We start from the raw sequence: 53755 nt of genomic DNA on the forward strand, positions 1-53755 counted from the left end.
TCGAGAAATAGACAGCTTCAGGCATTGCGAAACACGGATTGACAGGCGGCGGCTGACCGGAACGCTGCCGCTGTTCGCGACCAGGCGGCTAATCGCTTTCGACGACCCGGACAGCCAGCTCAGCGACCGCACGCCGACCGGCCGCGACGAGGCCGTCGATCTCGCGTGTCTCGTGCTTGGCGCAATGGATGATCCGTTCGGCGACATACCGGCGCGCGGCGTAGGCTTCCATCACATCAGGCATCATCTCGCTGACGCACTCCAACGCCTTGTCCATGTGCGACAGCGTTCGTTCGTTGAACTCTTCCAGAATCAACATCACCATCCCCAGCTCACAATGATCACGACTACTCTCGTTGGCGGACGGACGCCGATGCGGGCATGCACGCCCGCCCCGTGAGACGGACGAACATGCCTCCATCGATGATCAGAAGTGCCGCCGATATTTGGGAAGGTGCAGGCGTTGAGGCAACGCGGCATTCACAAACGTTAAGCGCGCTGCATTTCGCCGGACATGGGGGCGTCAATTGAGCGCACGAAACGTGGTGGGCTCCAAAACTTGTTTGCCGGGATCGCGGCCTGTCCGCTTTGCCAGCCGGGCACTCATCCCGCTTTGCCTTGCTTCACGTCATGGACGATGTCACCGATGGTGCTTCCCACGACCATCGCGGCAACAACAGGCCAACCGGCGGCTACCATAAGGATGGCCCCGTAGCGCATGTCTTCGCCCGGCCGTTGATAACTGTCCCGGCCCGCGAAAAGGAGCACCGCGATCAGGCAGGCGAAATTTCAGACGATCACGCAGGCGCGTCCGGCGCCTTGCATGACCTGTTGCCGCTCATTTTCTTGCACACGCTGAGCAACGGCTCCGCCGCCGAGCTCAATCCTGTCACTTCGGTAGATCGCGGATTGCCAGCTTGACGACCGTAAGGACAACGAAGGCGGGCGCCCCGTAAACGATGGCATTCACGACCCAAGTGATGGCGACGCCCAGGAAAACGGAACTGCCGACCGCTCCCCAGAAAAGGTAAGCTGCAGATATGCCCGGCATCTCCCATGCCATCACAGTGATGGCGTAGTCGGTGAGCTGCTCCATGACGAGCAGCACCGTCGAGACGAGCGCCCCGATTGCCAGTGCGGGGATGAGAACGGATTTCATTGTCTTCAAAGGCCCAACAGCCCCATCAGTATCGGAATCATGAAAAAGGCTGCGAGGCCGAGGAGGCCTCCTACGGCAATTTTCACCCAACGCCGTTGGATTTTCGGCTCGAGCCATGCCGCCACTTTGACCCAGAGCGCATACGCCCATCCAGCAACAATCGAGCGGATCAGTGCGAACAGAAGCTCGCCGAGAATATTGGCCATGGCGGTTAGTCGCGTCATCTCCGCGAGGAGTTCATCTGCGAGCGGCTAGACAACCTTGTCCACCCGTGAGTGAGGTGCCCAATTCTGCGGTTTACATCATCGTTCTGCGGCCCGGTTAGCGCTGTGGGGGTGCTTCGCGTGAAGGGGCTCGTCGTCTAGCGCTTGAGCATTGTCATCGCAATTCATGCCCTTAGTTCACGCGCTCGGCGCGGCATCGTGACTGCTGACATCAGGGTGGCAGCAGCGATGTGCGACGAGCCCGCGATGCCGCTCAAATCTGCGGTCAACCAAAGGACATGCCATGAAGTTCGCCTCCACTCGCCTGATCGCCACCGACATCAAAATCATGGTTTCGTTCTACGAAATGATCACCGGAGTTTCCGCCGAATGGCTCGCGCCGGTGTTCGCCAAGATCGTGACGCCGGGCGCCAACCTGGCGATCGGCGCAGCCGAGACGGTCGCGCTCTGGAAAGAAAACAGTGCCGAGCCCGGCGCCAACCGCACCGCCGTGATCGAGTTTCAAGTCGAAGACATCGATGCGGATTATCAGCGCCTAAAAGACAAGGTCACGCTGGTGCATGAGCTGAAGACGATGCCTTGGGGCAACAAGACGTTCCAATTTCGTGACCCCGAAGGCACCGCAGTATCGCTCTTCATGCCGCCGATCGAGGACGCCGGGAAGCGCCTCGCTGCGCAATAGGCCGCGGCAGCAGACCGGCCCGCACACATTGCCAGGGGCGCGTGTGCTGCAATGGATTTGCGGTGAAAGTGCATTTAAATTCGCCGGCTGATTACTTCATCAGCTGGCTTCGCCCTCACGCACACGTGCACCCGCCCCCTGCCCCTCCCGGGATTTTCCTGCTATCTCCTACCCCCGCCGTCCCGGCCCAAAGCAAAACCCCATCCGTTCAAGGGAGCAACAACCATGCGATACCTCCACACCATGCTGCGTGTGCGCAATCTCGACGTTGCGCTGAAGTTCTACCAGGATGCGCTGGGACTGACCGAGGTGCGGCGGATCGAGAACGACAAGGGCCGTTTCTCGCTGGTGTTCCTGTGCTCGTCGGACGATCTCGAGGCGCTGAAGAAGCAGCCGCAGACGCGCGGCGCCCCGCTGGTCGAGCTCACCTGGAATTGGGACGAGGAAAAATACGGCGAGGACCGCTTCTTCGGCCATCTCGCCTATGAGGTCGACGACATCTACGCCACCTGCGAGAAGCTGATGAAGGCCGGCGTCACCATCAACCGTCCGCCGCGCGACGGCAACATGGCCTTCGTCCGCTCGCCCGATCTGCACTCGATCGAGATCTTGCAGAAGGGCGATCCGAAGCCACCGCAGGAGCCGTGGTCGTCGATGCCCAACATCGGCCATTGGTAGAGCCTTTTTGCGGGAACCAGCCCGTACCTGCGGCGTTCTCTCCCCGACAATGCAATTGGAGGAGGACGCGATGGGACGCGGAATTTTGTTGTGGATGTTGGGTGTGCCGATTCCGGTGATCATTCTGCTGTGGCTGTTCTTCGGCCGCTGATCGCCTGACCAGCTTTACCTTGCAATGAAAGCTCCGCCTCAGGCGGAGCTTTTTGCATGAGAGGATCGGCGCAATCGCGCGTCGCTCGCCGCAGTGAATTCCGCTATCACCCGCGCTTGTCGCCTGAATGGAGCGCACGCGTCATCCGGGACTGACGCTGCCGACGCACCCCGGATTGCGCTTCGCTCCATCCGGGCTACGACACTAAAGAAACGCCTGGGGAGGATGACATGCCGGACCAAAAGCTGACGATCTGGGGCCGCGCCAATTCGGTCAACGTGCAGAAAGTACTGTGGTGCCTCGCCGAGCTCGGCCTGGCTTACGAGCGCATCGACGCCGGCATGGCGTTCGGTAAGACCCGCGAGGCCGACTACCTCGCGATGAACCCCAATGCGCGGATCCCGACGCTGGTCGAGGGCGACTTCACGCTGTGGGAATCCAATTCGATCATGCGCTATCTCTGCCTCGCGCACGGGCGCGGCACGCCCATTTATCCCGAGGCGCCGAAGCTGCGCGCCAGCGTCGACCGCTGGCTCGACTGGACACTGTCGATGGTGCAGCCGGTCGACCGCCCGGTGTTCTGGGGCCTCGTGCGCACGCCGCCCGCCGAGCGCGACATGATCCAGCTGCAGAAGGATGCGGATGCTGCCGCCGAGGTCTGGGCCATCGCCGACCGCCTGCTCTCCACGCGTCCGTTCATGGACGGCGATGCGTTCACCCTCGCCGACATCGCGATCGGCGCCTATGCGCGGCGCTGGCTGGGCGTCGAGGGCATCACCCGGCCCGCGCAGCCGCATCTGACCCGCTGGCTCGCCGAGCTCGGCAAACGGCCCGGTTTTGCGCAATTTGTGGCACCGCCGATGTCGTGAGCGGTGACGCGGCTTAAACCTCGTTGAGAGCACGATGAATCGGCACTTCGCCGCGCGCCGCCGGGAGGTGGCGGCTACTGTGCATGGGGTTGTTTTCGCGTTTATTGTTTAGGGCCAGCCGCGCTCGAACAGCAGCACGCAGAAAATCAGCACGAGCGTCACGGCCGCGGTGGCGAGCCGCGCGGTCCAGCTCAGGCCGCGGCCGATCCACCATAGCAGCGCGCAATACATCACGAACGGGACGATGATTTCGGGCCGCATGATATCAGGTGGCATGGGGCTTCAGCGCCTGATCGTGGTCTCGATGCTGATCGAGCCGCCGATCTTGACGCAAGTGCCGGTGCTCTCGACCAGATGGAAGCCGCGGCCATAGGCGGCGCAGGAGCCCGCTTTCGCGCTCCCGCCGGCACCCTTGAGCGGCAAGGCCTTGCCGGCCTGTGGACGCTCCGCAGGCGGCAGACGCAAGGCTTCCGCCGCGGCCGCGGACATGGTCAGCAACGAGATCAGGATGAGGAGCGGCGCACGCATGCCGGCCCTTCTAACCCGGACCGGCGCCGCGCGCCATCGGGGGCGCTTCGCCCGAGATCAGATGAACTTGATGCCGGCCGATTTGCCGCGGCGCCACACCACCTGGCAGCTCCGCCCGGTCCGCGCATCGCGCGCGAATGCCATCCGGATCACGCCCGGCAGCTGGCTCGCATCCTCGTCCAGCGTGATCTTGGCGCCCGTGGCGGAGATGTCCTGGACCAGGCATTGCCGCGCCGCGAATCCGCCCTCGAGCGTGATCCAGGCATGCTGCGACAGCGACTTGCGGGCTGCGCGCTTCTTGGGCGGTGGCATCGGCTCAAATTCTCCCAGTCCAGCGCTAGCTCAGGGAACCTAAGAAACCGTTGAATTCGCCCCGATTGATCCTGGGGCGGGATGCTATCCACCGGTGCCAAAAGACCGTTCCCGAACGGCTTGCCGAGGGCGCCAAAGGCCATTATAGGTTCGCCCGCTGCAGCCGCCGGGCATGACTCGGGCGGCCAGCGGCCGTGCCGCGATAAGCGGCGGGGCCCTGGGTTTGCTCCCTTCGTCTATCGGTTAGGACGCCACCCTTTCACGGTGGAGAGAGCGGTTCGATTCCGCTAGGGAGCGCCATCATCCGGGCATTTGGATGACACGGCGAAATCTGCCGCCCCGCATGAACCTCCCTGCCCCTCGGCTCCGACCAATGTCCAGACGGAACCGGATGCAGGCCCATGGCGCAGGAGAAATCTCCCTCGGACGAGCCGGCCGGGATTGCCTCGCCGGCGCCGCCGCCATGGATCCACCGTTCGGCAGCCTACGTGCCGGAGCGGCGCGCCAGAATGCTGGAACACATGGTGCGCGCCAGATCGCTGCCTCGGGCCACTGCTGCACCGGCGCCGTCGCAGGCGGCCGGCACGAACATTCTTGCGGACGCGTACGGCTACGCCGTTTTGTTCGGAATCATCGCGCTCCTGTTTCAGTCGCGCGTTCCGCTCTACCTCGGCGCCTTCCTCTTCTTCAGCGATGGCGAGCGCATCGAACTCGCTCTTGGAAAGATCGGCATCCGTCTCGAGCCCGGCACGATCGGGCCCGAAATCATCAAGGGCTTCGTATCCCTGTTCGGATGGTTCGCGCTGCTAGTGTCGTTGAAAGCGTCCGTCCCCGCGTGGCTCGCGACATGGATGCTTCCGGACACATCATGGTTCTTCCTCGTCGGAATCGCTCTTTTGTTCGCCATCGTCGAAGCATTCGCAACGCGCGCGATGCAGCATGCATTGCCGTGGTTCGGATTTGAGAGAAGACCCAGCAGCCTGGCCTGCGCGACGATCAAGCTCGTCATGGCCCTTGGCGTGCTAGCCCTGCTGGTGCTGCTCGGATGACGCGATCGTGAGGTCGCGGGCCCGATAATCGCGGCGCTATGCCGCCCGTCCCGGTCGGCGCATTTACCAAAAATTTACCCCTGCTCGTGAGTGCCGGTATCATTTGCTTAGAATTTGATTGCTACCGTGGAATTACGGAAAACCTCCGAAACACGATTGGCGCCCATGTCCGTCGCAGAGTTCCTCAGACAGCGTGCCGTGCAAGTCACCGTGAGTGGCAGCTACTCGCTGCCGCGTTGGTACGATTGCGAGGGCAAGCTCCGGACCTTCGCCTGCCGCACCAGCCGCGTTTCACCGTTCCGCATGATGGTCGACGTTCCCGTGGTCGGGAAGGTCGGCGAGCGCGTGACCTCCTACTTCCAGGACTTTGGGGAATTCCAGTGCACCATCAGCGCGACGCTGAAATCGGGCTTCCTGATGGAGCTCGACATGACGCGGGCCCGGCGCGCCTGGATGTCGGAAAAGCTGACCTGGCTCGAGAAGAAGCAGAAGGACGCCAGCGTCCAGGAGCTGCGGAATGACGCGCGCTTCGTGCCGCAGGTCGCGCACACCTTCCTGACGCTCGCCGACGGCAGCACCCATGCCTGCTTCATCATCGACGTCTCCACGGCCGGTGTCGCGATATCCTGCGAATACGATCCGCCAGTGGGAACTCCGCTTGCGGTCGGCGCTTGCGTCGGGCGCGTGATCCGCAAATTCGAACACGGCTTTGCGGTCAAATTCGCAGAGAAGCAGTCGCGGGATGACGTCGTCCGGCTGATCGTCCGCTCGCCCATGCTGCAATCGGCCTGATCCTCCGGCCGCGCCGCCCTATCGCAGCCCCATTCCGGGGTCAGCTTTTGAAGGTCCGCGTCTTGTGCCGTGGATCATCTGCAGACTTGCGATCGGGGGACCGAATGGCAGTCGAGAAAATTACAGTCGAAAAGATCAGACTCGATAAGATCACCTGGGACAGGGTCGGCCGGGTCACCGAGCCCGGACGCTGCATGTACACCTTCGGCTGGCTCACCATCACCGCCGGCGATCTCGACATCTGGAAGCAATACCCGCAGGCCGCGTTCACGCTGATGGCGCAGCATTCCGAACCGGACGCGTCCATCGGCGAGGAATTCCATCTCGGCGCCTTCGACGTCGCGCCCGACGCACCGCCGCCGTTCACCACGCATTGAGACAGTCAAACCGGGCCTGGGATCGGCAGCCGTTGCACCCGGCGCAGGCCGCGGAAGGAACGCGTGGCGAGGGAACGCGTGGCACGGGCGTTGCTTTATCGTTGCAATGACCCACATCCCAGCCGTCGACCAGGCCTTCCTGCTGTTGCTCATCGTGCTCTGCCTTGGCACGTGCCTCATACGCGTCTTCTGGGAGCTGGAGCAGGTACGGACACGCCGGATCGCGTCACCATCCCGCGCGACGAAGCGTGACTAGGCCGGCCCGATCGGCCGCGCGTCGCCTGGAGGGAGCTATCCCGGCTCTGGACTTGCCGCGGCGACACGTTCATCGTGAATCGAAGAAACCTGCACATTGCCTTGATCTCACTTACCAATCGCGATCCGACGACAGGCGCGCGACCGTTGTCAGGGATGACGAGGTGGTTCTGTCATGCGATTGATTGCACTCCATATTCTACCCCTCGGCGACCGTCCTGATGAACGTAGGCTGTCACGCTTGTTAAGAGACGCGACAGCAAGCGCATGACACAAGGTCGCATCGGTCATTGTAGATAAGCGGATCAAGGGAACCTATTTTCGGCGCCGATGTACCTGATTGAAGCGTTGCCCACCGTCATCGGAACGGCCGCCATTGCCCCGGCGCTGCTGATGCTGTGGCTTGTCATCGCCGCCGAGGAACGCCCGGGACCGCCGGCCCAGGTCTGGACCGCGTTCCTGCTCGGCGCGGCCAGCATTTCGCTGCTGGGCCTGGCCCGCGCCCCTTTCGCCAAAATGGTCGCGGCCCCGGACAACCCGTGGGCGGCGCTGGCCATGCACTCGATCTTCGGCGTCGCGCTGCCGGAGGAAGCGGTCAAGGTGATCGCCATCGTGCTGGTCGCCTCGACCAAGCGGCGGACCTTCGCCAATCCGATGGACACCGTGGTCTATGGCGCCGCGGTCGGACTGGGCTTCGCCGCCTACGAGAACCTCGCCTATCTGGTCCAGCACGCCGAGATGTGGCGCTCGCTGGCCGCCTTGCGCAGCGTGCTGACCGTGCCGTTCCACGGCGCGCTCGGCATTATCGCCGGCGCGTATCTGACCATCGCGCGCGCCGGCACGGCGCTGGGTGCGAACCGCCATCATCGCGACTGGGCCCGTCTCTCCAGCCGTCTGCTCATCTTTGCAGGCCCGCTCGCCCTGCATTCGGCCTTCGACTTCCCGCTGCTCACACTCCAGCGCATGCCGGATCTGGATCCGACGCTGCGGATGTGGTTGGGGGGCGCGAGCCTGCTGATCGGCTTCAGCTCGATCGCCTTCGCCATCCGACTGGTACGCCGCGTCGCGCGCCATCACGCGCCCCGGACCGACGTCGCGCGGGAGCGCCTCAGCCAGCTCCGCCGGATGTGGGCGCTGCTGCTTGCCGGTGGCGGCGTCGGCTTTCTCGGGCTCGCCTTCGTGCTGACCTCGATCCATCACTGGCTCATCAACCCCGAGCGCAATCTGACGCTGGCCCTGATCCCGATCGGCCTGGTCTCGATCCTGCTCGGCCTCGCACTTCTGATCGTCACGACCGCGATCTATGTTCTTGGCCGCAACCGCATCCGCACCAGCAGCGAAGGTTTTTCGTCGGCACACGGCGGCTGAACCGCGGGGTGGCGAGCGCAGTGCGCACGTACTAGACTAGATCGAGCACACACGTCTCGATCCGGAGCCTGCCCATGACATCGCCCGAGGATTTTTCCCGGCTGCAATCCGCCATGAGCCGGACGGTCAAGGCGCATTGGAAGGCCTTCCTGTTCGAAGGCATCCTGCTTGCGGTGCTCGGCGTTGCCGCGCTGATCCTGCCGCCGCTCGCAAGCCTTGCGATTGCGATCTTCCTCGGCTGGATGTTCCTGATCAGCGGCATCGGCGGATTGATCGCCACCTATTGGGCGCGCAGCACGCCGGGCTTCTGGTGGTCGCTGATCTCGGCCGCGCTTGCCGTGCTCGCGGGCTTGCTGCTGCTGGCGCGGCCGATGCAGGCCGTGCTGACGCTGACCATCGTGCTCGGCGCCTATTTTCTCGCCGAGGGCGTCGCCACCATCATGTACGCACTGGAGCATCGTCGCGAGCCGGGCGGCCGCTGGTCGTGGCTCCTGATCTCGGGCCTCGTCGACATCGCGATCTCGTTCATGGTGATCACGGGATTGCCGAGCTCGGCGGAATGGGCGATCGGCATCCTCGTCGGCATCAACCTGCTGTTCGGCGGCGCCACCCTGATCGGGATGGCGCTGGCGGCACGCAAAAGCAACAGTTGAGGCGCCCCGTGACCCTCACCTCGCTTAGGGGGTGACAACCCGCCGATCGCGCGCTATATGACCGGCCATGATCACCGTCGCCACCAGCTTTTATTGGTATTTTAGCTACGACAGCTCGCTGGCGGTGGGAGGATCACGCTCAATCTGACAAATTGCAGCATCTAGTCCGAACAGCCGCCAGACCTGGCGGCTTTTTTATTGGCCGGCAGGGTCTCAAAATGACAGGAGCCCGCCGTGCTGAGCACGACCGACGATCTTCGTATCCGCGAACTGAAAGAGCTGAGCACGCCCGAAGAGGTGATGCGGGAAGTCCCGCGCACGCTCACGGCGACGCGCGTGGTGATGGCGGCACGCAACGCCATCCATGCGATCCTCAATGGCCAGGACGACCGGCTTCTGGTCGTGGTCGGCCCCTGCTCGGTGCATGATCCCAGGGCCGCGCTCGACTACGCCGAGCGCCTCGCGAGCTTGCGCGAAGAGCTTGCCGACCAACTCGAGATCGTGATGCGGGTCTATTTCGAGAAGCCGCGCACCACGGTCGGCTGGAAGGGCCTGATCAACGATCCTGATCTGGACGGCAGCTTCGACATCAACAAGGGCCTGCGGCTGGCGCGCAACGTGCTCTCGGCAGTGAATAATCTCGGCCTGCCCGCCGGCACCGAATTCCTCGACATGACCACGCCGCAATACATTGCGGACCTCGTGTCCTGGGCCGCGATCGGCGCGCGCACGACCGAAAGCCAGATCCATCGCGAGCTGGCCTCGGGGCTGTCCTGCCCGGTCGGGTTCAAGAACGGCACCGACGGCAATGTGCGCATCGCGGCGGACGCGGTGAAGTCGGCCTCGAATCCGCATCATTTCATGGCGGTGACCAAGCTCGGCCGCTCGGCGATCGCCTCAACCGCGGGCAACGAGGATTGTCACATCATCCTGCGCGGCGGCAGCACGCCGAATTACGATGCGGCAAGCGTCGCGGCAGCCTGCAACGATCTGGCGAAAGCGAGCGTCGCACCGCTCGTGATGGTCGATGCAAGCCACGCCAATTCGAGCAAGAAGCCGGAAAACCAGCCGCTTGTGACGGCCGACATTGCCCGGCAGATTTCCGGCGGCGAGAACCGCATTATGGGGGTGATGGTCGAAAGCAATCTGGTCGCCGGGCGCCAGGACGTGGTGCCGGGCAAGCCGCTCACCTATGGCCAAAGCATCACAGACGGATGCATCGACTGGGTGACCACGGCAACCGTGCTCAAGCAGCTCGCTGACGCGGTCGAGATCCGGCGCAACACCAAGCGCGCAGGGCTGCACGAGCGCTCCGCCTGACCGAATGATCGCGGGCGGGGTGAGGCTGTCGCACCCTGCCCGTCGCTCCCGGCGCCTAGCAGCCGCGGCAGATGCTCTTGATCTTCTTGTCGAGCGCCTGATTTTCCTTGCTGAGGGGATCGTTCGGGTCGCTCAGGTTCTTCTCGCTGGGCACGTCGCCGACGCGCGGCTGCCGATGACCGACGGGCGCAGGCGGCAAAGAACCCGCCGATTGTCCCGAGGTCGTCGATCCCTTGCTTCCCGTCTGCGCGAAGCCGGCGCTGCCGAACACCGTCAGAAGCGACAGTGCCAAAATGATGCTTCTCATTTTACCTCTCCATTTCTCAAGCCGGCATCTTCAGGTCTCGGGCGGATAGAGATGAATGTCGCCGCAATAATCCACGATACGATAGCGCGTTTCTGATGCCGCATCACCCGCATCAGGTGCGGTATTTTGCATCGGCAACACGTAATTCGGTCCCACCGGCGACTTGCCGGCGCCGCCGGGAATGTCGATGACATAGTCGGGCTGACACAGGCCGGACACCCGTCCGCGCAGCTGCCGCATCAAATCCTGCCCCTCGGCGAGTGTCGTTCGCAGATGCGCCGTGCCAGGCGCGAGATCGCCGTGATGCAGATAGTAGGGCTTGATCCGGCATTCGACGAAAGCTCGCATTAAATCCGACAGAGCGGTCACGCTGTCATTGACCCCGCGCAAAAGCACGGACTGGCTTACCATGGGGATTCCGGCATCGACCAGCCGCGCGCAGGCGGCACGCGCCGGCCCCGTCAGTTCAAGCGCATGGTTGGCATGCAGCGCTACCCAGGTGGTGGCGCCTTCGGCCCTGAGCGCAGCGACCATCTCGTCACTGATGCGCGCGGGATCAGCCACCGGCACGCGGGTGTGAAGGCGGATGATCTTGACGTGATCGATGCCGGCAAGATCCGCCATGATCTCGCTCATCCGCCGTGGCGACAACATCAGGGGATCGCCCCCGGTCAGGATCACCTCCCAGATCTCGCCGTGCGAGCGGATGTAGTCGATCGCCGCGCGATAGGCGCCGTCCGAGAGCGCGTTCTCCTTGCCGGGTCCGACCATCTCGCGGCGGAAGCAGAAGCGGCAATAGACCGCGCAGACGTGAACGAGCTTGAACAGCACGCGGTCGGGATAGCGATGCACGATCCCGGGAACCGGCGAGTGCGGATGATCGCCAATTGGATCTGCGTCCTCGCCCGGTTGCATCTGCAGCTCAGCGGCGGTCGGAACGAATTGCCGCGCAATGGGATCGTCGGGATCTGACCTGTCGATCAGATCGACCAGCGCCGGCGTAATCGCAACCGCGTAGCGCGCGGCAACACGTTCGAGCGCCGGCAGCGCTTCGGCTGATACCAGCTGCTCGGCCACAAGTTCGGCCGGCTCGCGCAATGTGCGCGCAAGATTGCTCTTCATCATGTCTCGCTTAACGTTTCATCTGCAGGCGGCGTCCAGACCACCTGATCAATTCGCGATGCGCCACTCGCCAGCATCACCAGCCGGTCGAAGCCGAGCGCGACGCCGCTCGCCTCCGGCATGGCCGCGACCGCGGCCAGAAAGTCCTCGTCCAGCGGATAGGCTTCGCCGTAGCGGCGTTGCTTCTCCGCCATGGATTGCGTGAAGCGCTTGCGCTGCTCCTCGGCGTCGGTCAGCTCGCCAAAGCCGTTGGCGAGCTCGACACCGCAGGCATAGACCTCGAACCGTTCGGCAACGCGGGGATCGCCCGCCTTCACGCGCGCCAGTGCCGCCTCTGGAGATGGGTATTCGAACAGAATGGTCAAACGCCCATGCCCCAGATGCGGCTCGACATGCTCGACCAGGACCTTGCTGAAGATGTCGGACCAGGTGTCATCCTCGGCGACGCGGACCTTGCCGGCAGCGGCCCGGGCGAGCGAGGCGCGGTCGCCCTCGCCGCCGGAAATGGTCGCAAGCAGGTCGATTGCCGCAAATTGCTCGAAGGCGCCGGCCACCGTTACAAGCTCCGGCTCGGCGAAGGGATCGGCGGTCCGGCCGCGGAAGGCGAAGGTGCCGATACCGGTCGCCTGGGCCGCGCGGGCGATGAGGACGACGCAATCGGCCATGATGGCGTCATAGGGGGCGTCTGCCCGGTACCATTCCAGCATGGTGAATTCGGGCAAATGCAGGTCGCCGCGCTCACGGTCCCGGAACACCCGGGCGAACTCGAAAATCCGGGTCTCTCCGGCCGCCAGCAGCTTCTTGCAGGCAAATTCCGGCGAAGTCCGCAAATATCGGCTCACACGGCTGCCGTCGGGTCGCATGATCTCGGTCCGGGGGGCATGCAGGTGGGTCTCGTTGCCCGGGGAGATCTGGAGAACGGAGGTTTCGACCTCGATGAAGCCCTGCTCGGCGAAAAATCCCCGTAGAGCCCCGGTGATGGCTCCCCTGGCCTGCAGGAACGGCCGGCGGTCGAGATGCCGCGAGGGGGACCAGAACGGCGACATCGGCTTGTCCCCAGCCATTAGCCGACTGCTCCGCTGGCCAGCAAAATGCTGGCATCCAACGGCAAAACCAGTATGTTGCGGCCCGAAACGGGTGCCGCGGTCTGATTTGGGGCCCCAGGTCCCCCATCAATTTGACCACCTCCTGGCCCGAGCCGGGCCAAGCAAGCAGGAAATACAGCTTTGAGAGTCATCGCCAGTTCTATTCGCAAGGGCAACGTGATCGAGCAAGACGGCAAGCTATATGTCGTCGTGACCGCCGAGAACATCCATCCCGGCAAGGGCACCCCGGTCAGCCAGATCGAAATGCGCCGAATCTCGGACGGGGTAAAGATCTCCGAGCGCTACAAGACCACCGACCAGGTCGAGAAGGCCACGATCGAAGAACGCAACTTCACCTATCTCTATGAAGACGGCGACGGTTTCCACTTCATGAACCCTGAAACCTATGACCAGGTCCAGGTTTCGAAGGACGTCATCGGCGACGCCGCGGCCTATCTTCAGGAGAGCATGACGGTCAAATTGTCGACGCACGACGTCAATGTGGTGTCGATCGCGTTGCCGCAGCGCGTGACGCTCGAAGTGGTCGAGACCGAGCCCGTGACCAAGGGCCAGACCGCCTCCTCGTCCTACAAGCCCGCGATTTTGTCCAACGGCGTGCGCACCACCGTGCCGCCGCACATCGCCGTCGGCACCCGAATCGTCGTGATGACCGAAGACGGCTCCTACTCCGAGCGCGCCAAGGACTGACGGGGCCAAAGCGAGCGCAACAAGTGCCGCCGGGGGGCGAGACAGTGGTTGGGAAAAGTTTCCGCTTCGTCTCGCAACTTCTGGCGTCGCTTTCGCTCCTCATTGCCTCTCCGCTGGCTGCGGATGAATTCCGCAGCCCCTCGCTCACGGCGCTGCGCGTCGATTGGCGCGCGGCGCTCGACCAGCTCCGCACCGAAATCAATGCCCATCCCCGGGCGGCGGAAGACTTCATCTTCGCTCCCCGTCGTTCGGTGCCGCGCTACGATCCGCGCGCGATGCCGGCGCTGGTGCAGCTCAACGCGATCTCCTCGTACTTCTTCACCGGCATCGCTCGCAGCTCCGTGCCCGTGCTGCTGCCGTTCGACGCTGCCGCGTATTTCGAAGCACGGCGCAATGGCGCGCCGGCGACCCTCGCGCTGTCGCGCTACCAGGCCGACTTCAATTCCGTCGAGATGTTCGATGCCGGGCCCGCCGGCTACAGCGCGACCTTCTCGTTCGAGCCTGGTACCGGAGACGGCATGCCGAGCCGAGTCTTCGCAAGGCCGGTCGAGGTGCAGATTACGGGTTCGGCGCTCGTCTATGACATTGCCGATCCCTCGGGCGGCAAGGGCGAGCCGGTCAAACCGCTCGCGGCGCTCTACCCGGACCTGCGCAAGTTCATCCGGGAAGGCTATGTGCGCTACGCTTTCACCCGTTTCGGCGTCGCCTATGTGGTATCGATCCAATGCCTCGACAGCGTCGCAAAGCCGCGGCGGCTTGCCTGCAAGGAGGCCTATCCGGTCGCCGAACGCTTCCTGAAGGCGCTGCGCGTGGCGGGCGGCCAGCGCATGCGGCCGCTCACGGACATCGCTTCCAACATTCTCGATCGTCCGGCGGTACGTTCCCCTGATTTCACCTACCGGCCGAGCGGCGACATCATCCCGAACACCGGTTATCGCAAGCAGGGCGGTCATCCCGACGTGATGGCCTACGCACAGATCCGCTTTCCTCTCGAGAAGGCGCCCGCGTTCGTACACTCGCAATCCTATGCCAAGCGCGACAAGATGGAGAGCACGACCGCTTACCCCTGGCGCGACAATTTCTGCGAATCCCGCAGTTTCGAGGTCTGGCAATGCGGCGGCGGTTATGGCCATCAAGGCGAGGACATCCGCGCGGCTGAGTGCCCACTGCCCGGTGAAGGCCGCCAAGCCTGTGATCCCAAGCAGCGCGCCGTCGTCGCCGTGCGCGATGCGAGGGTCATACGCGCTTCCAAGGACCAGGCCGTGACGCTGCAAATCAACAGCCGGAGCGAGCACATCCGTTTCCGCTACATGCATATGAACCCGCAGGCGCTGAACGCCGATGGCCTGCTCAATGGCCGCATCGTATCGGAGGGCGAGAAGATCGGCGTGGTCTCGAATTATCTCGACCATCCCGCCGGCACCTCGATGCACCTGCATTTCGACGTGCAGGTGTTCACCCGCGACGGCTGGATCTGGGTCAGTCCTTACGTCACGCTGGTCTCCGCCTACGAGCGCCTGATCCGCGCCCGCGGCCGCGAGGTCGGCCCGGAGATCGCCGGCACGCCGCAGCCCGTGGCGCATGCGCTGCCGGAGGACGTGCTCAAGCCGGACCTGCGCGAGGGATCGGGCGGCGAGGAGAATTGACGCTGCTTGCGCCATCTAGACAGCCAACCAAACCGTCTGATGACAGTCCTATGACAGCGAATTGCACGCACGCAGCGTGACCGGCCCGGCCTCCTTATGACGGAGCCTTCTCTGGCCTCAGAATTGTCTGGCCTCAGAATTGCTTTCCTCCCAACGGGCAAACAGGATGAAGGAAAGCACATGCGTTGTCTCACAATAGCGGCCGTTCTGGCCGTCGCGTTCGGCGTGCCGGCTCATGCGCAGGAATTGAGCGGGACCTTGAAGAAGATCAAGGACACCGGCGCGATCACGCTCGGCGTGCGCGACAGTGCGGTGCCCTTCAGCTATATCGACGAGAAGCAGAAGACCGTCGGCTACGCCATCGACATCTGCATGAAGATCGTCGAGGAGATCAAGGCCGAGCTCAAGCTGGACAAGCTCGCAGTCAACGAGAACCTGGTCACCTCCTCCAGCCGCATTCCGCTGATGGCGAACGGCACCGTCGATCTCGAATGCGGCTCGACGACCAACAACGCCGATCGCCAGAAACAAGTGTGGTTCACCAACACGCATTTCCTCACGGCGAGCCGCTTCGTGTCCAAGAAGACTTCGAAGCTCGACCAAATCGACGATCTCAAGGGCAAGGCCGTCGTCTCGGTCTCGGGCACCACCAACATCACGCAGCTCAACAAGGCCAATGCGGCCCGCTCGCTCGACATCACCGTGATGAACGCGAAGGATGTCCCCGAAGGGTTCCTGATGGTCGAAACCGACCGCGCCGTGGCCTTCGTCATGGACGACATCCAGCTGGCGGCGATGATCGCCTCCTCGAAGGATCCGTCGCTCTACGCGATCAGCACCGGGGCGTTCTCCGATCCGGAGCCTTACAGCATCATGCTGCGCAAGGACGACGCACCGTTCAAGGCGGTGGTCGATCGCGCGACCGCAAAACTCTACAAGAGCTCGGAGATCGAGAAGATCTACAACAAATGGTTCATGGAGCCGGTGCCGCCGCGCGGCCTGAACTTCCACGTGCCCATGCCGGTGTCGATGAAGAAGTCGTTCGAGCACCCGTCGGACAACCCTGATCCAGCATCCTATGGCGGCTGACGAGAGAGCACGCCGGTAACATAGCCCGGATGAGCGAAGCGACATCCGGGACTCACGCGACGACTGCCCCGGGTGTCGCTTCGCTCACCCGGGCTACGGATCAATCCAGCAACGTCGTCAGCTGGGCGCCCTCGTCTGCCACGAACACCGCGATCAATTCCGCCGGTTCCGTGGTGCTCGCATTGGCCGAGACCAGATGCGTCGAGCCGGGCGGCTCGAAGAAGGACTGGCCAACGCCGAACGTCTCGACCGGGCCGCCGCCGAGCTGGGAGCGGATCTCGCCCTTGGTGATGTAGGCCGTGACGGATCCCGCGTGACGATGCGGCCGCGAGAACCCGCCGGGACCGTAGAACACGCGCACGATGGTGACGCGTTTGCCCGGTACGTTCGGCAGGGCGTAGGAGCCGATCGGTTCGACCTTATCGAGCGGCGAGCTTTCGGCGGCTGTGGCGCAGAGCGGCGAGAGTGCGCCGGATATGGTGTCCATCGTCACCGGCAGCGCCTTCCCGATCGCAAGCGCACAGGCGAGCCCGCCGATAACGGCGATCGCCAGCGAGCGCGATGGCAACGGGCGCGGTGTGGTGGGCAAACTCATTGCTGTCATCGTGATCTCCCTTCGTTGCAATCAGGACGCCGCCGCATTCGCTGCGACCGGCCGCTTCGCCGGGGTCCAGCGAAACGCCGCACCAAAACGGTTCCAGACGTTGATCGAGGCGACCGCCGAGGTCAGGTATGTCAGCTCGATCTCCGAGAATTCACGGCTTGCCTCGGCGTACACCTCTTCGCCGACTCCGTCGGGCAGGCAGGTCAGCGCCTCGGCCCAGGCCAGCGCGGCACGCTCGCGCGCGGAAAAGATCGGCGCCTCGCGCCAGACCACGACCAAATTGAGCTTGTCCAATGGGACGCCGATCCGCTCCGAAAGCAGGATGTGATGCTGCAGGCAGAAGGCGCAGCCGTTGATCTGCGATGCCCGCAGCTTGACCAGTTCGAGAAGCTGCTTGTCGAGACCGGCCTTGGCGGCCACCTGGCCGAGCGCCAGCACGAGGTCATACGCATCGGGCGCGATCTTCTTGAAATTCTCGTATTCGCTGCGGGCGTGTGACATTGCCGTTCACCTCGTGGTATTGTAAGAGTGCTGATATAGTATAAGAGCACTTACATGATGCGCAAGCCGGCCGATATCACGAGATCGCAACTCCGGCGGAAGGTACCCCCGGCTGCCCCAGCGGTGCGCGTGCCAGCCCCAGGGGAAGGCAAGCGCGGCGAGCAAGGCTATCTCGGCTATCTGCTGCGCCAGGCCCACGCTGCAGTCCGCCTGACGATGGAGCGGTCGCTGGTCGATCTCGGTGTCACCTCACCGCAATTCGCGGTGCTGACCATGCTCAATGCCTATCCGGGCCTCTCGGGCGCCGACGTTGCCCGCCTCACCTTCCTGACGCCCCAGACCGTCGGTGTCATCATCCGCAATCTCGAACGTGACGGTGCGATTCTGATGAGGCCTCATCCCGTCCACGGCCGCATCCAGCAATGGACGCTGACGCCGCGCGGCGCGACGCTTTTGAAAGCGTGCCGGGAGCGGGTGATTGCGTTGGAGAAGCGTCTTGCCGCTGGGCTCGACGCCAAGGCCGAAGCAAGCATTCGCCGCTGGCTGGCAGGCGTCGCAGCCGATTTGCAGGAGGACTAGGCGAAGCGCGTTCGCCGCTGACCGGCCCTAGTCGCCTCCTCCGTCGCCGCAGCCGCCACCGTCCGAATCCGAGAAGTCACTGACGGCGCCGTCGCCTTGAATACCGCGGCCAAAGTTCTCCGCGAGGATCATCAGGATGACGACGAACAACCCGGCGCCGAACGGCCAGGGATTGGCACGGATAATGTCGAACAGCTCCTGCATTCACGCATTATGCGCAGACGGACGCAAACCGACCGTAAAGTGACAGGCTCAAAATTGGGGATATCCGACCTATTGCAGGCGCGCCCTACCCGCCCTTCAACACTTTCTTAACCTCGCCATCAGGCCAGGTCTCGCTCGCTGCGATCACCCGGACGCGGCTTTGATCGGCCTCATTCACGAGCTCATGCGAACTCACCCGCTCGCCGCTTCGCTCCAGGTGCAGATCGGTTTCGGGCTTCCAGCTCAGCGTGGTCGCGAGATCGCCGGGAAAGATCTGCCATCGCGATCCGTCGTCCAACTCGACGACATGGCTTTCCGCATGCGCGCGTATCTTCATTCCACCCCGAATTCTCGATGAACGGACTGCGTGCGACGGAGGGCCCCGGCGATCGGCCGGGGCCCCACTCCGTCAGTCGTTGTCGTGATGAATCACGGTCTTGCTGCGATTGCCGAACTCATCTTCCTTCTTGATCACCGTAGTGCGGTCGGCGGGTTCGCGCTCCTTAATGACGGTGGTGCGGTCGCGATCGCGGTCCCGCTCACGATATTCGTGAGACTGTCCGACCGTCACGCCGGCACCGACCGGACCGACGTGAACGCCGACTTCGTCGGCCAACGCAGGCGCGGCGATGGCGGTGACCATGGCGGCGGCAAACAGATATTTCCTCATCTTCTCCTCCTCGAACGTGATGCTGGGGGAATGCGGGAGTGCGACAGTTTGTTCCGGGGAACGCGGGGCCCGCGTCTGTTCCTGCAGTTCCAGGAACTGGTCACAGCCACCATGTTTCCCGCTAGAATGGGTCCATGAAACACGCTGATTCCATAGCCTCTCGCAGCCGCCGCGCTCTGCTTCGATCCACGTTCGGCGCAGCCGCACTCGTCGCAATCCCAACGCGCATCCTGGCCGCGCCTCCAGGCTTCGAGGAATGGCGCGAGGGCTTTCGCGCACGTGCCATGGCGAAAGGCATTTCGGCCGCCACATGGCAGCGCGCGATGGCGCGGGTGGAGCCTGACATGAGCGTGTTCAAGCAGATGCGCAACCAGCCCGAATTCCATGAGCAGGTCTGGCAATACATCAACCGCCGCGTCTCCGACTGGCGCATCATCAACGGCAAGATCGCGCTGAAGAACAACGAGGCGCTGCTCGCACGCATCGAGCGCGATTTCGGCGTCGAGCGCGGTACGCTGCTGGCGCTGTGGGGCGTCGAGTCCGCCTATGGCGATCCGCTGGTGCAGCAGAACCACATGACGCCTGTGTTTCCCTCACTCGCCGCGCTCGCCTGGAACGAGCCGCGTCGCAAGGCCTATTGGGAGACCGAGCTGATCAACGCGCTACGCATCGTCGACAAGGGCTGGAGCACGCCCGAGCAGATGCAGGGATCCTGGGCCGGCGCGATGGGGCATTCGCAATGGATGCCGGAGGTCTGGCTCAATGTCGGCATCGACTATGACGGCGACGGCAAGGTGTCGCCGTTCGGCAAGCCCGACGATGCGCTGGGCTCGACCGCAAAATATCTCGTCAACCGCGGCAAATGGCACCGCGGCGAGCATTGGGGCTACGAGGTGCGCACGCCCGGTGAGATGAGCGGCAGCCGGACCTATGCGGCTTGGCAGGCAGCCGGCGTCACCCGCGCCGACGGCCAGCCATTCCCGCAACCCTCCGCATCGGCGCAGATATGGACGCCGGTTGCGGGCGGGCCGACGTTTCTGCTGGGGCCGAATTTCAACGCGGTGAAGAGCTACAATCCCTCGATGAACTACGCGCTCGCGATCTGCCATCTCGGCGACCGCTGCCTCGGCGCCCCGCCCTTCATCCAGCCATTCCCCGGCTCCGAGCGCGCGTTGACGCTCGCCGAGGTGCAGGAGATGCAGACGCGCCTGACCAAGGCCGGCTTCGACACCGGCGGCACCGACGGTCGCGTCGGGAACGACACCATGAAGGCAATCAAGGATTTTCAGCTGAGGGCCGGTATCGTGCCTGCGGACGGCTATGGCGGGCTGAAGGTGCTGGCGAAGCTGCGCCAGGGGTCGTAGGCAGGCTCAGTGCCTATATTGCGGCTCCTCCGCATCGAGTTGGCGGCGGATTGCGGCGAGATGCAGCCGGGCGGATTCGGAATCGCCCTCGCGCATCTGCCTGTAGGTCTCGGCCGCAATCGCGGGATCGACCGGCAGCACCTGTCGCCCGGTCGACATCGCCAGCACCTGCACCTCGGCGGCGCGTTCGAGATAATAGAGATCGTCCCAGGCCTCCGCGATGGTCGGGGCCAGCACCATCACGCCGTGATGCTTCATGAAGATGATGTCGGCATTCCCCACGCTGGACGCGATGCGCGCGCCTTCGCGGTTGTCGAGCGCGAGGCCGTTGTAGTCGCGGTCCACGGCCGTGCGACCGTAGAATTTCAGCGCGGTCTGGCCGGCCCAGATCAGCGGCTCGCCCTCGGTCATCGACAGCGCCGTGGCATAGGGCATGTGGGTGTGGAAGGCCACCTTGGCGCGCGGCAGGCGCTTGTGCATCTCGGCGTGGATGTAGAACGCGGTCGCCTCGGGCACGCCCTCGCCGTCGAGCACGTTGCCGTGGAAGTCGCAGATCAGCAGTTTTGACGCGGTCAACTCTCGGAAGGCGTAGCCGTAAGGGTTGACCAGGAAGAGATCGTCATGGCCCGGCACCACGGCCGAGAAGTGGTTGCAGATGCCCTCCTCAAAGCCGTTGCGCGCAGCCATCCGGAAGCAGGCGGCAAGATCCTCGCGCGCGCTGCGGATCGCGTCGCTCGCGAGGTCCGGACGGTTCGAGCGGAACGTTGCTGGCGTGGATGACGAAGAGTGAAGGCTGTGCGCCATGGCGGAAGGACACCTCTGTCGGCCGGAAGACGCCCGCGTTGTACAGGTCCGACGCCTGCGCGTCAGCCCCCGCGGGCGCCACCCTGCCCTTCGCAGCCCGCGCGGCGGGCTATTGCCGCCGCGGTACGCCGCCGGCATTCATGCCGCCGTCGATGACGAGCTCGCTGCCGGTGACGTAGCGCGAGGCATCGGAGGCCAGATACAGCACGCCGGAGGCAATTTCCGCAGCCTGGCCGGCCCGGCCGAGCGGCGTGACGACGCGCGCACGCTCGTCTGGGTCGATCGGCGCGTTGCCCTGGTTGCCGGTCGCGCCGGTCGGGATCTTGCCCCAGATCGGCGTGTCGATGATCCCAGGATGGACGGAGTTGACGCGGATGCCGTCACAGGCCGCCGCGCACTCCATCGCGATCGACTTTGCGAATAGCCGCACGCCGCCCTTGGTCGCCGAATAGGCCGACAGCCCGGGCGCGCCGCGCAGGCCCGCGAGCGAGGACATCATGACGATCGAGCCGCCGCCGGTCTTGCGCATCAGGGGCAGGCAATGCTTGACCGAGAGGAAGACGCCGTCGAGGTTGATCGCGTTCTGCCTGCGCCAGTCGCTGAGCGTCATGTCGACGATCGAGGGCACGGCGATGCCGATGCCGGCGTTGGAGACGAGAATATCGAGCCGGCCAAAGCGCTTCGCGATCTCGGCTGCGATCTCGATCCAGCGCTCTTCGCTGGTGACGTCCTGCTCCAGGAAAATCGCCTTGCCACCGGCCTTGGTGATGCGATTGGCGAGCTCGGGGCCGCGCAGCTCGTCGATGTCGGTGGCGATGACGGTGGCGCCCTCGCGCGCGAACAGCTCGACAATTGCCTCGCCAATTCCGGATGCGCCGCCGGTCACCAGCGCGACCTTGCCCTCAACCTGCCCTGCCATGTTCACTCCCTTTTTTCTATTCGTTTTTTGTTGTTTGCCGGGCCTATCTAATCATGGATGGCCCTTGGTCGGGTAGCGCGACGTCGATGACGCGGAATTGCACACGCTCGGCGCCCTGGTAGCGATCGACCGACAATGATCCCGAGACATGCAGTTGCTGGCCGCGATTGGCAACGAGCGCGTTGCCAAGCTTCTGTCCGATCGAACGGAACGCGATGCCGTTGACGATGGCGCCGTCGCCCGACTTGAAGCGTAGCCTCAAATGCGCCTGTCCCACCTCGTCGGCATAGACGAGCTGGTGCGCCGGCAACGCCAACACGACTTCCGGATTGCCGCTGCCGAACGGACCTGCGCGGTTGAGCGTCGTTGCAAGCTCGGTCGTCACCGCGCGCGCGGAGACCGCGCCGTCGATGTAGAGCTCGTTGACGTGGCGCGCCTCGGCAACGTCGCGCGCCAGGGCATGCTCGAGATAGGCGCGAAATTCGGCGAGCTTTTCCTTCCGCAGCGTGACGCCCGCAGCCATCGCGTGGCCGCCGCCCTTGAGCAGAATGCCGTCGGCGACCGCCTGCCGCACTGCCTTGCCGAGATCGACGCCGGCAATCGAGCGGCCGGAGCCGGTGCCGATTCCGCCGGGCTCCAGCGCGATCGCGAAGGCGGGCCGCGAGAACTTCTCCTTCAACCGGGACGCAACGAGACCGACCACTCCGGGATGCCAGCCTTCGGAGGCCGTCACGATCACGCCGATCTTGTCCTCGAGCCCGATCGAGGCGAGCGCCTCGGCTTCGGCCTGCGCTTCGGCCGCCTGCTCGATGATCCGGCGCTCACTGTTGAGGCGGTCGAGCTCGGCTGCGATCCGCGCGGCCTCGACGCTGTCACCCTCCAAAAGCAGCCGCACGCCGAGATCGGCGCGGCCGATGCGGCCGCCGGCATTGATGCGCGGCCCCAGCATGAAGCCAAGATGCCAGGCCTCCGGCGGGCCGTTGAGCCGCGCCACGTCCATCAGCGCGGTGTGGCCGACATGGTCGCGCCGCCGCATCGCGATCAGGCCCTTGGCGACGAACGCGCGGTTGAGACCGATCAGCGGCGCGACATCGGCAACCGTGCCAAGCGCAACGTGATGCAGCATGCCGAGCAGATCCGGCTCGGGCATCTCCGCATTCCAGAACCCGCGCTGGCGCAATTCACGATTGACCGCGACCAGCGTCACCAGCACGAGGCCCACGGCGGCGAGATGGCCGAGGCCGGAGAGATCGTCGAGCCGGTTCGGATTGACCAACGCGTCGACCTCCGGCAATTCCGTGCCGGCCTGATGATGGTCGATCACGACGACGGACATGCCGAGACGTTTTGCCTCCGCGAGCGGCTCGATGCTGGTGGTGCCGCAATCAACGGTGACGAGCAGCGTGGCGCCCTTTTCGGCCAGCGCACGCACGGCCTCCGTGTTGGGTCCGTAGCCCTCGAAGATGCGGTCGGGAATGTGGATCAGCGGATCGAGCCCGCAATGGCGCAGATGCCAGGTCAGCAGCGCCGCCGAGGTCGCGCCGTCGACATCGTAATCGCCGAAGATCGCGACCTTCTCACCCTTTGCCGCGGCATCCGCGATCCGCTTCGCGGCGGCTTCCATCTCCGTCACCGTGAACGGGTCCGGCAGCAGCTTGCGGATGGTGGGATCGAGGAAATCTGCGACGGCGTCGCTGTCGACACCGCGGCCTGCCAGCACCCGCGCCAGCAGCTCGGGCAGTTGGTGGCGCTGCACGATGGCAAGCGCTTTCGCCGCCCCGCGCGCATCCAGCCGGTCGCGCCAGAGCTTGTCGGTAAGCGAGCGCGCCACCCCCAGGAATGCCTGGGGCGCTTCGACGGGCAAGGCGGTGGCGGGCGGCGTCATGAACAGCTGTCGGTTTGAGGAACCTGGGAGCCGAGGTATTGCATCGCCCGGCCGACGGGACGATTGGCCCGCAATCCCCCGGGATTTGCAATGTCTGCGCGGCACAAAGCGGTGGATTGCCGTTTTGCTGCGCGGACTGACTATCATTTGAGCATTCCCCAAAACAGCAAATTAAGCAGGCGTTAGGCGGAATCTCCGAAAAAGAATGGTATTCGATCTGTCAGTGATTGTTCCGGGTTCGTTGCAGATCAGACCTCATTGCCAAGGGAAGCCCCCGATGTCTGCTGCGCTGGGTCTCAAAGCCAAGCCGATCGCAAATGAACCCGCTGATGACGATTCCGACATCTCCGCGCTGATCAACCGCCTCACGGCGGAGGTCAACCAGATCGCGGTCGACAAGACCAAGGCGATCCAGCAGATCACCAACCAGATGAAGATGCTGGCGCTGAACGCGCTAATCGAAAGCTCGCGCGCCGGCACGCAGGGCGCGGGCTTCGCCGTGGTGGCGCAGGAGGTCCGCGGTGTCGGCCAGCAGGTCGAGACCATCGCCCGCGAGCTCGAAAGCCAACTGACGAAACGAACCGGCGATCTCGTCTCCTCGATCGACCGCATGAGCCAGCGCTCGCGCGGCGAGCGCATGGTGGACCTATCGCTCAATGCCATCGAGCTGATCGACCGCAACCTCTATGAACGGACCTGCGACGTGCGCTGGTGGGCGACCGATTCAGCGTTGGTCGATTGCGCGGCCTCGCCCGACGGCGCGGCCGTGTCCCATGCCTCGCAGCGTCTCGGCGTAATCCTGGGGGCCTACACCGTCTATCTCGACCTCTGGCTCTGCGATCTCGAGGGCAACGTCATCGCCAACGGCCGCGCCGACCGCTTTCACGCCGTCGGCCAGAACGTCGCCCACACCAAATGGTTTCGCGAGGCCAACACCCTGCGCTCCGGCGACGACTATGTCGCCGGCGACGTCGAGAACCAGCCGCTGCTCGGCAATGCCCAGGTCGCGACCTATTGCGCCAGCGTCCGCGCCGGCGGCCAGGCCAACGGCGCGCCGATCGGGGTGCTCGCCATCCATTTCGACTGGGAGGCGCAGGCCCGCGCCATCGTGCAAGGCGTGCGCGTCGGCGACAGCGACAAGGCGCGCGTGCTGCTGGTCGACTCCAATCTTCGCGTGATCGCCGCTTCCGACGGACAAGGCATTCTCAGCGAACGCATCTCGCTGTCGCTCAATGGCCAGCGCTCCGGCTTCTATCAGGACCGCTCCGGCACGTTGGTCGCGTTCCATGCGACGCCCGGCTACGAGACCTATCGGGGGCTCGGCTGGTGCGGCGTGATCGTCTGCGGGGCGTGAAGCTGGAGGCGGCCTGCCTATCCAACTCAAAAGTGCGAAAACAACCCCATGCACAGTAGCCATCTGGTTGTTTTCATGACGGTTTTTTTCGCCGTTTGACGCGGGCAAAACGCCGGCATGCATGCGATCATGGCACCGTTCGCGGTGCGGACCCAGAGCGCCAGGTTCTGGCGATGTCGTCTTCGACTGCCTGCGGCGTCGTAATTCCAAGCGTTTGCGACGGACGCTCCCCGAACATTGCAAAGTAATACTGAGAAAACCGGCCGAGTTCGTAAAAGCCCTGCTGCATGGCGACGGCTGTCACGGTGGTCGAACCAGGTGCGCTCTGGTGCAGGATCGAATGAACAGCGCATAGCCGCTTGTGCCTGAGGAAGCTGACCGGGCCGAGGCCGAATACCTCCTGAAAGGCGCGGTGCAGGGTGCGCCGCGATACGCCGAGCGCCGCGCAAATTTCCGACACGTGCACCGGACGGGTGCCGGCGTCGTCGAGAAACTCCTCGACCTTGCGGATCAGACGTCGCGCGGAAGGCAGCCAGCCGTTGCCATCGGGTGGCAGCGACGAAGCGACGTTGGCAGCCATGCATTCGGCGATCGATCGCTTCCAGAAATCGGCAGTTGATGGCGTCAACCCATGTTTGTTGTCGCGCAGGTGCGACATGATCCGGACCAGGCGGCGCGAGGCGATCGCGCCGGTCTCGATGTGCGCGCGGAAATGACCGCGGCTGCGCCATGTGTCGGGGTCGCTCAGCCGTGGTTCTCCGCCGAACAGCGTCGCGACTTCATTGAGGTCGAAGCGCATGGCGGCGTAGGCGGAGCCGCCGTGAAAAACACCGTCATGTTCGAGCCGCGGCGGAATGACGAGCACATCATTGAGCTGCATGTCGAACGACCAGTGGGCGACGCGCTCTTCGGCCGCGAGCAGCATCCCGATGATCAGTCTGTCGTCGCTGGAAACCCGCTGCGTGCGCATGCCGACGTTGAAAGCACCAATGCTGAGCGAGAAGTCGCCGATGCCGACATGAGATAACGTTCCGCGCAACCGACCGCGGCCGAGTTGCATCACATCGACATGCGAGCCATGGACAGCCTGCTGAAGACCTTCGAAACCGTCCAGCTTGCGCGAATCAACCAGTAGGAATTGCCCCATGGCTGTACCCTGTTACTGAAGCGCGACAATTCTGCGGCACGCGGTGGCAAAGTACCACCACAACGCGAGGTGGGTGCGACAGACTGACTTCGCGTTTTGAGACAATCATCGCCAAGTTTGTTGCTAGATAGCCACTGAACTGCCTTTGCACTGAGGGATTTTCGACATGGGGCACTAGGTCTCACCAACTGCCCGGGCAGACTGGCACAAACTGCACATCACAGCCGTCCAATCTTCGGATACCGTTTGCAACCTTAGCGATATTGAGCGGAAGCGTTCTGCGGATGGCAGAGCGCACGCGGCATGGATTTGCCGCGTGCTCGAAAACGTGCGTGCAAAGGAAAGAGATGTTGACGCAACGCAGCGTCCTCCTCTCCCCCGAGCGCCAAAAAAGAGGGGACCGAACAATGCGTCCAATGGGCCGGGCAAAGCGCTATCGTCGAAGTCTGCCAGAATCGGCGCAGTAGCATCAGGTGGAATGCGCGTATCGGAGCTTCCACCATGTTGCGAGCGGATCTGGATCACTGCGAGTGGTTGCCGGATGATTTGAAGACCGGCGAGATGGTCTTCATTCCCGGCGGAACGTTTCGCATGGGATCCGACCATCATTATCCCGAGGAAGCGCCGAGCCATCGCGTCGCTGTCGACGGCTTCTGGATCGACCGCACGCCCGTGACCAACCGGCAGTTCAAGCAGTTCGTCGACGCAACCGGCCATGTCACCGAAGCGCAGGTCGTTCCCGATCCGAAGGACTATCCAGGCGCGCTGGCGGAGATGCTCTACGCGGGATCGCTAGTGTTCTCCCCGCTGCCGCGCATCACCGATCTCACCGACCGGAGCCAGTGGTGGACTTTCCTGCGCGGCGCCAACTGGCGTCATCCCTATGGTCCCGGCAGCAACATCAAGGACCTCGACGACCATCCCGTCGTCCACGTCTCCTTTAGCGATGCGGCAGCGTATGCCCGCTGGGCCGGCAAGGACTTGCCGACGGAGGCGGAGTGGGAGTTCGCGGCGCGTGGCGGCCTCGAGGCGGAGGAATACGCCTGGGGCGACGCGCTGATGCCGGGCGGCAAGCACATGGCCAATATCTGGCAGGGCAACTTCCCCGTCCAGAATCACGGCGAGGATGGGTACGAGCGTACCTCGCCGGTCATGGCCTTCCCGCCGAACGGCTACGGTCTTTACGACATGATCGGCAATGTCTGGGAGTGGACCTCCGACTGGTGGTCGTCAAAGCACGCCGCCGATGTTGCCAAACCTTGCTGCATCCCCAAAAATCCTCGCGGCGGCGGTGAGCACACAAGTTACGACCCGCGCCTCCCCGACATCCAGATTCCGCGCAAGGTCCTCAAGGGCGGCTCGCACCTGTGCGCGCCGAACTATTGCCGCCGATACCGCCCGGCTGCGCGGCACGCCGAGCCGGTCGATACCTCGACCAGCCATGTCGGGTTCCGCTGTGTGGTGCGAATGCCGTCTGTGACCGAACGCCAACAAGGACGTGCTGCAATCTAGCGAGCGCCGCTGGCGGATGCTGGCGTCAGCGGTGCGCTCCGCGCGTCGGACTATTTTGATACGCAACTTTATCCATCGGCGATCGATAAACATCTTCAGCATTTTTGGACAACGCAGGCCGATTACAGGCAAGAGCCTGCCCCATTTCCCCGGTAAGTGTCGCCTCATCGCTTTCGCGACGCGCGCGCCGTCGACCCTGAAGCGCTCGCGCCCGCAACGTGCCGAGGAGATAGGCCATGAAGATCGTCGTGATCGGCGGGACCGGATTGATCGGATCCAAGCTCGTAGCGAAGCTCAAGCAGCAAGGCCACGACGCGGTCGCGGCTTCGCCGAAATCAGGCGTGAACGCCGTGACCGGGGAAGGCCTCGCAGCAGTGCTGGCGGGTGCGGATGTGGTTGTCGACGTTGCCAACGCGCCGTCCTGGGAGCCTGCCGCCGTGCTCGAATTCTTCGAGCGTTCGAGCAAAAACCTCGTCGCGGCCGAGGCGGCTGCGGCCGTGAAGCATCATGTGGCACTCTCGATCGTCGGGACTGAGCGCTCGCCCGACATCGCCTATTTTCGGGCGAAGCTCGCGCAGGAGACCATCATCAAGGCATCTCCGGTCCCCTACTCGATCGTCCGCGCCACCCAGTTCTTCGAATTCCTCAGCGCCATCGGTGACATGGGTGCGGCCGACGGCCGGATCGTGGTTCCCACGGCATTGTTTCAGCCGATCGCCGCCGAGGACGTCGCCGATCGCCTCGCGGAGGTCGCAATGGGCCAGCCGCTCAACGGCACGATCGATATCGCAGGACCTGAGAAGGCGCCCTTCAATGAGTTCATCGCGCGGCGCCTGAAGGCGTCCGGCGACGCCCGACCCGTGGTGGGAGACCCAAAGGCGCCGTACTACGGCGCTTCCATCGACGACACATCGCTGAACCCTCTTGGCGAGGCGCGGCTCGGGAAGACGTCGCTCGCAACGTGGCTCGCGAGGCTTTGAGGAGACTCCTATGCGCAGATTGCTGCTCGCAACCGCCCTTTATGCCGCATCATTCCTGACGGCCCATGCCGCCGAGACGGCGACACCCACGGCCAAGGTGACGGTCGTGTTCGACCAGGCGCTGCCCAATGTTCCCGGCAAGAGCATGAAAGGCGTGCTGGTCGAGTATGGTCCGGGAGGCTCCTCGCCCGCCCACATCCACGCGCCCTCGGCTTTCATCTACGCCACCGTCCTGGAAGGCGCGATCCGCAGTCAGGTCAATGACGGCCCCGCCAAGGTCTTTCACAAGGGCGAGAACTTCTCTGAAAAGCCCGGTGACCGCCATGCCGTCAGCGCCAATGCCAGCGACACCGAGCCCGCGAAGCTCCTCGCCGTGTTCGTGGTGGATACCGCCGACAAGGAGCTGACGATGCCGCTGCCGAAGTAGCAACGGATCATGTGAGGCGACGCGCGGCCATCTCTGCCGCGAGCAACACCGCGGCGCGGCTGGCACCGATTGATGCAATGCCCTGGCCGGCGATGTCGTAGGCAGTGCCGTGCGCCGGTGTGCAGATCGGGAATGGGAAGCCGCCGAGCAACGTCACGCCGCGATCAAAGCCCATCAGCTTCATCGCGATCTGGCCCTGGTCGTGATACATCGTCAGCACCGCATCGAAGGCGCCGCCCTTGGCGCGCAAAAACACCGTGTCGGCCGGGAACGGCCCCTCGGCGGCAATGCCTTCGCGCTGGCCGGCGGCGACCACGGGCGCGATGACATCGATCTCCTCACGCCCGAAATTGCCGCCGTCGCCGGCATGCGGATTGAGACCGGCGACCGCGATGCGCGGCCGGGCGAAGCCGGCATTGCGCATGCAAGCATCAGTCAGCTTGAGCGCGCGATGGATGCGTTCGCCGGACAGTCGCGCGGCAACGTCCTTGAGCGGGATGTGGGACGTCACGCGGGCGTTCCAGAGCCGGTCCAGCACGTTGAACTCGCTTGCGGGGGTATTGAGTCCGACCACTTCCGCGGAGAACGCGATCTCGTCGTCATACTCGGCGCGGGCGAGCCGCATCGCCTGCTTGTTGAACGGCGTGAAGCAGACGGCATCGACCCGGCCGTCGCGGCCGAGTTCGAGCGCCTGCTTGTAGTTGGCAAGCGCGAACCTGCCGCCGGCAAGGCTCGCAACTCCCTGCCTGATGTCGCCGGGATCGAGGTGCCCGAGATCGACGAACAGCGTCTTGCCCTCCGCCGCGCGCAGATCGGCCCCCTGCTCCACCATCGTCAGCTCCGGCTTGATGCCGGCAATGCGGGCGCCCGCGTCGAAGATGCGGCGGTCGCCGATCACGACGATCCGGCTACGGGCGCGGATGTCGTCCTGCACCACGAGCTTGGCGGTCAATTCCGGGCTGATGCCGGCGGGATCTCCCATTGCCAATGCAATGAGCGGCTGTGCGGTCATATGATCACTTTCTCCCGATCGGTCTCTCGAGCTGTGTTCTGGGATGTCGTCTCGTGGATCGACGGCGCAGGCTTGCGCAGCAAGCGCGCAAGCTGCAGCACGAGCGGAAGCAGCAACAGGGCGATGCCGGCCACGATCAGACATGTCACCAGCTTGTTGGCGAAGAAGATCCCGAGCGATCCCTTGGACATCAGCATCGACTGCCGGAACGCGTCCTCGGCCTTGTCGCCGATGACGATCGCGAGCACGAGTGGCGCCAGCGGATAGAACAGCTTCTTGAAGAGATAGCCGACGATGCCGAAGCCGAGCATCATGACGACGTCGAGATAGGAGTTCGACACCGAATAGGCGCCGACGACGCAGATGATCACGATCAGCGGCGCGATGATCACGAAGGGAATCCGCATCAGGGCCGCGAAGACCGGCACGGTCAGCAGCACCAGCACGACGGCGACGATGTTGCCGACATACATCGAGGCAATCAGGCCCCAGACGAAGTCCTTCTGGTCCACGAACAGCATAGGTCCGGGATTGAGGCCCCAGATCATCAGCCCGCCCATCATGACGGCCGCAGTGGCCGAGCCGGGAATGCCGAGCGAGAGCATGGGCAGAAGCGCGCTGGTGCCGGCAGCATGATCGGCCGTCTCCGGCGAGATGATGCCTTCGACCTCTCCGGTGCCGAAATATCGGCCGCGGCGCGAGAAGCGGCGGGCGATGCCGTAGCTCATGAAGGATGCCGCAGTCGGGCCACCTGGCGTGATCCCCATCCAGCATCCGATGGCCGCGCTCCGCAGCAGTGCCACGCTATGCCGCGGCAGGCGGCCGATAGCGCGAAATACCTCGCGCCACTCGATCTTCGACGAGACCGCGCGGGCATGAAACTCCTCTTCGACGGCGACGAGCAGCTCGCCGATGCCGAACAGCCCCATCACCGCGACGACGAAGTTGACGCCCTTGACCAGCTCGTCGACACCCATCGTGAGGCGCACGCTGCCGGAGACGGTGTCGATGCCGATAGCCGCGATCGCAAAGCCGATCGCCAGCGCCACGACGGTCTTGATCGGCGCCGCCCCGCCCATGCCGACGAAGCTGGCGAAGGCCAGGAAATAGACCGCAAAATATTCCGCCGGACCGAAGGCGAGTGCGACCTGCGCCACCCATGACGCGAGGAAGGTGATCAGGATGACGCCGATCAGCGCGCCGAAGGCCGCCGAGCCGAAGGCGGTGGCGAGCGCCGTGGTCGGCCGTCCGTCGCGCGCCATCGGGTAGCCGTCGAAGGTGGTGGCGACCGACGACGGCTCGCCCGGAATGTTGAACAGGATCGAGGTCACGGATCCCCCGAACAACGCGCCCCAATACATGCTGGAGAGCAGGATGATGGCAGAGACCGGCTGCATGCCGAAGGTCAGCGGCAGCAGCAGCGACACCCCGTTCGGAGCACCCAGCCCGGGCAGCACGCCGACGAGAATGCCGAGCAGCACGCCGATCACCATCAGCGCCAGATGCGGCAGCGTGATCGCGATGCCAAAGCCGTGAAGGAGTTCTCCAAGATTGTCCATCGGCCTCTCCGTCAGAAGCCGAACGCCGCGGCGAGCGCGCCGTGCGGCAAGCTCACCTGGAACATGCGCTCGAACACGATGTAGAGCGCGAGCGCTGTCGCCGCCGCCGTGCCAAGCGCGCGCGGCGCGGATTGTTGTCGGGGGATCGCCAGCACCGCGAAGATGTACAGGGCTGAGGCAACGTACATCCCGGCCAACGGGATCGCAGCCACGAAAATCGCGGCCGGCACGAACAAGCCGGCAAGCCGGCGCAGCTCGATCGACGTGATGGCAATGGGGACGCTGGCGAGCGTCGTGGCCGGCATGACACCTCGCGCCAGGTTGTAGAGACTTCCAAGCACGATGATGATCCCGGTCAGGAACGGAAACGTCCCGGCGTCCACGCCCGCGCTCGACCAGCCGATGCCGTTATCGAGGCTGGAGACGACGACGGCCACACCAAAGCTGCCGGTGAGGATTGCGGTCGCAAGTTCGAGAGCGCGGCGCGAGATCATGGGCCACTCCAGCGAAACGCCAGATGTTTGCTCAGTCCTCGTCCTGAGGAGCGCGCTTCGGCGCGCGTCTCGAAGGACGGCTCCGGGCGACATCCCATCCGCGGCCATCCTTCGAGACGCCCGCCTGCGGCGGGCTCCTCAGGATGAGGACGGTGCTTGAACTCGGCTGCGCAATCGAACGCCATCGGCCGCCTCACTTGACGAGCCAGCCCTGCTCGCCCGCGACTTGCTTGACGTGCTCGAGGTCCTCCTTGATGAACTTGTCGAGTTCGGCGCCGGTCAGGAAGGTGTCGACCTGGGAGGTTTTCTCGATGTAGTCCTTCCAGTCCGGTGTCGCCTGCACCTTCTTCATCAGGTCGACATAGAACGCAGCCTGGTCCGGCGTGACCTTGCCTGGGAGCCACACTGTCCGCGGCTGCTCATACTGCTTGATATCGAGGCCCTGCTCGACGCAGGTCGGAACGTCACCCCAGCCTTCGGTCGCGGTGACCTTGGCGCCCTGCGGCAGCCGCTTCGGGCTGAACACGCACAATGGCCGTTGCGTTCCACCGCGCCATTGCCCGAGACTTTCGCTGGGATTGTTGACGTGGGAGTCGAGGTGTCCGCCGGCGAGCTGCACGGCGGTCTCGGCCCCGCTCTTGAAGGGGATGTAGGTCAGCTTGATGTGGCCGGCCTTCTCGATCATGCGGGTCAGCACCTCATCGGTGTCCTTTGACTGCGCGCCGCCCATCTTGAACTCGCCTGATGCGGCCGCCTTCAGATAGTCGCCCGCCGTCTTGTAGGGCGCGTCCTGCTTGACCCAGAGCAGGAACTCGTCCTGCGCCATTGCCGCGATCGCAGTGAGATCGGTGTAGTTGAAAGCGACCTTGGAGACGAGCGGCTGCTGCCAGGCATTCGACGTGCCGAAGATCACCTTGTAGGGATCGCCGGCGGAGGCCTTGCCGTAGACATAGCCTTCCGCGCCGCTGCCGCCCCCTTTGTTGACGACGACGATCGGCTGCTCCACCAGCTTGTGCTTGGTGATGATGTTCTGCACGGCGCGCGCGAGATTATCGGTGCCGCCGCCGGGCCCGGCGGTCGCCACGAACTCGATCGGCTTTTGCGGTTGCCAGGCCGAGAGCGCCGGCATCGTGCCGGCGAGCACGGTTGCGGCGGCGGAGAGCAGAAGCGTTGACGTCCGACCCATGATGTCCTCCAGCTGATTTTTGTCTCTTGTTCTTGTCGTTTTCGACGTCCGGTCAGGCGACGCGTTCCTCGCGTCTTCCCGATGCCAGGACGATTGCGCCTTCTTGTTCGAGCGCTTCGATCTGCTGCTGGTCGAACCCGTGCTCGACCAGCACCTCGCTTGTATGCTCACCGTAGACCGGCGCGCCCGTACGCACTTTGCCTGGGGTCTCCGAAAACTTGACCGGCAAGCCGATCGTCTTCACCGGACCGAGCGTGGAATGCTCGACCTCGACGACCATCTCGCGCGCCAGCGTCTGCGGATCGCTGAGCGCCTCCAGCATGTCGTGCACGGGTCCGCAGGGCACGCCCTTCTCGTCCAGCGCAGCCAGCCAATGCGCCCGCGTCCGGGTGCGGAAGCGCTCGCTCAGGACGGCTTCGAGCTCCTTCAGATTGGCCATGCGGTCGGCGCCGTTGATGAAACGCGGATCGGCGGCCAGCTCGTTTGCGCCGAGGGCCTCCAGCATCAACAGCCAGTGCTTCTTGTTGGCGCCGCCGACCACCAGCCAACCGTCCGAGGCCTCGAAGGCCTGATATGGCGCGTTGAGCGGATGGGCCGACCCCATGGCGCGCGGCGCGGTGCCCGCGGCCAGCGCGATGGTCGACTGCCAGTAGGTCTGCACCAGTGCGGCCTCGTAGAGCGAGGTCTCGACCCACTGCCCTTCGCCGGTCTTGAGACGGTGCGTATAGGCCGCGAGGATGCCCATGCTCGCCAGCAGGCCGGCGGTGATGTCGGACAGCGGCGGACCGCATTTCACGGGCGGACCATCGGGACGTTCGCCGGTAAAGCTCATGATGCCGCTCATGGCCTGGGCGACCAGATCGAAGCCGCGGCGATGCTTGTAGGGTCCGGTGCGGCCGAAGCCCGACAGCGAGCAATAGATCAGCGTTGGATGCTGCTTGTGCAGGTCTTCGTAGCCGAAGCCGAGGCGCTCCATGGCGCCCGGCGCAAAGTTCTCGACCAGCACGTCGGCGCCCGCGATCAGCCGCCGCAACACCTGTTTGCCGCCCTCGGTCTTCAGATCCAGCACGATGCCGCGCTTGTTGCGGTTCATCATCAGGAACGAGGCCGCCTCGTCGCCAATCTTTGGCGGCACCGAATGGCGGGTGTCGTCACCGTTCGGCGATTTCTCGATCTTGATCACGTCGGCGCCCATGTCGGCCAGCATCAAGGTGCAGGTCGGCCCTGCCATGACATGGGTGAGGTCGATGACCTTGAGGCCGGCAAGCGGCCCCGAACGGCCGGAGGTTGATTGCGAGCGATCGCTTTGCATCGGGGCGTCCTATTGGCCGCGCCATTGCGGCGCGCGCTTGGTGAGGAAAGCATCGAGCCCTTCGCGAAAATCCTGGCTCGTGTAGCACATCAGGATGAGGTCCTCGCCCTCGTCCGGCGTCAGCCGCCTTTGCAGGCGCGCCACGGCCTGCTTGGTCGCATTCAGCGTCAGCGGCGCGTGGCTGGCGAGCAGCCGGGCGACCTCGTCGGCGCGTCGGTCGAGCGCGGCGAGATCCTCGACGACCTCGCCGAGCAGCCCGACACTGGCGGCCTCCGTCGCGTCGACCAGGCGCGCGGTGAAGATCAGATCCTTGACGCGGGCAGCGCCGATCAGCGCGGTGAGACGACTGACATTGGACATCGACAGGCAATTGCCGAGCGTGCGGGCAATGGGAAAGCCGATCTTCGCGCTTTGGGTGCCGATGCGGAGGTCACAGGCCGCGGCAATGCCTGCGCCGCCGCCGGTGCAGAACCCGTTGATCGCGGCGATCGTCGGCACGCGGCACTGCTCGAGCGTGGTCAGCACCCGATCGATGCGGTTCTCGTAGTCGATCGCGTCCTGCGGCGACTTGAAATCGCGGAACTGATTGATGTCGGTGCCCGCGGCAAAGGCCTTGTCGCCGGCCCCGCGCAGCACCAGCACCTTGATCGCGTGATCGTCGTTGATCTCCTCGCAGATCGCGGCAAGCCGCTCGTACATCGCGAAGGTGAAGGCGTTGCGGGCCTGCGGACGGTTGAAGGTGATCCGCCCGATACCGTCCTGGCGCTCGAAAACGAGGTCTTCCGCCACCACCTGCTGGTCCATTTCCTCATGTCCTTCTGCTTTTCTATATTTTTGAATGCAAAATTGTCGATTTACAAGCTGGAACTTGCCGTAACCCGCATATAGCTTCATTTTTGCATTCAAATGGACTTCAGACCCATGCTGCACGAGGAAGTCGTCGGCCGCATCCGGGCCATCCTGCTCGACGGCGAAATCCCGCCGGGCGCGCGGATTCCCGAGCGCGAGCTGTGCGAGCGGCTCCAGATATCGCGCACCCCGCTCCGCGAGGCGCTCAAGGTGCTCGCCGCCGAAGGGCTCGTGCAGCTCCTGCCGCATCGCGGCTCGCGCGCGGCAAAACTGACCGACAAGGACATGCGCGACCTGTTCGAGGTCTGCCAGGGCCTCGAAGCGCTCGCCGGCGAACTCGCCTGCGAGCGCATCACGGATGCCGAGATCGACGCGATCGCCGCCGCGCACGGGGACATGGTGCGGCATTATCGCGATGGCGACCTGATTCAGTACTATCGCGGCAACCGCGCCATTCACGAAGGCATCGTCGCTGCGGCCGGAAACCCGGTGCTCGCGGGGTTGTATGCGTCCGTGACCGCGCGCATCCGCCGCGCGCGTTATGTCACGCCGATGACGCCCGAGCGCTGGGCGGTCGCCGTGCAGGAGCACGATGCCATCCTGAACGCACTGCAGAGGCGCGACGGCGTCGGCCTCGCCCATATCCTGCGCGCGCATCTGCGCCACAAGCGGGAAGAGGTTTTGCAGGCGGGCTTTGCCGAAACGGAAGGGAGCGACCTTGCGCCGAGAATTGCGTGAGACGGCGTTCGCGACGCCGAAAGAAACTTGCGGTCCCGCTACAACGCGCGGTCAAGAGACACAATCGCGACACAATCATTGATTGCATTCAGCCGCACAGTTGGTAACGCGCAAACAATTGCGCAAACAAAAGACAAAAGCGGAGGAAACGCATGACAATCGATGTCTCACGTCGGTCCTTGTTGGCCCTCGGGGCTGGCCTTGGTGCCAGCGCAATGCTCGGCAGCAGCGCAATGGCGCGCGCTCCCAAGCTCGGTACCCAGACGCCATACTGGCACCGCTTCGTTCTTGGCGATGCCGAAGTCACTGTCGTCTCCGACGGACCGCTGCCGCTCGGCGACCCCTCAGGGACCTTCACCGGCGTTCCCAAGGAAGAGGTGAAGAAGATGCTCGTCGACAATTTCCTGTCGCCCGACAATGTCGTGCTCGAACAGAACTCTCCGATCGTCAACACCGGCGACAAGCTCATCCTGTTCGATACCGGCATGGGCAGTTCGAAGATGTTCGGCGCCACTACCGGCCGACAGCAGAAGAGCATGACCGAGGCAGGTATCAAGCCCGGGGACATCGATGCGGTGGTCTGCTCGCATGCACATATCGACCACATCGGGGGCATCGTGGACGACGGCGGCAAGCCGCTGTTTCCGAACGCGCAGATCTACATCTCGCAGACCGACTTCGACTTCTGGACCGACGAAGGCAAGCTCGGCAGCGACGCCAAGGATTTCGTCGTTCACGCCCGCAAGAACCTGCTGCCGGTGCGCGACCGCATCGTGTTCTTCAAGGACGGCCAGGAATTCCTGCCGGGCGTTCAGGCGATCGCAGCGCCCGGTCATACCGTCGGCCATACCATCTTCATGGTCTCGTCGGCCGGCAAGTCCTTCGCCTTCATGGGCGACCTCTCGCACCATCCCGTCCTGCTGCTCGAGCGGCCGCGGATGGAATTCTCCTACGACACCGACCCGAAGCAGGCGGCCGAGTCGCGCGTCAAACTGCTGACCATGCTTGCGGCGAACAAGACGCCCGTAATGTCGTATCACTTCGCATGGCCGGGCTATGGCCATGTCGCCAAGGCCGGCGAAGGATTCCATTATTATCCCGAACCGATGCAGATGACGTTGTAATCGCCGGATCAGGTCCGGGTGGCGTACGCGCCGCCCGGACCGCCCGAACGATCACCGCTGTCCGGCTGACCGGCAAGCAACTACAATCCGCAATGTCTCCGGCGGCGTTGGCATGCGGACATTTTGGTGTTATTGAACTACAGCTACTAATTGCAAATCGAATTTATTGACGTGAATTTGTTTGGGAGCGTCAATGTCCCGCGAGAACGATGGTTTTGTCTTCCATCGTGACCTGCTCCAACGGGTCCCGGATGTTGTCTATCGGGCCATCAACTTCCTTGTCAGATGGGACAAACTGCCAAGGCTGCTCGGAGCTGCCAATCTCTCGGCGTTCCGCGACCGGCTGCGGGAGCAAAATCTGCACCATACCGGCTACGGCACGACATCGCCTCGCTGGAACACGGGCAATGAGCGCTGGCGTTCCGCCGACGGCTCGTTCAACAGCCTCGACCATCCGCGCATGGGGATGGCTGGCGCCCGGTTCGGGCGCAATTTCGCGCTGCCCGAATGCGTGCCGGACAGCCTGGACGACCTGCTCGAACCCAGTCCGCGCGTGATCTCGGAGGAATTGCTGGCGCGCCGCGAATTCATTCCCGCGACCAGCCTCAATCTGCTGGCCGCCGCCTGGATCCAGTTCGAAACCCATAATTGGTTCAGCCATGGGTCCCCGAAGTCGGGAAACGAATTCAAGATTCCGCTGAAGCCAAACGACAAATGGCCCGCGGATCAGCGGATCGACGGCTGCATGAAGATCCGTCGGACCGTTTGCGACGAGACGCCACGTGAACCATGGCTCGGCGCGACCCCCACGTTTCGCAACCTCAACTCGCACTGGTGGGACGCCGGACAGATCTACGGCAGCGACCGCGCGAGGCAGATGCAGATCCGTTCCGGGGCAGATGGGAAGATCGCGGTCGGCGATGATGGGATGCTTCCAGACGATCCAGTCCATCCCGGCGCCGATCTCACCGGCTTCAACGACAATTGGTGGGTGGGGCTCAGCCTGCTGCACAACCTCTTTGCACGCGAGCACAATGTCATCTGCGACGGCTTGAAGACGCGGTATCCGACCTGGAACGACGAGGCGCTATTCCAGCATGCGCGGCTGATCAACGCGGCCCTGATCGCCAAGATCCACACCGTCGAATGGACGCCAGGCATCCTCGGCCATCCCGCACTGGACTTCAGCATGCACGCGAACTGGTCGGGGATCCCGTGCCGGGTGCTGCGCGCGGTGCTCGGCAAGAACAGCGAAGCCGCCTTTGGTATCATCGGCTCTCCGACGGATCAGCACAGCGCGCCCTACGCGATGACGGAGGAATTCACCGCCGTGTACCGCCTGCACCCGCTGCTCCCCGAAACGATTGATGTGCGGCGGCTCAATAGCACAGATATTAGCCCCAGCGACCTGGTCGATATGCAGGGCCCCGCCTCCCGCGAGTTCATGCAGACTCACGGCTTCGTCGACCTGCTGTACTCGTTCGGCACCGCTCATCCCGGCGCCATTCGCCTCCACAACTATCCCAACTTTCTGCGCCAGTTCACGAAAGACGACCAGCCGCTGCTCGACGTGGCGGCGATCGACATCATGCGTGATCGCGAGCGCGGCGTGCCGCGCTACAATCGGTTCCGCGAACTGGTCGGCAAGAAGCGGGTCAAGACATTCGAGGAAATCACCAGCATCCCCGGCGCGGCCGGGAAGATGCGCGCGATCTACAAGGGCGACGTCGATCGCGTTGATCTGATGGTCGGACTATTGGCCGAGGACCTGCCGGACGGTTTTGGCTTCAGCGATACTGCCTTCCGCATTTTCATCCTGATGGCATCGCGGCGCCTCAAGAGCGACCGGTTCTTCACCGATGACTACCGTGCGGAAGTCTACACCGATTTCGGTCTGGACTGGATCCACAACAACGGAATGAAATCGGTGCTGCTGCGGCATGTGCCGCAACTCGGCCCGGCGCTCGAGGGCGTCAACAACGCCTTCGCGCCGTGGAACGTGCTACGAGGCTGAGCCATGGCCCTGAGCCTTGGCCCTCTGCAAAGTCGCAGCCGCCCTAGCACCCGAGCTTGTCGGCGATCCCGCCAAAATCCCTGGCGACGATGTCCCAATTGCCGGTGGCCTCGAAATCGACCTTCTGGAGCGGACCGTATTCGGTCGGTCGCGCCACGAAAGCCGTCTTCAGCCCGTTCTTCTGCGCGGCAGCGAGATCGCCGTTGTGGGCGGCGACCATCATCACCTGCTCCGGCTTGAGGCACAGCAGGCGCGCGGCGCCAAGATAAGTTTCGGGATCGGGCTTGTAGTGCTCGAACAGCTCGGCCGACATGATGAGGTCCCAGGGAAGCCCTGCGAACTTCGCCATGTTGGTCAGCAGCGCGACATTGCCATTCGACAGCGGCGAGATCACGAATTTCGTCTTCAACCGCGTCAGGCCCGCGACACTGTCGGGCCACGGATGCAGGCGGTGCCAGCCCTTGGTGAGGTAATCGAGATCGGCTTCGGTCAGGCCTGGAATCGAAAATTGCGCGACCAGCTTTTCCAGCGAGCGGCGATGCAGATCGTCGAGCATGACATAGCCGCGCTCGGGATGTTTGCGCACGTCATCCATCGAAGCCATGTACATGCCGCGCCAGCCGTCAACGAGTGCGGTCCAGTCGGCGGAGATGCCGCGGCCCCTCGCCCACCACATGAAGTCCGTGATCAGGCTGGTGCGCCAGTCGACAACGGTGCCGAACACGTCGAATACCAGGGCTTTGACGGCGGTGAGATCCGACATGCGCACTTCCCTTTAGGCTGCTTATTATTGGTCATTCCGGATGCGCCGTGAGGCGTAAGCCCGGAATGACGGCCGGTCATTACGTCGATCAGTCCAAATGGAACTTCGCCAGTTCGCGATGCTCGGCCTTGATGTAGCGTACGGTGCCGGTGACGGAACGCATCACCACCGTCTCGGTCTCGATCACGCCGTCCTTGCGGAATTTGACGCCTGACAGCAGCGAGCCCGTGGTGACGCCGGTGGCGGCGAACAGGCAGTCGCCGCGCGCCATGTCCTCGATGCCGTAAATCATCTTGGGATCGTTGACGCCCATCTTGGCGGCGCGCTCGCGCTTCTCGTCGGAGTCGAGGATGAGACGGCACTGCATCTGGCCACCGATGCAGCGCAGCGCCACGGCCGCGAGCACGCCTTCCGGCGCGCCGCCGGTGCCGAGATACATGTCGACGCCGGTATTGTCGGGGTCGGCGCAGTGGATCACACCGGCGACGTCGCCGTCGGTGATGAGGCGCACGGCGGCGCCGGTCGAGCGCACGCTCTCGATGATGCTGGCATGGCGCGGCCGGTCGAGCACGAGAACGGTGATGCCATCCGGCTTGACGCCCTTGGCCTTGGCGAGGCGGCGGACGTTTTCGGCCGGTGTCGCATCGAGCTCGACGACGCCCTTGTCATAGCCGGGACCGATCGCGAGCTTCTGCATGTAGACGTCGGGGGCGTGCAACAACGTGCCGCCGTCGGCCATCGCCATGGTGGCGATCGAGCCCGGCATGTTTTTGGCGCACAGCGTGGTGCCTTCGAGCGGGTCGACGGCGATATCGACCTGCGGGCCGGCGTTCATGCCGACCTTCTCGCCGATGAAGAGCATCGGCGCCTCGTCGCGCTCGCCCTCGCCGATGACGATGGTGCCCTCGATCGGCAGCTTGTTGAGCTCGCGCCGCATCGCGTCCACCGCGGCCTGGTCGGCAGCCTTCTCGTTGCCGTGCCCGCGCAGACGCGCCGAAGACACCGCCGCCCGCTCCGTCACACGCACGATCTCCAGCGTGAGAATGCGCTCGAGCAACGCTTGCGGCGGGACTGAAATATGGGTCGACATCGGCTCACTCCTTCGAAACAGTTTTGGACGGACATCTCCGCCGCATCAACTCGTAACACCCACAGTTCGTTCGAACCGTGTCATTGCTTAAGCATGCTCAGTTCTTCTCGATCCTGATGACCTGCGGCCGTCCGCTGATCACCTTGTCCTTCTGCACGGCCGCGAGCGCGCGGCGCACGGCGTCCTCGTGCGTGGCATAGGTGATGAGGATGACGGGCACCGGGACCGCCTTGCCGTCTGCCGGCGCGGCGCCGCCATTGGGATGGCGCTGCACGATCGACTCGATCGAAATCTTCTGCTCCGCGAGCCGCGTCGCAATCGCAGCCGCGGTGCCCGGGAAATCGCGTGCCAGAAGGCGGATGTAGTAGCCGCCCTCGTGGCGCTCCATCGGCGCCTTCTTGGTGTCGCGCAGCTGCGCAATCGGCCGGCCGAACGGATTGGCGCGAATGCCGCGCGCGACGTCGGCAATGTCGGCGACGACGGCGGATGCGGTCGCCGCTCCCCCGGCACCGGGGCCGACCAGCGTGATCGGCGGGATGCCTTCGCCATCGATCGTGACAGCATTGGTGACACCCATCACCTGTGCGATCGACGAGGATTTTGGAACCATGGTCGGATGCACGCGCTGCTCGATACCCTTGGCGGTGCGAACCGCGACGCCGAGCAGCTTGAGCCGGTAACCAAGATCGTCGGCGGCACGGAGATCTTCCGGCGCGATGGAGGAGATACCTTCGACATACACGGCGCTTTGAGCAACTTTCGTGCCGAAAGCGAGGCTGGCGAGAATAGCGAGCTTTTGCGCGGTATCGTGGCCGTCGACGTCGAACGACGGATTGGCCTCGGCATAGCCGAGCCGTTGCGCGTCCTTCAGGCATTCGGCGAAGGACAGGCCCTCCTGCTCCATCCGGGTCAGGATGTAATTGCAGGTGCCGTTGAGGATGCCGTAGACCCGGTTGATGCCGGTTCCGGCAAGACCTTCGCGTAACGTCTTGATGACAGGGATCGCAGCGCCGACGGCTGCCTCGAAATTCAGCGCGCCGCCGTGCTTTTCGGCGGCCTTTGCCAGCTTGAGGCCGTGCTTTGCCAGCAACGCCTTGTTGGCGGTGACAACGGACTTGCCGGCGCTCAGCGCAGCTTCCACCGCCGCCAGCGCGGGATCGCCGGAGCCACCCATCAGCTCGACGAAGCAATCGATGCCGGGATGCGTCGCAAGGGCAAGCGGATCCTTGACCCATTCGATGCCGCGCAGATCGACGCCGCGTTTCTTGGCCTTCGAGCGCGCGGTGACGGCGACGACGCGGATGCCGCGGCCGCTGCGGCCGGCAAGCACGCGCGCCTGCGTTTCAATCAGACGGACAACTTCGGCGCCCACGGTGCCGAGCCCCGCTATGCCCACTTTCAGGGGTGCAACCATGATGCCTTGGAAAACCTGCGGAAGAGAACTTAACGCCGAGTGGCGAGCGGAACGACGTTGTGCAACGTTTCGATGCCGCTTTCAAGGAAGCGGCGCACGCCGCGAGCGGCCTGCCTGATCCGTTGCTCGTTTTCCACCATGGCGATACGGACATATCCTTCACCATGCTCGCCAAAGCCGACGCCGGGCGAGACCGCGACACCGGATTTCTCCACCATCAGGGTCGCGAACTGCATGCTGCCGACGCTGCGGAAGGCTTCCGGCAGCGGCACCCAGGCAAACATCGACGCTTCCGGCGGCGGGATCTCCCAGCCGGCACGCCCGAAGGATTCCACCAGCGCGTCGCGCCGCTTGCGGTAGGTGTCGCGCATCTCCTTGATGCAATCGTCCGGTCCGTTCAGCGCGGCGGTCGCCGCGACCTGGATCGGCGTGAACGCACCGTAGTCGAGATAGGATTTGACGCGGCCGAGTGCCGCAATCACGCGCTCGTTGCCGACCGCGAAGCCCATGCGCCAGCCAGCCATCGAATAGGTCTTCGACATCGAGGTGAACTCGACGGCGACGTCCATCGCACCCGGCACCTGGAGCACCGAGGGCGGTGGGTTGCTTTCGTCGAAATAAACCTCGGCATAAGCGAGATCGGACAGGATCAGGATCTCATGCTTCTTCGCGAATGCGACCAGGTCCTTGTAGAAGTCGAGGCTCGCGACATAGGCGGTCGGGTTCGAAGGATAGCAGACGACGAGCGCCAGCGGCTTCGGGATCGAATGCACGATCGCCCGCTCGACAGCCTCGAAGAATTGCGGCGTCGGCTCCGAGGGCACCGAGCGGATCACGCCGCCTGCCATCAAGAAGCCGAAGGCGTGAATCGGGTAGCTCGGATTCGGACAAAGGATGACGTCGCCGGGCGCGGTGATCGCCTGCGCCACGTTGGCAAAGCCCTCCTTGGAGCCGAGCGTCGCCACCACTTGAGTGTCGGGATTGAGCTTCACGCCGAAACGGCGGGCGTAGTAGCCGGCCTGGGCCCGGCGCAGCCCGGGGATGCCGCGGGAGGCCGAGTAGCGGTCGGTGCGCGGCTTGCCCAGCGTCTCCTTCAGCTTCTCCAGCACGTGCGCCGGCGCCGGCAGGTCCGGATTGCCCATGCCGAGGTCGATGATGTCGGCGCCGGCATTCCGCGCGGCTGCCTTGGCCCGGTTGACCTGTTCGAACACGTAAGGCGGAAGGCGGCGGATGCGGTAAAACTCTTCCATGGCTCTCTCGGCTCCAGGCAACCGGTCAGGACAGAATCGACAGCCATAAAAGACCAGGCGGAAAGGCGCCCGCATCCCACGCGAAAATTACTCAAGATCAAATACTTAGAGCAATTATCGACGACGTTGACTGAAGTCGTTCGCCCTGACTCTCGGCTGAACTAAGGTCTTTTAGCACGGCGAGGCGGAGGCGCCAGCGATTACCTTGCAGCGTCCTATTTCGCGTCCTTGGTGGCAACCGCCTGACGGTCGCGCGCGGCAGCAAGTTCGGCCTCGATCTTGGCGCGTTGGTCCGGCAGCATGACCGCCTGATTGCGATCCGGCGGCAGATCGTGCACCGGCAGATAGCTACCAGCCTCCCTGGGATGCGCTTGCGCATCGGAAGGCGTCATATCCGCGAGCTGGCTCGAGCAGCCGCCCAGGGCTAGCGTCGCCATCAGCAGCGCGCCACAGATCCGTCGCGACTTTTGCAGGTCCCTCAACGCCAACACTAGGGAAATCCCCACTTCGTCCCAAAGCACGGCCCCGGGCAACCTTACCCAAGTCCGCGCCCAAGCTCAAACCATTGCTGCCCAAATGGTCCGAGCGAGAAAATAGCCCGGGTAACACCAAGCCGAGCGGTGCGGCTCGATTGTGACGGAACCAAGAAAATTTGTCGCACTGCAACACATCTTCGAGAGTGTTTAATGCCAAACATGCGAGCTTCGCGGTGACGAATACGGAATGAATCGTTACTGTTCTGCTCATGAGTATGGCCACGACCGATACGCCCAAACCCGAGACCAAGTTCGATGCGGAAGCCTTCGCGATGAATGTCGCGCGGGCGATGGAGAGCGGCGGCAAGGCGCTCGCCGCGTACCTGAAGCCGCGCGAGAGCGGCGAGGTGCAGGATCGTCCGCCGGCCGAGCTTGCCGAGGTCGTCAAGACCTTCACCGCCGTCGCCGAATACTGGCTGTCGGATTCGTCGCGGTCCTCCGCACTCCAGACCAAGCTCGCCAAGGACTATCTCGACCTCTGGGGCTCGGCGGCGCGCCGCATGGCCGGTCAGGACGCCCCGCCCGCGATCGCGCCCTCGCCGCGCGACAAGCGCTTTGCCGATCCGGAATGGAAGTCGAACCAGTTCTTCGATTTCATGATGCAGCTCTATTTGCTCACGACCAAATTTGCGCAGGAGCTTGTGCGCGACGCCGAGGGGCTCGATCCGCAGACCCGCCGCAAGGCCGAGTTCTACGTCCAGCAGCTCACCAACGCGATATCGCCCTCCAACTTCGTGCTGACCAATCCGGAAGTGCTGCGCGCGACGGTGGCCAGCAGCGGCGAAAATCTCGCGCGCGGCCTGAAGATGCTGGCCGAGGACATCGCCGCCGGCAAGGGCACGCTGAAAATCCGTCAGTCCAATCCGGACAATCTCGTCGTCGGCGTGAACATGGCGACGACGCCGGGCAAGGTGATCTACCAGAACGAGATGATGCAGCTGATCCAGTATGCGCCGGCGACGGAGAACGTGCTGCGCACGCCGCTCCTGATCATCCCGCCCTGGATCAACAAGTTCTACATCCTCGATCTCAAGCCGGAGAAATCCTACATCAAGTGGTGCGTCGATCAGGGCATCACCGTGTTCGTGATCTCATGGGTCAATCCCGACAAGCGGCTCGGTGCCAAGAGCTGGGAAGACTACATGAAGGAAGGCCCGCTCACGGCGATGGACGTGATCGAGAAGGTCACCGGCGAGATGAAGGTGCACACCGCCGGCTATTGCGTCGGCGGCACCATGCTCGCGACCACGCTGGCCTGGCTCGCCGAGAAGCGCCGCCAGCGCGTGGCCTCCGCGACGTTCTTCGCGGCACAGGTCGACTTCACCCATGCCGGTGATTTGCTCGTGTTCGTCGACGAGGAGCAGATCGCATCCCTCGAGCAGGACATGAAGGCGGCGGGCGTGCTTGAAGGCTCGAAGATGGCGATGGCCTTCAACATGCTGCGCTCCAACGATCTGATCTGGTCCTATGTCGTCAGCAATTACCTCAAGGGCCAGCAGCCGAGCGCGTTCGATTTGCTGCACTGGAATTCGGACGCGACGCGCATGACGGCGTCGAACCATTCGTACTATCTGCGCAATTGCTATCTGGAGAACCGGCTCTCGACCGGCACGTTGGTGCTGGACAACACCCTGCTCGATCTCTCCAAGGTCATGGTGCCGATCTACAATCTCGCAACCCGCGAGGACCATATCGCGCCGGCGGAATCGGTGCTGTACGGCTCCCAGTTCTTCGGCGGTCCGGTGAAATACGTATTGTCCGGCTCGGGCCACATCGCCGGCGTGGTCAATCCGCCCGCCTCGAACAAATACCAGTACTGGACCAACGACAACGTCAAGTCCGCCAACGTCGCCGAGTGGATGAAGGGCGCGGTCGAGCACAAGGGCTCGTGGTGGCCGGACTGGCGGCAATGGCTGGGCGCACTCGATCCCGAGGAAGTCCCGGCCCGCACGGTCGGCAGCGAGGCGTTTCCCCCGATCGAGGACGCGCCCGGCAGCTATGTCAGGGTTCGCGCATAGCAGAATCTTCCGGGCTTTCGTATAAGCTCCACGCCTGCAGCAGAAATTGATGAGGGGACCGGGTTATGACGCGTGAATTGTTCTGGCTGACACTGACGGTGGTCCTGACCGGAATCCTCTGGATTCCCTACACCATCAACCGCTGCCAGATTCGCGGTCTCGGTGGCGCGATGGCCAATCCCTCGCGCACCGACAAGCCGCAATCGGAATGGGCGAACCGCCTGATGTTCGCGCATGACAACGCCGTCGAGAACCTCGTGCTGTTCGCGCCGCTGGTGCTGATCCTGAACGCGATCGACTACTCCTCGAAATGGACGGTGCTTGCTTGCGCCGTCTATTTTTGGTCGCGCGTCGCGCATCTGATCGTCTATGCGCTCGGGATCCCGGTGTTCCGCACGGTGGCCTTCACCGTCGGCTTCATCGCGCAGGCTGTGCTGGCCGTCGCGATCTTCAAGGTGGTTTGATCGCACCTCCGATGGCTTAGCGCCTGCAACAAAGGAGTAAAATCCTCGATAGCCTGCCCGGCTGCCGGTGTTGCCAAAGGATGACAGTCCGACAAAAACCGGGATGCCGTCCTTGGGCTGCCGCGTAGGATCGGCCATCCACAGGTATATTTGGCCATCGCATTGATGATTCGGGGCAAACATGAATTGGAAGATTGCATCCGCGCTCGCCGGCTTCTCGCTCGCAGCCGTCGCGACCCAGGCCAGTGCCGCAGATCTCGCCGCCCGTCCCTACACCAAGGCGCCGCCGATGATCGCGGCGATCTATGATTGGAGCGGCTTCTACATTGGCGCCAACGGCGGCTATGGCTCGTCGCGCAATTGCTGGGACCAGACTGTTGGTTTCGCGCCCGGCGTTGCGGAAGGCTGCCATGACGCGACGGGCGCCGTCGCCGGCGGCCAGATCGGTTATCGCTGGCAGAGCAGCGCCTTCGTGTTCGGCCTCGAAGCGCAGGGCGACTGGGCCGATCTCTCGGGCCGGAACACCAGCGCCGTGGCAGGCGTGGCGAACCGCACCCGCGTCGATGCTTTCGGCCTGTTCACCGGCCAGGTCGGCTACGCCTGGAATAACGCACTGCTTTACGTGAAGGGCGGCGCCGCCGTCACCCGCGACCGCTACCGCGGTATCGGAACGGGTGGTCTGGCCGGAGCCGAATTTGATCGTGCCGACGACACCCGCTGGGGCGGCACGGTCGGCATCGGCATCGAATACGGCTTCGCCCCGAACTGGTCGGTCGGCCTCGAATACGACCATCTGTTCATGGGCCGTCACGACGTCACGCTCACCTCCAACGGCGCGCTGACGCCGGTCGGCACGTTCTCACGCACCGACCGCATCGGCCAGGACGTCGATTTGATCACCGCCCGCATCAACTACAAATTTGGCGGCCCGATCATCGCGAAGTACTGAGAAAGCGCCTCTCGCAGTCGTCATGCCCGGGCTGGTCGCGCCTGCGCGGCCGAAGCCGCTTCGGTGAGGCCGAGGCCCGGACATACACGTTCTCCCTCGACCGCGGCGGTGGCCTTCACCGTCGGCTTCATCGCGCAGGCCGTGCTCGCCGTCGCGATCTTCAAGGTGGTTTGAGATCAGGCCTCGTTGTTTTAGATCAGGCCTTGCGAACGACGAGATGCAGCATGTTCGCCGGCGTCTCGTCAAAGCTCTGGATCACGTTCCTGTCCGACGACAGCGTGATCCATGGACCTGCGCTGGCGTAAGTCGCCTCGAGCCATTCTGGCGACGCATAATTGTAATAGCGCCCGAGACTGTCCCGGCTGTCGCCCTCGCCCATCTTGTAGCTGGCATAGAACACGCCTGACGGCCTGAGTGCGCGATGAATCCGCGCCAGAATGCCGGCGAGTTCGTCGCGCGGCACGTGCAGGAGACAGGCGCTGGCCCAGACGCCGTCATAGGCCTCGTGCGCGTCAAGCTGGTCGAACCGCATCGCCTCGACGGCATGACCGAGCCGCTGCGACGCGATCTCGGCCATTTCAGGCGAGCCGTCGGTGGCGCGCACCGAAAAACCCTCGGCCAGCATCACCGCCGAATGATTGCCGGCGCCACAGCCGAGCTCGAGGATCGAGCCGCCGGCCGGCAGCAGAGCGAGAAAGCCTCGCAGCCGCGTCGAGGGCGCCTTCGCCCAGTCCGCATAGGACCGGGCGTTGCTCCGATAGAATTGCAGAGTCCCTTCGTCCACGGCGATCACTCCGATCAGGGAAACAGCGCGATCTGCTCCAGTCCAGCGGTCTCGGGGAATCCGAACATCAGGTTCATGTTCTGGATCGCCTGACCGGCCGAGCCCTTCACCAGATTGTCGAGCACCGAGATCACGATGGCGCGGTTCTTGATCCGGTCGGCGATGACGCCGATCTGCACATAGTTCGAGCCGCGTACGTTCTGGGTCTGCGGCAGCACGCCCTTCTTGACGACATGCACGAAGGGCTCGTTCGCGTAGGCTCGCGCGAGGGCGGCCCGCAAATCGTCCGGCGTCGCGCCGTTAAGCTTGACGTAGGACGTGCAGAGTTCGCCCCGCGACATCGGTATGAGATGAGGCGTGAAATTGACGGTCACGCGCGCGCCCGCCGCAACGCCGATCTCCTGTTCGATCTCCGGCGCATGCCGGTGCGTGCCGACCGAATACGGCGAAATCCCCTCGCCCGCCTCGCTGAATAGCGTGTTCTGTTTCAGGCCGCGTCCGGCGCCGGTGACGCCTGACTTGGCGTCGATCAGGATGTCATCGACGTCGATCAGTTTTGCTTTCGCCAGTGGCACCAGCGCCAACAGCGCTGCCGTCGGATAGCAGCCGGGACAGGCGACCAGCCGCGCCGCGGCAATCTTCTCCCGATAGAATTCGGTCAGGCCGTAGACGGCTTCGCCCTGCAACTCGAGCGCCTGATGTTCGTGGCCGTACCACTGCGCGTAGGTTTCCTTGTCGCGCAGCCGGAAATCGGCGGACATGTCGAGGACCTTGATCTTCGGGTTGGCCTTCAGCACGGCCGCGATGATCTGCTGCGTGGTGCCGTGCGGCAGTCCGCAGAACACCGCGTCGAGCTTGGTCCAGTCGACCTTTTCCCATTCCACGAGTTGAGGCAAATCCAGCATGAAGAAATGCGGAAACACCTCGCTCATGGCCTTGCCGGCATGGGTGTTGGCGGTGAGTGCCGTGATTTCCGCATTCGGATGCCGCGCCAGCAGCCGCACCGCATCGGCGCCGGTGTAGCCGGACGCGCCGAGAATGCCGATTTTCTTCAAACTCATCACACGTTCCTTTCAGGCGTCGCTGGATCGTCTTGCCGGAGTAGAAAATTGCAGCGTCGCTTCGTCCACCGGACCGGTCTGGCAGCCAACGCTCATCGGCTACTCCTCGGCAAGGCCCAGCATCAGCCGCATGTTCTGCACGGCCGCGCCGGACGCGCCCTTGCCGAGATTGTCGAGCCGGGCGACCAGCACCGCCTGGTGATGCTTGTCGCTGGCGAAGACGTAGAGCTCGAGCATATTGGTCTCGTTGAGCGCTTCCGGCTCGAGCTTGCCGCCCTTGGCCGCCTCGTTCTGAAGCGGCATCGCCGAGACGTATTTCGAGCTGGCGTAACGCTTGGCCAGCGCGGCCTGGAGATCGGCGCCGCTGGGCTTGCCGGGCAGCGTGTCGAGCTGGAGCGGCACCGAGACCAGCATGCCCTGCCGGAAATTGCCGACGGACGGGATGAAGATCGGCCGCCGCGTCAGATTCGAATAGAGCTGCATCTCCGGCAGATGCTTGTGCTCGAAGCCGAGGCCGTAGAGCTCGAACGACGGCGCGCTGCCGTCCTCGAAACTCGCGATCATCGACTTGCCGCCGCCGGAATAGCCGCTCACCGCATTGACGGTGACGGGATAGTCCGCAGGCAGCAGGCCGGCATCGACGATCGGTCGCAGCAGCGCGATCGCGCCGGTCGGATAGCAGCCGGGATTAGAGACCTTCTTCGCAGCCTTGATTTTGCCGGCCTGATCCGGCGTCAGTTCCGGAAAGCCATAGGCCCAGTCGGGCGCGACCCGGTACGCGGTCGAGGCATCCAGCACCTTCGGGCCTGACGGCCCCATGCTGTCGATGAGCGCAACCGTTTCCCTGGCAGCGTCGTCCGGCAGGCAGAGGATGACGAGGTCAACTTCCTCCATCAGCGCTTTCTTGGCCGCGGGATCCTTGCGCTTGTCGTCGGCGATCGTCTTCACGACCACGTCGTTCTGCAGCTTCAGCCGCTCGTTGATGCCGAGCCCGGTGGTGCCGGAGCCACCGTCGACGAAGACCGTGGCGGGCTTCTTGGTGACGCCGGTGGTCGGGGCTTTGGTGGTGTCCGCGAGGCTCATGGTACGCTCCTTTCGAGCATGTTGGTTTCGGCCGCGAACGCTTCGGGCCTCACGTCCTGCATCAGCTGCGAGATTTCCTTGGCGTCAGCATGGGCTTGCGCACCGAGCGCATTGGCGATCGCCGTATAGTCGGCGTCCGATTTGTGCTGGTTGAGCTTGAAGCTGCCTTCGACCTCTTCAACCGTCATGACCAGACCCACGATCCCCTTCTTCAGCGCCTCGAGCCGCCCCGCCGTCATTTTGGCTGAGGTCCACGGCTTCTTCGGCAACAGCCAGCTCTCGAACTTGTCGCTGAGCGTGTCGATCTGCACGGCCAGTTCACCATCCGACAACAACCGCACCGGCCCGGTCAGATGGACCGACTGGTACAGCCAGGTCGGCACCTGATCCGGCGAGACGTACCAGTCCGGCGACACGTAAGCATCGGGGCCGTTGACCGCGAGCAGCCAGGAGGTCGTCCCGTCCGCAAGCTTTAGCAGCGGATTGTGACGGGCGACGTGAAAGGCGGCCTGCGGCGTGCCGTCGGCGGCATAGGTCAAGTAGAACGGAATTGGCGAGGCGATCGGCTTGTGGCCGTCGAACGCGCACATGGTGCCGAAGCCGCGCGTGTCGGCGAATTTCAGGCTCGCGGCGCGGTCCTGCTTGAAAAAGGGTGGCGTGTACATCGTAGTCTCCTGCTGGCCTCCTTGGTGGCCGCCGGATCAGATCGCACTGACAGGAGAGAGAATGCCGCGGATCGGATCCAGCGGCAAAGACGATGATCTCAAACGCGATCAACCGCCCAAACCGCTAAAGAGCGGCGGCGGCGACGGGCGAACAAAATGGTCGCAGCGTTGATCATGGCGCGGGGCTATAGGGCCAGTTGCGGTTCGCGTCAAGGTTCGGACGTCACACCACGCGCCAGATCCATTCCATGATCTTCGCAATCACGTCGCCGAACAGCAGGAGCGCCGCCGACCAGATCAGCGCCGAGACGAAATTGGCGGCCTGGAAGCTCCAATAGGGCATCTCGAAAATGCCGGCTGCAAGCGGCACGGAGGCACGCAACGGGCCGAAGAAGCGGCCGATGAAGATGCTCGGCACGCCCCAGCTGCGCACGAAGGCCTCGCCCCGGGGCAGGAGTTCCGGATAACGCGAGAGCGGCCACATCTGGGCGACCTTCTCCTTGTAGCGGTAGCCGAACCAGTAGGAGGCCCAGTCGCCCAGCGCCGCGCCGATGCCGCCGGCGATCCAGACCGGATAGAAGCTGATGCCGCTCGCGCCGATCAGCGCGCCGATCGCGACCAACGCGCCCCAGGCCGGGATCAGCAGCGAGATGAACGCGAGCGACTCCCCGAAGGCGAGCACGAACACGATGGGAGCTGCCCATGTCTGGTGAGCGCGCACGAAATCGGCCAGCGCGTGCGCAAACTGCTCCATTCAAAATAGCCTTTCCGCCCTGCCCGAAGGTGCTGCTCGATGAAAAGGACTGGTAAGCCAAGGACTTGTGTGACATCAAGTCACAAAGTCCGGTCCAGGCCGGACCGGACCGTCACATTGCCGGGAATTGATGGGGCTGCGGCGTAAAATCGCCGGGATTGGCTCCCAACCACACCGCCCGGCCCGCCCTGCGATAACCTTTCCAGGTCAGAAGTGGCATAGTCGGCCCAACCGATTCGCCGCTCATGCGGCCCTCAAAACGCATAAAGATATATGTCCAAGCAGTTGAAGCCCAAAGCAAAAGACGATTTTTTCGGCGGCGATGAGCCGAAGCCTCGCGCCGCCAAGGCGACCCCGCGCGCAGGCGGTGCCGAGGCCGACTACACCGCAGCCGACATCGAGGTCCTCGAAGGCCTGGAACCGGTGCGCCGCCGGCCCGGCATGTATATCGGCGGCACCGACGAAAAGGCGCTGCATCACCTTTTTGCCGAAGTCATCGACAACTCGATGGACGAGGCGCTGGCGGGGCACGCGACCTTCATCGGAGTCGAGTTGAGCGCGGACGGCTTCTTGACCGTCACAGACAACGGCCGCGGCATCCCGATCGATCCGCATCCAAAATTTCCGAAGAAGTCGGCGCTCGAAGTCATCATGTGCACGTTGCACTCGGGCGGCAAGTTCGACTCCAAGGTCTACGAGACCTCGGGCGGCCTGCACGGCGTCGGCATCTCCGTGGTGAACGCCCTCTCCTCGCTGCTCGAGGTCGAGGTCGCGCGCAGCCAGAAACTCTACCGCATGACGTTCGAGCGCGGGCACCCGAAGGGCAAGCTCGAGGATCTCGGCAAGATCAACAACCGCCGCGGAACCCGCGTGCGCTTCAAGCCGGACACCGACATCTTCGGTGCGAAGGCAGCCTTCAAGCCGCAGCGCCTGTTCAAGATGACGCGTTCGAAGGCGTATCTGTTCGGCGGTGTCGAGATCCGCTGGAATTGCGCGCCCGAACTGCTCAAGGGCGTCGACGATGTGCCGGCGGAAGCGACGTTCCACTTTCCTGGTGGCCTCAAGGATTATCTGGCGGCTGCGATCCATGCCGACACGCTGGTGCATCCCGACATCTTCTCGGGCAAGTCGGGCCGCAACGGCGCGCATGGCGCCTGCGAATGGGCGGTGGCCTGGACCGCGGATGCCGACGGCTTCCTGTCGTCCTACACCAACACCGTGCCGACGCCCGATGGCGGCACGCACGAATCCGGCCTGCGCAGCGCGCTGCTGCGCGGCCTGAAGGACCACGCCGAACGCGTTGGCCAGGGCA

Annotated in this window: 61 protein-coding genes and 1 tRNA gene (2 of these 62 running past the window's edge); 28 read left to right on the forward strand and 34 right to left on the reverse strand. The window is 64.0% G+C overall.

Going from position 1 to position 53755, the window contains the following annotated elements:
* Positions 1–11, forward strand: the end of a protein-coding gene (locus AC0L3U_RS01650; RefSeq protein ID WP_473360510.1) for a DUF3072 domain-containing protein. Its footprint begins 193 nt before the window's first position; 11 of the gene's 204 nt are visible here — the last part of the coding sequence; the start codon falls outside the window, past its left edge; the stop codon is at positions 9–11.
* 77 nt (positions 12–88) lie between these two features.
* On the opposite strand, the gene AC0L3U_RS01655 is transcribed toward AC0L3U_RS01650, so the two are convergent.
* A complete protein-coding gene (locus AC0L3U_RS01655; protein WP_473360425.1) occupies positions 89–325 on the reverse strand; it encodes a hypothetical protein in 237 nt (78 codons plus the stop codon).
* Positions 326–630: 305 nt separating this feature from the next.
* Here AC0L3U_RS01655 and AC0L3U_RS01660 point away from each other — a divergent pair, with 305 nt between their 5' ends.
* Complete coding sequence (locus tag AC0L3U_RS01660) at positions 631–921, forward strand: hypothetical protein (RefSeq protein ID WP_473360426.1); 291 nt, start codon at positions 631–633, stop codon at positions 919–921.
* Here AC0L3U_RS01660 and AC0L3U_RS01665 read toward each other — a convergent pair.
* Positions 890–1159 carry a hypothetical protein gene (locus AC0L3U_RS01665; RefSeq protein WP_473360427.1) on the reverse strand — a complete coding sequence of 90 codons (270 nt, stop codon included), beginning with the start codon at positions 1157–1159 and terminating at the stop codon, positions 890–892. The two genes, AC0L3U_RS01660 and AC0L3U_RS01665, sit on opposite strands and share 32 nt — an antisense overlap.
* A 5-nt stretch (positions 1160–1164) precedes the next feature.
* Positions 1165–1365, reverse strand: coding sequence for a hypothetical protein (locus AC0L3U_RS01670; RefSeq protein WP_473360428.1), 201 nt, complete (start codon positions 1363–1365; stop codon positions 1165–1167).
* A gap of 301 nt (positions 1366–1666) precedes the next feature.
* Here AC0L3U_RS01670 and AC0L3U_RS01675 point away from each other — a divergent pair, with 301 nt between their 5' ends.
* The 3 genes from AC0L3U_RS01675 to AC0L3U_RS01685 all read left to right on the forward strand — a co-directional run bounded on the left by AC0L3U_RS01675 (position 1667) and on the right by AC0L3U_RS01685 (position 3763).
* Positions 1667–2065 carry a VOC family protein gene (locus AC0L3U_RS01675; protein ID WP_473346128.1) on the forward strand — a complete coding sequence of 133 codons (399 nt, stop codon included), beginning with the start codon at positions 1667–1669 and terminating at the stop codon, positions 2063–2065.
* A 225-nt stretch (positions 2066–2290) separates the two neighbouring features.
* Entirely contained in the window at positions 2291–2743 is a 453-nt protein-coding gene (locus AC0L3U_RS01680; protein WP_473360429.1) for a VOC family protein, read from the forward strand.
* Positions 2744–3124: 381 nt separating this feature from the next.
* The gene (locus AC0L3U_RS01685) at positions 3125–3763 is read left to right on the forward strand and encodes a glutathione S-transferase family protein (RefSeq protein ID WP_456764446.1); all 639 of its coding nucleotides are present in this window, start codon (positions 3125–3127) and stop codon (positions 3761–3763) included.
* 108 nt (positions 3764–3871) lie between these two features.
* Here the strand turns inward: AC0L3U_RS01685 and AC0L3U_RS01690 are convergent, their stop codons facing one another.
* The 3 genes from AC0L3U_RS01690 to AC0L3U_RS01700 are packed head-to-tail and all read right to left on the reverse strand — an operon-like array spanning position 3872 to position 4603.
* On the reverse strand, positions 3872–4039 hold the full coding sequence (locus tag AC0L3U_RS01690; protein WP_155809976.1) for a hypothetical protein: 168 nt from the start codon (positions 4037–4039) through the stop codon (positions 3872–3874).
* Positions 4040–4045: 6 nt separating this feature from the next.
* Complete coding sequence (locus AC0L3U_RS01695) at positions 4046–4291, reverse strand: hypothetical protein (protein ID WP_473346130.1); 246 nt, start codon at positions 4289–4291, stop codon at positions 4046–4048.
* A 57-nt stretch (positions 4292–4348) separates the two neighbouring features.
* The gene (locus AC0L3U_RS01700) at positions 4349–4603 is read right to left on the reverse strand and encodes a PilZ domain-containing protein (protein WP_007610106.1); all 255 of its coding nucleotides are present in this window, start codon (positions 4601–4603) and stop codon (positions 4349–4351) included.
* A gap of 225 nt (positions 4604–4828) precedes the next feature.
* Here AC0L3U_RS01700 and AC0L3U_RS01705 point away from each other — a divergent pair.
* The 7 genes from AC0L3U_RS01705 (at position 4829) to AC0L3U_RS01735 (ending at position 10417) form a co-directional block, all read left to right on the forward strand.
* Positions 4829–4903: transfer RNA gene (locus AC0L3U_RS01705), tRNA-Glu, on the forward strand.
* A gap of 188 nt (positions 4904–5091) precedes the next feature.
* Positions 5092–5652, forward strand: coding sequence for a hypothetical protein (locus AC0L3U_RS01710; protein WP_473360430.1), 561 nt, complete (start codon positions 5092–5094; stop codon positions 5650–5652).
* Between the two features lie 165 nt (positions 5653–5817).
* Positions 5818–6444, forward strand: coding sequence for a PilZ domain-containing protein (locus AC0L3U_RS01715; RefSeq protein WP_473294103.1), 627 nt, complete (start codon positions 5818–5820; stop codon positions 6442–6444).
* A gap of 119 nt (positions 6445–6563) precedes the next feature.
* Complete coding sequence (locus AC0L3U_RS01720; RefSeq protein WP_473360511.1) at positions 6564–6821, forward strand: hypothetical protein; 258 nt, start codon at positions 6564–6566, stop codon at positions 6819–6821.
* A 585-nt stretch (positions 6822–7406) separates the two neighbouring features.
* Positions 7407–8444: a PrsW family glutamic-type intramembrane protease gene (locus tag AC0L3U_RS01725; RefSeq protein ID WP_473360431.1), complete on the forward strand. Its 1038-nt coding sequence runs from the start codon at positions 7407–7409 to the stop codon at positions 8442–8444.
* 74 nt (positions 8445–8518) lie between these two features.
* On the forward strand, positions 8519–9097 hold the full coding sequence (locus AC0L3U_RS01730) for an HdeD family acid-resistance protein (protein ID WP_456764453.1): 579 nt from the start codon (positions 8519–8521) through the stop codon (positions 9095–9097).
* A gap of 234 nt (positions 9098–9331) precedes the next feature.
* The gene (locus AC0L3U_RS01735) at positions 9332–10417 is read left to right on the forward strand and encodes a 3-deoxy-7-phosphoheptulonate synthase (RefSeq protein ID WP_473360432.1); all 1086 of its coding nucleotides are present in this window, start codon (positions 9332–9334) and stop codon (positions 10415–10417) included.
* A gap of 55 nt (positions 10418–10472) precedes the next feature.
* Here AC0L3U_RS01735 and AC0L3U_RS01740 read toward each other — a convergent pair whose 3' ends face one another.
* From AC0L3U_RS01740 to epmA, 3 genes are read right to left on the reverse strand one after another with little or no spacing between them, the layout of a single operon-like run.
* Positions 10473–10724 carry a hypothetical protein gene (locus tag AC0L3U_RS01740; protein ID WP_473360433.1) on the reverse strand — a complete coding sequence of 84 codons (252 nt, stop codon included), beginning with the start codon at positions 10722–10724 and terminating at the stop codon, positions 10473–10475.
* 30 nt (positions 10725–10754) lie between these two features.
* Positions 10755–11849: a lysine-2,3-aminomutase-like protein gene (locus AC0L3U_RS01745; RefSeq protein ID WP_473360434.1), complete on the reverse strand. Its 1095-nt coding sequence runs from the start codon at positions 11847–11849 to the stop codon at positions 10755–10757.
* Complete coding sequence (gene epmA, locus AC0L3U_RS01750; RefSeq protein WP_473360435.1) at positions 11846–12910, reverse strand: EF-P lysine aminoacylase EpmA; 1065 nt, start codon at positions 12908–12910, stop codon at positions 11846–11848. Before epmA ends, AC0L3U_RS01745 begins: the two co-directional genes overlap by 4 nt.
* Before the next feature lie 162 nt (positions 12911–13072).
* Here epmA and efp point away from each other — a divergent pair, with 162 nt between their 5' ends.
* The 3 genes from efp (at position 13073) to AC0L3U_RS01765 (ending at position 16374) form a co-directional block, all read left to right on the forward strand.
* Entirely contained in the window at positions 13073–13639 is a 567-nt protein-coding gene (gene efp, locus AC0L3U_RS01755) for an elongation factor P (RefSeq protein ID WP_027569909.1), read from the forward strand.
* 23 nt (positions 13640–13662) lie between these two features.
* Positions 13663–15285, forward strand: coding sequence for a M23 family metallopeptidase (locus AC0L3U_RS01760; protein WP_473360436.1), 1623 nt, complete (start codon positions 13663–13665; stop codon positions 15283–15285).
* Between the two features lie 180 nt (positions 15286–15465).
* Positions 15466–16374: an amino acid ABC transporter substrate-binding protein gene (locus tag AC0L3U_RS01765; protein ID WP_473360437.1), complete on the forward strand. Its 909-nt coding sequence runs from the start codon at positions 15466–15468 to the stop codon at positions 16372–16374.
* Between the two features lie 100 nt (positions 16375–16474).
* On the opposite strand, the gene AC0L3U_RS01770 is transcribed toward AC0L3U_RS01765, so the two are convergent.
* Positions 16475–16978 carry a cupin domain-containing protein gene (locus tag AC0L3U_RS01770; protein ID WP_473360438.1) on the reverse strand — a complete coding sequence of 168 codons (504 nt, stop codon included), beginning with the start codon at positions 16976–16978 and terminating at the stop codon, positions 16475–16477.
* Positions 16979–16999: 21 nt separating this feature from the next.
* A complete protein-coding gene (locus AC0L3U_RS01775; protein WP_473360439.1) occupies positions 17000–17479 on the reverse strand; it encodes a carboxymuconolactone decarboxylase family protein in 480 nt (159 codons plus the stop codon).
* 54 nt (positions 17480–17533) lie between these two features.
* On the opposite strand from AC0L3U_RS01775, the gene AC0L3U_RS01780 reads away from it, so the two are divergent.
* Positions 17534–18058 (forward strand): MarR family winged helix-turn-helix transcriptional regulator, encoded by a 525-nt coding sequence (locus AC0L3U_RS01780; RefSeq protein ID WP_473360440.1) that lies wholly within the window; start codon positions 17534–17536, stop codon positions 18056–18058.
* Positions 18059–18085: 27 nt separating this feature from the next.
* On the opposite strand, the gene AC0L3U_RS01785 is transcribed toward AC0L3U_RS01780, so the two are convergent.
* From AC0L3U_RS01785 to AC0L3U_RS01795, 3 genes are all read right to left on the reverse strand, one after another.
* Positions 18086–18262 (reverse strand): hypothetical protein, encoded by a 177-nt coding sequence (locus AC0L3U_RS01785; protein WP_247286161.1) that lies wholly within the window; start codon positions 18260–18262, stop codon positions 18086–18088.
* An 85-nt stretch (positions 18263–18347) separates the two neighbouring features.
* Positions 18348–18599: a hypothetical protein gene (locus AC0L3U_RS01790; RefSeq protein WP_473360441.1), complete on the reverse strand. Its 252-nt coding sequence runs from the start codon at positions 18597–18599 to the stop codon at positions 18348–18350.
* A 72-nt stretch (positions 18600–18671) separates the two neighbouring features.
* A complete protein-coding gene (locus AC0L3U_RS01795; protein WP_473360442.1) occupies positions 18672–18932 on the reverse strand; it encodes a hypothetical protein in 261 nt (86 codons plus the stop codon).
* A 134-nt stretch (positions 18933–19066) separates the two neighbouring features.
* Between AC0L3U_RS01795 and AC0L3U_RS01800 the strand changes: the two genes are divergently transcribed.
* Positions 19067–20296: a lytic murein transglycosylase gene (locus AC0L3U_RS01800; RefSeq protein WP_473360443.1), complete on the forward strand. Its 1230-nt coding sequence runs from the start codon at positions 19067–19069 to the stop codon at positions 20294–20296.
* Positions 20297–20302: 6 nt separating this feature from the next.
* Here the strand turns inward: AC0L3U_RS01800 and AC0L3U_RS01805 are convergent, their stop codons facing one another.
* The 3 genes from AC0L3U_RS01805 to recJ form a co-directional block, all read right to left on the reverse strand.
* Positions 20303–21100, reverse strand: a complete 798-nt coding sequence (locus AC0L3U_RS01805) for an aldolase (RefSeq protein ID WP_456764462.1) — start codon at positions 21098–21100, stop codon at positions 20303–20305.
* Between the two features lie 109 nt (positions 21101–21209).
* Positions 21210–22019, reverse strand: coding sequence for an SDR family NAD(P)-dependent oxidoreductase (locus tag AC0L3U_RS01810; RefSeq protein WP_473360444.1), 810 nt, complete (start codon positions 22017–22019; stop codon positions 21210–21212).
* Between the two features lie 43 nt (positions 22020–22062).
* Positions 22063–23904 (reverse strand): single-stranded-DNA-specific exonuclease RecJ, encoded by a 1842-nt coding sequence (recJ, locus tag AC0L3U_RS01815; protein ID WP_473360445.1) that lies wholly within the window; start codon positions 23902–23904, stop codon positions 22063–22065.
* Positions 23905–24181: 277 nt separating this feature from the next.
* Between recJ and AC0L3U_RS01820 the strand changes: the two genes are divergently transcribed.
* The gene (locus AC0L3U_RS01820; protein ID WP_473360446.1) at positions 24182–25258 is read left to right on the forward strand and encodes a methyl-accepting chemotaxis protein; all 1077 of its coding nucleotides are present in this window, start codon (positions 24182–24184) and stop codon (positions 25256–25258) included.
* A 127-nt stretch (positions 25259–25385) separates the two neighbouring features.
* Here the strand turns inward: AC0L3U_RS01820 and AC0L3U_RS01825 are convergent, their stop codons facing one another.
* On the reverse strand, positions 25386–26405 hold the full coding sequence (locus tag AC0L3U_RS01825) for a helix-turn-helix domain-containing protein (RefSeq protein WP_473360447.1): 1020 nt from the start codon (positions 26403–26405) through the stop codon (positions 25386–25388).
* Between the two features lie 501 nt (positions 26406–26906).
* Between AC0L3U_RS01825 and AC0L3U_RS01830 the strand changes: the two genes are divergently transcribed.
* The 3 genes from AC0L3U_RS01830 to AC0L3U_RS01840 all read left to right on the forward strand — a co-directional run bounded on the left by AC0L3U_RS01830 (position 26907) and on the right by AC0L3U_RS01840 (position 29324).
* Complete coding sequence (locus AC0L3U_RS01830; protein WP_473360448.1) at positions 26907–27917, forward strand: formylglycine-generating enzyme family protein; 1011 nt, start codon at positions 26907–26909, stop codon at positions 27915–27917.
* Between the two features lie 236 nt (positions 27918–28153).
* Positions 28154–28897 carry an SDR family oxidoreductase gene (locus AC0L3U_RS01835; protein WP_473360449.1) on the forward strand — a complete coding sequence of 248 codons (744 nt, stop codon included), beginning with the start codon at positions 28154–28156 and terminating at the stop codon, positions 28895–28897.
* Between the two features lie 10 nt (positions 28898–28907).
* Positions 28908–29324, forward strand: a complete 417-nt coding sequence (locus AC0L3U_RS01840) for a cupin domain-containing protein (RefSeq protein WP_473360450.1) — start codon at positions 28908–28910, stop codon at positions 29322–29324.
* 7 nt (positions 29325–29331) lie between these two features.
* On the opposite strand, the gene AC0L3U_RS01845 is transcribed toward AC0L3U_RS01840, so the two are convergent.
* The 6 genes from AC0L3U_RS01845 to AC0L3U_RS01870 form a co-directional block, all read right to left on the reverse strand.
* On the reverse strand, positions 29332–30336 hold the full coding sequence (locus tag AC0L3U_RS01845; RefSeq protein WP_473360451.1) for a 4-hydroxythreonine-4-phosphate dehydrogenase PdxA: 1005 nt from the start codon (positions 30334–30336) through the stop codon (positions 29332–29334).
* Positions 30333–31895, reverse strand: coding sequence for a tripartite tricarboxylate transporter permease (locus tag AC0L3U_RS01850; RefSeq protein ID WP_473360452.1), 1563 nt, complete (start codon positions 31893–31895; stop codon positions 30333–30335). The genes AC0L3U_RS01845 and AC0L3U_RS01850 overlap by 4 nt, the downstream gene beginning before the upstream one ends.
* A gap of 11 nt (positions 31896–31906) precedes the next feature.
* Complete coding sequence (locus AC0L3U_RS01855) at positions 31907–32389, reverse strand: tripartite tricarboxylate transporter TctB family protein (protein ID WP_473360453.1); 483 nt, start codon at positions 32387–32389, stop codon at positions 31907–31909.
* A gap of 193 nt (positions 32390–32582) precedes the next feature.
* Complete coding sequence (locus AC0L3U_RS01860) at positions 32583–33575, reverse strand: Bug family tripartite tricarboxylate transporter substrate binding protein (protein WP_275171971.1); 993 nt, start codon at positions 33573–33575, stop codon at positions 32583–32585.
* Positions 33576–33627: 52 nt separating this feature from the next.
* Positions 33628–34887 carry a CaiB/BaiF CoA transferase family protein gene (locus tag AC0L3U_RS01865; RefSeq protein WP_473360454.1) on the reverse strand — a complete coding sequence of 420 codons (1260 nt, stop codon included), beginning with the start codon at positions 34885–34887 and terminating at the stop codon, positions 33628–33630.
* Between the two features lie 9 nt (positions 34888–34896).
* Positions 34897–35691: an enoyl-CoA hydratase/isomerase family protein gene (locus AC0L3U_RS01870; RefSeq protein WP_456764475.1), complete on the reverse strand. Its 795-nt coding sequence runs from the start codon at positions 35689–35691 to the stop codon at positions 34897–34899.
* Positions 35692–35808: 117 nt separating this feature from the next.
* On the opposite strand from AC0L3U_RS01870, the gene AC0L3U_RS01875 reads away from it, so the two are divergent.
* The 3 genes from AC0L3U_RS01875 (at position 35809) to AC0L3U_RS01885 (ending at position 39612) form a co-directional block, all read left to right on the forward strand.
* Complete coding sequence (locus AC0L3U_RS01875) at positions 35809–36474, forward strand: GntR family transcriptional regulator (protein ID WP_473360455.1); 666 nt, start codon at positions 35809–35811, stop codon at positions 36472–36474.
* Positions 36475–36626: 152 nt separating this feature from the next.
* Positions 36627–37598 carry an MBL fold metallo-hydrolase gene (locus AC0L3U_RS01880; RefSeq protein WP_473360456.1) on the forward strand — a complete coding sequence of 324 codons (972 nt, stop codon included), beginning with the start codon at positions 36627–36629 and terminating at the stop codon, positions 37596–37598.
* Positions 37599–37791: 193 nt separating this feature from the next.
* Entirely contained in the window at positions 37792–39612 is a 1821-nt protein-coding gene (locus AC0L3U_RS01885) for a peroxidase family protein (protein ID WP_473360457.1), read from the forward strand.
* 43 nt (positions 39613–39655) lie between these two features.
* On the opposite strand, the gene AC0L3U_RS01890 is transcribed toward AC0L3U_RS01885, so the two are convergent.
* From AC0L3U_RS01890 to AC0L3U_RS01910, 5 genes are all read right to left on the reverse strand, one after another.
* Positions 39656–40375: a haloacid dehalogenase type II gene (locus AC0L3U_RS01890; protein WP_473360458.1), complete on the reverse strand. Its 720-nt coding sequence runs from the start codon at positions 40373–40375 to the stop codon at positions 39656–39658.
* 88 nt (positions 40376–40463) lie between these two features.
* Positions 40464–41465, reverse strand: coding sequence for a class II fructose-bisphosphatase (gene glpX / locus AC0L3U_RS01895; protein ID WP_007609885.1), 1002 nt, complete (start codon positions 41463–41465; stop codon positions 40464–40466).
* 97 nt (positions 41466–41562) lie between these two features.
* Positions 41563–42879, reverse strand: a complete 1317-nt coding sequence (locus AC0L3U_RS01900) for a homoserine dehydrogenase (RefSeq protein WP_473360459.1) — start codon at positions 42877–42879, stop codon at positions 41563–41565.
* A gap of 29 nt (positions 42880–42908) precedes the next feature.
* Positions 42909–44129: an LL-diaminopimelate aminotransferase gene (locus AC0L3U_RS01905; protein WP_018454429.1), complete on the reverse strand. Its 1221-nt coding sequence runs from the start codon at positions 44127–44129 to the stop codon at positions 42909–42911.
* 215 nt (positions 44130–44344) lie between these two features.
* A complete protein-coding gene (locus AC0L3U_RS01910; RefSeq protein WP_473360460.1) occupies positions 44345–44620 on the reverse strand; it encodes a hypothetical protein in 276 nt (91 codons plus the stop codon).
* A gap of 254 nt (positions 44621–44874) precedes the next feature.
* Here AC0L3U_RS01910 and AC0L3U_RS01915 point away from each other — a divergent pair, with 254 nt between their 5' ends.
* The 3 genes from AC0L3U_RS01915 to AC0L3U_RS01925 all read left to right on the forward strand — a co-directional run bounded on the left by AC0L3U_RS01915 (position 44875) and on the right by AC0L3U_RS01925 (position 48096).
* Positions 44875–46683 (forward strand): PHA/PHB synthase family protein, encoded by a 1809-nt coding sequence (locus AC0L3U_RS01915; protein WP_473360461.1) that lies wholly within the window; start codon positions 44875–44877, stop codon positions 46681–46683.
* A gap of 65 nt (positions 46684–46748) precedes the next feature.
* Complete coding sequence (locus AC0L3U_RS01920; RefSeq protein ID WP_027517739.1) at positions 46749–47147, forward strand: MAPEG family protein; 399 nt, start codon at positions 46749–46751, stop codon at positions 47145–47147.
* Between the two features lie 181 nt (positions 47148–47328).
* Positions 47329–48096 carry an outer membrane protein gene (locus tag AC0L3U_RS01925; protein WP_473360462.1) on the forward strand — a complete coding sequence of 256 codons (768 nt, stop codon included), beginning with the start codon at positions 47329–47331 and terminating at the stop codon, positions 48094–48096.
* 196 nt (positions 48097–48292) lie between these two features.
* On the opposite strand, the gene AC0L3U_RS01930 is transcribed toward AC0L3U_RS01925, so the two are convergent.
* From AC0L3U_RS01930 to AC0L3U_RS01950, 5 genes are all read right to left on the reverse strand, one after another.
* Positions 48293–48880, reverse strand: a complete 588-nt coding sequence (locus AC0L3U_RS01930) for a class I SAM-dependent methyltransferase (protein ID WP_473360463.1) — start codon at positions 48878–48880, stop codon at positions 48293–48295.
* Positions 48881–48894: 14 nt separating this feature from the next.
* On the reverse strand, positions 48895–49941 hold the full coding sequence (gene argC, locus AC0L3U_RS01935) for an N-acetyl-gamma-glutamyl-phosphate reductase (protein ID WP_473360464.1): 1047 nt from the start codon (positions 49939–49941) through the stop codon (positions 48895–48897).
* A 99-nt stretch (positions 49942–50040) separates the two neighbouring features.
* A complete protein-coding gene (gene argC / locus AC0L3U_RS01940) occupies positions 50041–51024 on the reverse strand; it encodes an N-acetyl-gamma-glutamyl-phosphate reductase (RefSeq protein ID WP_473360465.1) in 984 nt (327 codons plus the stop codon).
* The gene (locus tag AC0L3U_RS01945) at positions 51021–51689 is read right to left on the reverse strand and encodes an FMN-binding negative transcriptional regulator (RefSeq protein ID WP_473360466.1); all 669 of its coding nucleotides are present in this window, start codon (positions 51687–51689) and stop codon (positions 51021–51023) included. Before AC0L3U_RS01945 ends, argC (AC0L3U_RS01940) begins: the two co-directional genes overlap by 4 nt.
* 223 nt (positions 51690–51912) lie before the next feature.
* Positions 51913–52443, reverse strand: coding sequence for a DedA family protein (locus AC0L3U_RS01950; protein WP_473360467.1), 531 nt, complete (start codon positions 52441–52443; stop codon positions 51913–51915).
* Positions 52444–52716: 273 nt separating this feature from the next.
* Here AC0L3U_RS01950 and parE point away from each other — a divergent pair, with 273 nt between their 5' ends.
* Positions 52717–53755: the 5' portion of a DNA topoisomerase IV subunit B gene (parE, locus tag AC0L3U_RS01955; RefSeq protein WP_027569873.1), read on the forward strand. The gene runs 1004 nt beyond the window's last position; the window shows 1039 of its 2043 coding nt (coding positions 1–1039); it begins with the start codon at positions 52717–52719; its stop codon lies off the right edge, out of view.

It is taken from the genome of Bradyrhizobium sp. Kon69, assembly GCF_055807515.1.

Bases quoted from the DNA above. Each gene is read 5' to 3' on its own strand.
- AC0L3U_RS01845 (WP_473360451.1), bottom strand. From the start codon at position 30,336: ATGACCGCACAGCCGCTCATTGCATTGGCAATGGGAGATCCCGCCGGC.
- AC0L3U_RS01775 (WP_473360439.1), bottom strand. From the start codon at position 17,479: ATGTCACACGCCCGCAGCGAATACGAGAATTTCAAGAAGATCGCGCCC.
- AC0L3U_RS01865 (WP_473360454.1), bottom strand. From the start codon at position 34,887: ATGCAAAGCGATCGCTCGCAATCAACCTCCGGCCGTTCGGGGCCGCTT.
- AC0L3U_RS01850 (WP_473360452.1), bottom strand. From the start codon at position 31,895: ATGGACAATCTTGGAGAACTCCTTCACGGCTTTGGCATCGCGATCACG.
- AC0L3U_RS01880 (WP_473360456.1), top strand. From the start codon at position 36,627: ATGACAATCGATGTCTCACGTCGGTCCTTGTTGGCCCTCGGGGCTGGC.
- AC0L3U_RS01820 (WP_473360446.1), top strand. From the start codon at position 24,182: ATGTCTGCTGCGCTGGGTCTCAAAGCCAAGCCGATCGCAAATGAACCC.
- AC0L3U_RS01740 (WP_473360433.1), bottom strand. From the start codon at position 10,724: ATGAGAAGCATCATTTTGGCACTGTCGCTTCTGACGGTGTTCGGCAGC.
- AC0L3U_RS01770 (WP_473360438.1), bottom strand. From the start codon at position 16,978: ATGACAGCAATGAGTTTGCCCACCACACCGCGCCCGTTGCCATCGCGC.
- AC0L3U_RS01920 (WP_027517739.1), top strand. From the start codon at position 46,749: ATGACGCGTGAATTGTTCTGGCTGACACTGACGGTGGTCCTGACCGGA.
- epmA (WP_473360435.1), bottom strand. From the start codon at position 12,910: ATGGCTGGGGACAAGCCGATGTCGCCGTTCTGGTCCCCCTCGCGGCAT.
- argC (WP_473360464.1), bottom strand. From the start codon at position 49,941: ATGAGTTTGAAGAAAATCGGCATTCTCGGCGCGTCCGGCTACACCGGC.
- AC0L3U_RS01695 (WP_473346130.1), bottom strand. From the start codon at position 4,291: ATGCGTGCGCCGCTCCTCATCCTGATCTCGTTGCTGACCATGTCCGCG.
- AC0L3U_RS01715 (WP_473294103.1), top strand. From the start codon at position 5,818: ATGTCCGTCGCAGAGTTCCTCAGACAGCGTGCCGTGCAAGTCACCGTG.
- AC0L3U_RS01765 (WP_473360437.1), top strand. From the start codon at position 15,466: ATGCGTTGTCTCACAATAGCGGCCGTTCTGGCCGTCGCGTTCGGCGTG.
- AC0L3U_RS01925 (WP_473360462.1), top strand. From the start codon at position 47,329: ATGAATTGGAAGATTGCATCCGCGCTCGCCGGCTTCTCGCTCGCAGCC.
- AC0L3U_RS01810 (WP_473360444.1), bottom strand. From the start codon at position 22,019: ATGGCAGGGCAGGTTGAGGGCAAGGTCGCGCTGGTGACCGGCGGCGCA.
- AC0L3U_RS01915 (WP_473360461.1), top strand. From the start codon at position 44,875: ATGAGTATGGCCACGACCGATACGCCCAAACCCGAGACCAAGTTCGAT.
- AC0L3U_RS01785 (WP_247286161.1), bottom strand. From the start codon at position 18,262: ATGCAGGAGCTGTTCGACATTATCCGTGCCAATCCCTGGCCGTTCGGC.
- AC0L3U_RS01900 (WP_473360459.1), bottom strand. From the start codon at position 42,879: ATGGTTGCACCCCTGAAAGTGGGCATAGCGGGGCTCGGCACCGTGGGC.
- AC0L3U_RS01800 (WP_473360443.1), top strand. From the start codon at position 19,067: ATGAAACACGCTGATTCCATAGCCTCTCGCAGCCGCCGCGCTCTGCTT.
- AC0L3U_RS01655 (WP_473360425.1), bottom strand. From the start codon at position 325: ATGGTGATGTTGATTCTGGAAGAGTTCAACGAACGAACGCTGTCGCAC.
- AC0L3U_RS01780 (WP_473360440.1), top strand. From the start codon at position 17,534: ATGATGCGCAAGCCGGCCGATATCACGAGATCGCAACTCCGGCGGAAG.
- AC0L3U_RS01730 (WP_456764453.1), top strand. From the start codon at position 8,519: ATGACATCGCCCGAGGATTTTTCCCGGCTGCAATCCGCCATGAGCCGG.
- AC0L3U_RS01885 (WP_473360457.1), top strand. From the start codon at position 37,792: ATGTCCCGCGAGAACGATGGTTTTGTCTTCCATCGTGACCTGCTCCAA.
- AC0L3U_RS01675 (WP_473346128.1), top strand. From the start codon at position 1,667: ATGAAGTTCGCCTCCACTCGCCTGATCGCCACCGACATCAAAATCATG.
- AC0L3U_RS01790 (WP_473360441.1), bottom strand. From the start codon at position 18,599: ATGAAGATACGCGCGCATGCGGAAAGCCATGTCGTCGAGTTGGACGAC.
- AC0L3U_RS01860 (WP_275171971.1), bottom strand. From the start codon at position 33,575: ATGGGTCGGACGTCAACGCTTCTGCTCTCCGCCGCCGCAACCGTGCTC.
- AC0L3U_RS01835 (WP_473360449.1), top strand. From the start codon at position 28,154: ATGAAGATCGTCGTGATCGGCGGGACCGGATTGATCGGATCCAAGCTC.
- AC0L3U_RS01905 (WP_018454429.1), bottom strand. From the start codon at position 44,129: ATGGAAGAGTTTTACCGCATCCGCCGCCTTCCGCCTTACGTGTTCGAA.
- AC0L3U_RS01665 (WP_473360427.1), bottom strand. From the start codon at position 1,159: ATGAAATCCGTTCTCATCCCCGCACTGGCAATCGGGGCGCTCGTCTCG.
- AC0L3U_RS01890 (WP_473360458.1), bottom strand. From the start codon at position 40,375: ATGTCGGATCTCACCGCCGTCAAAGCCCTGGTATTCGACGTGTTCGGC.
- AC0L3U_RS01830 (WP_473360448.1), top strand. From the start codon at position 26,907: ATGTTGCGAGCGGATCTGGATCACTGCGAGTGGTTGCCGGATGATTTG.
- glpX (WP_007609885.1), bottom strand. From the start codon at position 41,465: ATGTCGACCCATATTTCAGTCCCGCCGCAAGCGTTGCTCGAGCGCATT.
- AC0L3U_RS01840 (WP_473360450.1), top strand. From the start codon at position 28,908: ATGCGCAGATTGCTGCTCGCAACCGCCCTTTATGCCGCATCATTCCTG.
- AC0L3U_RS01700 (WP_007610106.1), bottom strand. From the start codon at position 4,603: ATGCCACCGCCCAAGAAGCGCGCAGCCCGCAAGTCGCTGTCGCAGCAT.
- AC0L3U_RS01660 (WP_473360426.1), top strand. From the start codon at position 631: ATGGACGATGTCACCGATGGTGCTTCCCACGACCATCGCGGCAACAAC.
- AC0L3U_RS01745 (WP_473360434.1), bottom strand. From the start codon at position 11,849: ATGATGAAGAGCAATCTTGCGCGCACATTGCGCGAGCCGGCCGAACTT.
- AC0L3U_RS01825 (WP_473360447.1), bottom strand. From the start codon at position 26,405: ATGGGGCAATTCCTACTGGTTGATTCGCGCAAGCTGGACGGTTTCGAA.
- AC0L3U_RS01670 (WP_473360428.1), bottom strand. From the start codon at position 1,365: ATGGCCAATATTCTCGGCGAGCTTCTGTTCGCACTGATCCGCTCGATT.
- AC0L3U_RS01690 (WP_155809976.1), bottom strand. From the start codon at position 4,039: ATGCCACCTGATATCATGCGGCCCGAAATCATCGTCCCGTTCGTGATG.
- AC0L3U_RS01870 (WP_456764475.1), bottom strand. From the start codon at position 35,691: ATGGACCAGCAGGTGGTGGCGGAAGACCTCGTTTTCGAGCGCCAGGAC.
- AC0L3U_RS01795 (WP_473360442.1), bottom strand. From the start codon at position 18,932: ATGAGGAAATATCTGTTTGCCGCCGCCATGGTCACCGCCATCGCCGCG.
- AC0L3U_RS01945 (WP_473360466.1), bottom strand. From the start codon at position 51,689: ATGTACACGCCACCCTTTTTCAAGCAGGACCGCGCCGCGAGCCTGAAA.
- AC0L3U_RS01855 (WP_473360453.1), bottom strand. From the start codon at position 32,389: ATGATCTCGCGCCGCGCTCTCGAACTTGCGACCGCAATCCTCACCGGC.
- recJ (WP_473360445.1), bottom strand. From the start codon at position 23,904: ATGACGCCGCCCGCCACCGCCTTGCCCGTCGAAGCGCCCCAGGCATTC.
- argC (WP_473360465.1), bottom strand. From the start codon at position 51,024: ATGAGCCTCGCGGACACCACCAAAGCCCCGACCACCGGCGTCACCAAG.
- AC0L3U_RS01805 (WP_456764462.1), bottom strand. From the start codon at position 21,100: ATGGCGCACAGCCTTCACTCTTCGTCATCCACGCCAGCAACGTTCCGC.
- AC0L3U_RS01875 (WP_473360455.1), top strand. From the start codon at position 35,809: ATGCTGCACGAGGAAGTCGTCGGCCGCATCCGGGCCATCCTGCTCGAC.
- AC0L3U_RS01685 (WP_456764446.1), top strand. From the start codon at position 3,125: ATGCCGGACCAAAAGCTGACGATCTGGGGCCGCGCCAATTCGGTCAAC.
- AC0L3U_RS01950 (WP_473360467.1), bottom strand. From the start codon at position 52,443: ATGGAGCAGTTTGCGCACGCGCTGGCCGATTTCGTGCGCGCTCACCAG.
- AC0L3U_RS01680 (WP_473360429.1), top strand. From the start codon at position 2,291: ATGCGATACCTCCACACCATGCTGCGTGTGCGCAATCTCGACGTTGCG.
- AC0L3U_RS01725 (WP_473360431.1), top strand. From the start codon at position 7,407: ATGTACCTGATTGAAGCGTTGCCCACCGTCATCGGAACGGCCGCCATT.